This is a genomic window from Enterobacter sp. MGH 38 (assembly GCF_000492855.1).
GTDB lineage: Bacteria > Pseudomonadota > Gammaproteobacteria > Enterobacterales > Enterobacteriaceae > Enterobacter > Enterobacter hormaechei_C.
This window is the reverse complement of record NZ_KI535607.1, coordinates 1,251,006-1,307,399: the sequence shown is the minus strand read 5'-3', so window position 1 is coordinate 1,307,399 and position 56,394 is coordinate 1,251,006. Positions and strand designations below refer to the sequence as shown.

The 56,394-nt window shown below is 52.2% G+C and carries 61 protein-coding genes and 1 tRNA gene (2 of these 62 running past the window's edge); 31 read left to right on the top strand and 31 right to left on the bottom strand.

The window, feature by feature from the left end; all coding sequences use genetic code 11:
* Nucleotides 1-1,106, bottom strand: partial view of a glycoside-pentoside-hexuronide family transporter gene (locus tag L384_RS14735; protein WP_015570055.1) — the 5' portion only. It extends 286 nt beyond the left edge of the window; only the first 1,106 of its 1,392 coding nucleotides appear in the window; its start codon is at nt 1,104-1,106; its stop codon lies beyond the left edge, outside the window.
* A gap of 287 nt (nt 1,107-1,393) precedes the next feature.
* On the opposite strand from L384_RS14735, the gene L384_RS14740 reads away from it, so the two are divergent.
* Together L384_RS14740 and L384_RS14745 are read left to right on the top strand one after the other, a co-directional pair.
* Nucleotides 1,394-1,488, top strand: a tRNA-Sec gene (locus L384_RS14740).
* Nucleotides 1,489-1,649: 161 nt separating this feature from the next.
* Entirely contained in the window at nt 1,650-2,828 is a 1,179-nt protein-coding gene (locus L384_RS14745; RefSeq protein WP_023323960.1) for a tyrosine-type recombinase/integrase, read from the top strand.
* Between the two features lie 16 nt (nt 2,829-2,844).
* Here the strand turns inward: L384_RS14745 and L384_RS14750 are convergent, their stop codons facing one another.
* The 5 genes from L384_RS14750 to L384_RS14770 form a co-directional block, all read right to left on the bottom strand.
* A complete protein-coding gene (locus L384_RS14750) occupies nt 2,845-3,489 on the bottom strand; it encodes an SLATT domain-containing protein (RefSeq protein ID WP_255343904.1) in 645 nt (214 codons plus the stop codon).
* Between the two features lie 191 nt (nt 3,490-3,680).
* Entirely contained in the window at nt 3,681-5,090 is a 1,410-nt protein-coding gene (locus L384_RS14755; protein ID WP_023323958.1) for a reverse transcriptase domain-containing protein, read from the bottom strand.
* A gap of 331 nt (nt 5,091-5,421) precedes the next feature.
* Nucleotides 5,422-5,985: a phage polarity suppression protein gene (locus L384_RS14760; RefSeq protein ID WP_023323957.1), complete on the bottom strand. Its 564-nt coding sequence runs from the start codon at nt 5,983-5,985 to the stop codon at nt 5,422-5,424.
* A 28-nt stretch (nt 5,986-6,013) separates the two neighbouring features.
* The gene (locus L384_RS14765; protein ID WP_023323956.1) at nt 6,014-6,232 is read right to left on the bottom strand and encodes an ogr/Delta-like zinc finger family protein; all 219 of its coding nucleotides are present in this window, start codon (nt 6,230-6,232) and stop codon (nt 6,014-6,016) included.
* 2 nt (nt 6,233-6,234) lie between these two features.
* Nucleotides 6,235-6,978, bottom strand: a complete 744-nt coding sequence (locus tag L384_RS14770; protein WP_023323955.1) for a hypothetical protein — start codon at nt 6,976-6,978, stop codon at nt 6,235-6,237.
* 537 nt (nt 6,979-7,515) lie between these two features.
* Here L384_RS14770 and L384_RS14775 point away from each other — a divergent pair.
* The 6 genes from L384_RS14775 to L384_RS14795 all read left to right on the top strand — a co-directional run bounded on the left by L384_RS14775 (nt 7,516) and on the right by L384_RS14795 (nt 12,303).
* The gene (locus L384_RS14775) at nt 7,516-7,782 is read left to right on the top strand and encodes a helix-turn-helix transcriptional regulator (RefSeq protein WP_023323954.1); all 267 of its coding nucleotides are present in this window, start codon (nt 7,516-7,518) and stop codon (nt 7,780-7,782) included.
* Nucleotides 7,779-8,336, top strand: a complete 558-nt coding sequence (locus L384_RS0121005; RefSeq protein ID WP_032627992.1) for a host cell division inhibitor Icd-like protein — start codon at nt 7,779-7,781, stop codon at nt 8,334-8,336. Before L384_RS14775 ends, L384_RS0121005 begins: the two co-directional genes overlap by 4 nt.
* Entirely contained in the window at nt 8,333-8,560 is a 228-nt protein-coding gene (locus L384_RS14780; protein ID WP_017692848.1) for a hypothetical protein, read from the top strand. Before L384_RS0121005 ends, L384_RS14780 begins: the two co-directional genes overlap by 4 nt.
* A complete protein-coding gene (locus L384_RS14785) occupies nt 8,557-8,877 on the top strand; it encodes a DUF5375 domain-containing protein (RefSeq protein ID WP_023323953.1) in 321 nt (106 codons plus the stop codon). The genes L384_RS14780 and L384_RS14785 overlap by 4 nt, the downstream gene beginning before the upstream one ends.
* 14 nt (nt 8,878-8,891) lie before the next feature.
* Nucleotides 8,892-11,225, top strand: coding sequence for a primase-helicase zinc-binding domain-containing protein (locus L384_RS14790; RefSeq protein ID WP_023323952.1), 2,334 nt, complete (start codon nt 8,892-8,894; stop codon nt 11,223-11,225).
* Nucleotides 11,226-11,604: 379 nt separating this feature from the next.
* Entirely contained in the window at nt 11,605-12,303 is a 699-nt protein-coding gene (locus tag L384_RS14795) for a hypothetical protein (RefSeq protein WP_023323951.1), read from the top strand.
* A gap of 150 nt (nt 12,304-12,453) precedes the next feature.
* On the opposite strand, the gene L384_RS14800 is transcribed toward L384_RS14795, so the two are convergent.
* Together L384_RS14800 and L384_RS21800 are read right to left on the bottom strand one after the other, a co-directional pair.
* The gene (locus tag L384_RS14800; protein WP_023323950.1) at nt 12,454-13,467 is read right to left on the bottom strand and encodes a DUF3800 domain-containing protein; all 1,014 of its coding nucleotides are present in this window, start codon (nt 13,465-13,467) and stop codon (nt 12,454-12,456) included.
* 5 nt (nt 13,468-13,472) lie between these two features.
* Nucleotides 13,473-13,643 carry a YlcI/YnfO family protein gene (locus L384_RS21800; RefSeq protein WP_065186978.1) on the bottom strand — a complete coding sequence of 57 codons (171 nt, stop codon included), beginning with the start codon at nt 13,641-13,643 and terminating at the stop codon, nt 13,473-13,475.
* 128 nt (nt 13,644-13,771) lie between these two features.
* Here L384_RS21800 and L384_RS14805 point away from each other — a divergent pair, with 128 nt between their 5' ends.
* From L384_RS14805 to L384_RS14815, 4 genes are all read left to right on the top strand, one after another.
* On the top strand, nt 13,772-14,068 hold the full coding sequence (locus L384_RS14805) for a SymE family type I addiction module toxin (protein ID WP_023323949.1): 297 nt from the start codon (nt 13,772-13,774) through the stop codon (nt 14,066-14,068).
* A gap of 376 nt (nt 14,069-14,444) precedes the next feature.
* A complete protein-coding gene (tssD, locus tag L384_RS14810; protein WP_023323948.1) occupies nt 14,445-14,930 on the top strand; it encodes a type VI secretion system tube protein TssD in 486 nt (161 codons plus the stop codon).
* A 9-nt stretch (nt 14,931-14,939) separates the two neighbouring features.
* Nucleotides 14,940-15,305: a tlde1 domain-containing protein gene (locus tag L384_RS21795; protein ID WP_023323947.1), complete on the top strand. Its 366-nt coding sequence runs from the start codon at nt 14,940-14,942 to the stop codon at nt 15,303-15,305.
* A complete protein-coding gene (locus L384_RS14815) occupies nt 15,302-15,889 on the top strand; it encodes a hypothetical protein (RefSeq protein ID WP_023323946.1) in 588 nt (195 codons plus the stop codon). Before L384_RS21795 ends, L384_RS14815 begins: the two co-directional genes overlap by 4 nt.
* 32 nt (nt 15,890-15,921) lie before the next feature.
* Here the strand turns inward: L384_RS14815 and L384_RS14820 are convergent, their stop codons facing one another.
* The 4 genes from L384_RS14820 to L384_RS14835 form a co-directional block, all read right to left on the bottom strand.
* Nucleotides 15,922-16,365: a GNAT family N-acetyltransferase gene (locus L384_RS14820; RefSeq protein WP_017383639.1), complete on the bottom strand. Its 444-nt coding sequence runs from the start codon at nt 16,363-16,365 to the stop codon at nt 15,922-15,924.
* A 48-nt stretch (nt 16,366-16,413) separates the two neighbouring features.
* Nucleotides 16,414-17,184, bottom strand: a complete 771-nt coding sequence (locus tag L384_RS14825; RefSeq protein WP_263740538.1) for a GlxA family transcriptional regulator — start codon at nt 17,182-17,184, stop codon at nt 16,414-16,416.
* A 353-nt stretch (nt 17,185-17,537) separates the two neighbouring features.
* Nucleotides 17,538-18,017 carry a hypothetical protein gene (locus tag L384_RS14830; RefSeq protein WP_017693981.1) on the bottom strand — a complete coding sequence of 160 codons (480 nt, stop codon included), beginning with the start codon at nt 18,015-18,017 and terminating at the stop codon, nt 17,538-17,540.
* Between the two features lies 1 nt (nt 18,018).
* Nucleotides 18,019-18,807: a winged helix-turn-helix domain-containing protein gene (locus L384_RS14835; RefSeq protein ID WP_022650133.1), complete on the bottom strand. Its 789-nt coding sequence runs from the start codon at nt 18,805-18,807 to the stop codon at nt 18,019-18,021.
* 834 nt (nt 18,808-19,641) lie between these two features.
* Here L384_RS14835 and L384_RS14840 point away from each other — a divergent pair.
* The 6 genes from L384_RS14840 to L384_RS14865 are packed head-to-tail and all read left to right on the top strand — an operon-like array spanning nt 19,642 to nt 25,677.
* On the top strand, nt 19,642-20,244 hold the full coding sequence (locus L384_RS14840) for a helix-turn-helix domain-containing protein (RefSeq protein ID WP_022650132.1): 603 nt from the start codon (nt 19,642-19,644) through the stop codon (nt 20,242-20,244).
* 52 nt (nt 20,245-20,296) lie between these two features.
* Complete coding sequence (locus L384_RS14845; protein ID WP_003860947.1) at nt 20,297-20,881, top strand: fimbrial protein; 585 nt, start codon at nt 20,297-20,299, stop codon at nt 20,879-20,881.
* A gap of 53 nt (nt 20,882-20,934) precedes the next feature.
* The gene (locus tag L384_RS14850; RefSeq protein ID WP_023323945.1) at nt 20,935-21,612 is read left to right on the top strand and encodes a fimbrial biogenesis chaperone; all 678 of its coding nucleotides are present in this window, start codon (nt 20,935-20,937) and stop codon (nt 21,610-21,612) included.
* Nucleotides 21,613-21,635: 23 nt separating this feature from the next.
* Nucleotides 21,636-24,161, top strand: a complete 2,526-nt coding sequence (locus L384_RS14855) for a fimbria/pilus outer membrane usher protein (RefSeq protein ID WP_023323944.1) — start codon at nt 21,636-21,638, stop codon at nt 24,159-24,161.
* Nucleotides 24,152-24,670, top strand: a complete 519-nt coding sequence (locus L384_RS14860; protein WP_023323943.1) for a fimbrial protein — start codon at nt 24,152-24,154, stop codon at nt 24,668-24,670. The genes L384_RS14855 and L384_RS14860 overlap by 10 nt, the downstream gene beginning before the upstream one ends.
* Entirely contained in the window at nt 24,670-25,677 is a 1,008-nt protein-coding gene (locus L384_RS14865; protein ID WP_023315120.1) for a fimbrial protein, read from the top strand. Before L384_RS14860 ends, L384_RS14865 begins: the two co-directional genes overlap by 1 nt.
* A gap of 1 nt (nt 25,678) precedes the next feature.
* Here L384_RS14865 and L384_RS14870 read toward each other — a convergent pair whose 3' ends face one another.
* Nucleotides 25,679-26,203: a lipocalin family protein gene (locus tag L384_RS14870; RefSeq protein ID WP_003860954.1), complete on the bottom strand. Its 525-nt coding sequence runs from the start codon at nt 26,201-26,203 to the stop codon at nt 25,679-25,681.
* Between the two features lie 117 nt (nt 26,204-26,320).
* On the opposite strand from L384_RS14870, the gene L384_RS14875 reads away from it, so the two are divergent.
* The 6 genes from L384_RS14875 (at nt 26,321) to L384_RS0121000 (ending at nt 30,831) form a co-directional block, all read left to right on the top strand.
* Nucleotides 26,321-27,046 (top strand): MerR family transcriptional regulator, encoded by a 726-nt coding sequence (locus L384_RS14875; protein ID WP_023323942.1) that lies wholly within the window; start codon nt 26,321-26,323, stop codon nt 27,044-27,046.
* Nucleotides 27,047-27,145: 99 nt separating this feature from the next.
* Nucleotides 27,146-27,556, top strand: coding sequence for a hydroxyisourate hydrolase (gene uraH, locus L384_RS14880; protein WP_022650126.1), 411 nt, complete (start codon nt 27,146-27,148; stop codon nt 27,554-27,556).
* Nucleotides 27,557-27,658: 102 nt separating this feature from the next.
* On the top strand, nt 27,659-28,618 hold the full coding sequence (locus L384_RS14885) for a YbgA family protein (protein ID WP_023323941.1): 960 nt from the start codon (nt 27,659-27,661) through the stop codon (nt 28,616-28,618).
* Between the two features lie 146 nt (nt 28,619-28,764).
* A complete protein-coding gene (locus L384_RS14890; protein WP_006812462.1) occupies nt 28,765-29,853 on the top strand; it encodes an AAA family ATPase in 1,089 nt (362 codons plus the stop codon).
* A gap of 175 nt (nt 29,854-30,028) precedes the next feature.
* Complete coding sequence (locus tag L384_RS22890) at nt 30,029-30,253, top strand: hypothetical protein (protein ID WP_023323940.1); 225 nt, start codon at nt 30,029-30,031, stop codon at nt 30,251-30,253.
* Entirely contained in the window at nt 30,241-30,831 is a 591-nt protein-coding gene (locus L384_RS0121000; RefSeq protein WP_023323939.1) for a DUF4225 domain-containing protein, read from the top strand. The genes L384_RS22890 and L384_RS0121000 overlap by 13 nt, the downstream gene beginning before the upstream one ends.
* On the opposite strand, the gene L384_RS14895 is transcribed toward L384_RS0121000, so the two are convergent.
* From L384_RS14895 to L384_RS14965, 15 genes are all read right to left on the bottom strand, one after another.
* Entirely contained in the window at nt 30,809-31,138 is a 330-nt protein-coding gene (locus L384_RS14895) for a hypothetical protein (RefSeq protein ID WP_023315117.1), read from the bottom strand. The two genes, L384_RS0121000 and L384_RS14895, sit on opposite strands and share 23 nt — an antisense overlap.
* 123 nt (nt 31,139-31,261) lie before the next feature.
* Nucleotides 31,262-32,248: a GlxA family transcriptional regulator gene (locus tag L384_RS14900; RefSeq protein WP_022650122.1), complete on the bottom strand. Its 987-nt coding sequence runs from the start codon at nt 32,246-32,248 to the stop codon at nt 31,262-31,264.
* A gap of 25 nt (nt 32,249-32,273) precedes the next feature.
* Nucleotides 32,274-33,053, bottom strand: a complete 780-nt coding sequence (locus tag L384_RS14905; RefSeq protein WP_022650121.1) for an MBL fold metallo-hydrolase — start codon at nt 33,051-33,053, stop codon at nt 32,274-32,276.
* Nucleotides 33,054-33,142: 89 nt separating this feature from the next.
* A complete protein-coding gene (locus L384_RS14910; protein WP_022650120.1) occupies nt 33,143-34,393 on the bottom strand; it encodes an HlyD family secretion protein in 1,251 nt (416 codons plus the stop codon).
* A gap of 6 nt (nt 34,394-34,399) precedes the next feature.
* The gene (locus L384_RS14915; protein ID WP_003860969.1) at nt 34,400-35,149 is read right to left on the bottom strand and encodes a hypothetical protein; all 750 of its coding nucleotides are present in this window, start codon (nt 35,147-35,149) and stop codon (nt 34,400-34,402) included.
* A complete protein-coding gene (locus tag L384_RS14920) occupies nt 35,146-37,242 on the bottom strand; it encodes a peptidase domain-containing ABC transporter (protein WP_017383654.1) in 2,097 nt (698 codons plus the stop codon). The genes L384_RS14915 and L384_RS14920 overlap by 4 nt, the downstream gene beginning before the upstream one ends.
* A 67-nt stretch (nt 37,243-37,309) precedes the next feature.
* Nucleotides 37,310-37,495, bottom strand: coding sequence for a hypothetical protein (locus L384_RS14925; protein ID WP_001196016.1), 186 nt, complete (start codon nt 37,493-37,495; stop codon nt 37,310-37,312).
* A gap of 23 nt (nt 37,496-37,518) precedes the next feature.
* Nucleotides 37,519-37,713 (bottom strand): hypothetical protein, encoded by a 195-nt coding sequence (locus L384_RS14930; RefSeq protein WP_022646586.1) that lies wholly within the window; start codon nt 37,711-37,713, stop codon nt 37,519-37,521.
* A gap of 73 nt (nt 37,714-37,786) precedes the next feature.
* On the bottom strand, nt 37,787-38,440 hold the full coding sequence (locus L384_RS14935; protein ID WP_006812468.1) for a hypothetical protein: 654 nt from the start codon (nt 38,438-38,440) through the stop codon (nt 37,787-37,789).
* Nucleotides 38,441-38,446: 6 nt separating this feature from the next.
* On the bottom strand, nt 38,447-40,045 hold the full coding sequence (locus L384_RS14940) for a hypothetical protein (protein ID WP_023315112.1): 1,599 nt from the start codon (nt 40,043-40,045) through the stop codon (nt 38,447-38,449).
* Nucleotides 40,023-42,617 carry a CS1-pili formation C-terminal domain-containing protein gene (locus L384_RS14945; protein WP_032627988.1) on the bottom strand — a complete coding sequence of 865 codons (2,595 nt, stop codon included), beginning with the start codon at nt 42,615-42,617 and terminating at the stop codon, nt 40,023-40,025. The genes L384_RS14940 and L384_RS14945 overlap by 23 nt, the downstream gene beginning before the upstream one ends.
* A 6-nt stretch (nt 42,618-42,623) precedes the next feature.
* Nucleotides 42,624-43,301: an EcpB family pilus assembly chaperone gene (locus L384_RS14950; protein ID WP_022650117.1), complete on the bottom strand. Its 678-nt coding sequence runs from the start codon at nt 43,299-43,301 to the stop codon at nt 42,624-42,626.
* A 45-nt stretch (nt 43,302-43,346) separates the two neighbouring features.
* Nucleotides 43,347-43,970, bottom strand: coding sequence for a common pilus major fimbrillin subunit EcpA (locus L384_RS14955; RefSeq protein WP_003860995.1), 624 nt, complete (start codon nt 43,968-43,970; stop codon nt 43,347-43,349).
* Nucleotides 43,971-44,197: 227 nt separating this feature from the next.
* The gene (locus tag L384_RS14960; RefSeq protein WP_003860998.1) at nt 44,198-44,668 is read right to left on the bottom strand and encodes a hypothetical protein; all 471 of its coding nucleotides are present in this window, start codon (nt 44,666-44,668) and stop codon (nt 44,198-44,200) included.
* Between the two features lie 18 nt (nt 44,669-44,686).
* Nucleotides 44,687-45,499: a winged helix-turn-helix domain-containing protein gene (locus L384_RS14965; protein WP_022650116.1), complete on the bottom strand. Its 813-nt coding sequence runs from the start codon at nt 45,497-45,499 to the stop codon at nt 44,687-44,689.
* 374 nt (nt 45,500-45,873) lie between these two features.
* Between L384_RS14965 and L384_RS14970 the strand changes: the two genes are divergently transcribed.
* From L384_RS14970 to L384_RS14985, 4 genes are read left to right on the top strand one after another with little or no spacing between them, the layout of a single operon-like run.
* Nucleotides 45,874-46,458: a fimbrial protein gene (locus L384_RS14970; RefSeq protein WP_022646579.1), complete on the top strand. Its 585-nt coding sequence runs from the start codon at nt 45,874-45,876 to the stop codon at nt 46,456-46,458.
* 52 nt (nt 46,459-46,510) lie between these two features.
* Nucleotides 46,511-47,203: a fimbrial biogenesis chaperone gene (locus tag L384_RS14975; protein WP_001223973.1), complete on the top strand. Its 693-nt coding sequence runs from the start codon at nt 46,511-46,513 to the stop codon at nt 47,201-47,203.
* A gap of 15 nt (nt 47,204-47,218) precedes the next feature.
* Nucleotides 47,219-49,711, top strand: coding sequence for a fimbria/pilus outer membrane usher protein (locus tag L384_RS14980; protein ID WP_023323937.1), 2,493 nt, complete (start codon nt 47,219-47,221; stop codon nt 49,709-49,711).
* A gap of 15 nt (nt 49,712-49,726) precedes the next feature.
* Nucleotides 49,727-50,791, top strand: a complete 1,065-nt coding sequence (locus tag L384_RS14985; RefSeq protein ID WP_022650114.1) for a fimbrial protein — start codon at nt 49,727-49,729, stop codon at nt 50,789-50,791.
* A gap of 6 nt (nt 50,792-50,797) precedes the next feature.
* Here L384_RS14985 and L384_RS14990 read toward each other — a convergent pair whose 3' ends face one another.
* Nucleotides 50,798-51,433 carry a LuxR C-terminal-related transcriptional regulator gene (locus tag L384_RS14990; RefSeq protein WP_023323936.1) on the bottom strand — a complete coding sequence of 212 codons (636 nt, stop codon included), beginning with the start codon at nt 51,431-51,433 and terminating at the stop codon, nt 50,798-50,800.
* Nucleotides 51,434-52,003: 570 nt separating this feature from the next.
* On the opposite strand from L384_RS14990, the gene L384_RS14995 reads away from it, so the two are divergent.
* Together L384_RS14995 and L384_RS15000 are read left to right on the top strand one after the other, a co-directional pair.
* Complete coding sequence (locus L384_RS14995; protein WP_015570093.1) at nt 52,004-52,624, top strand: LuxR C-terminal-related transcriptional regulator; 621 nt, start codon at nt 52,004-52,006, stop codon at nt 52,622-52,624.
* A gap of 76 nt (nt 52,625-52,700) precedes the next feature.
* Complete coding sequence (locus L384_RS15000) at nt 52,701-53,381, top strand: EAL domain-containing protein (protein WP_023315105.1); 681 nt, start codon at nt 52,701-52,703, stop codon at nt 53,379-53,381.
* A gap of 33 nt (nt 53,382-53,414) precedes the next feature.
* On the opposite strand, the gene nlpA is transcribed toward L384_RS15000, so the two are convergent.
* Both nlpA and L384_RS15010 read right to left on the bottom strand, forming a co-directional pair.
* Nucleotides 53,415-54,215: a lipoprotein NlpA gene (gene nlpA, locus L384_RS15005; protein WP_023323935.1), complete on the bottom strand. Its 801-nt coding sequence runs from the start codon at nt 54,213-54,215 to the stop codon at nt 53,415-53,417.
* Between the two features lie 229 nt (nt 54,216-54,444).
* Entirely contained in the window at nt 54,445-55,944 is a 1,500-nt protein-coding gene (locus tag L384_RS15010) for an MDR family MFS transporter (RefSeq protein WP_032608159.1), read from the bottom strand.
* A 78-nt stretch (nt 55,945-56,022) separates the two neighbouring features.
* Here L384_RS15010 and L384_RS15015 point away from each other — a divergent pair, with 78 nt between their 5' ends.
* Nucleotides 56,023-56,394: the 5' portion of a TetR/AcrR family transcriptional regulator gene (locus tag L384_RS15015; RefSeq protein WP_017383663.1), read on the top strand. It continues 276 nt past the right edge of the window; only the first 372 of its 648 coding nucleotides appear in the window; its start codon is at nt 56,023-56,025; the stop codon falls past the right edge of the window.

The following is a 56,394-nucleotide window of genomic DNA, read 5'->3' as shown; positions in this document are numbered from 1 at the left end:
AGCACGAACAGCGTGCCCGCAAAGCTGATGCCGGTCAGACGTTTGCCGTTGGTCCATTCGCCGTAGTCGACGGTATCGGACATCATTACCCACTGAATCGGCGTCACCAGCTGGTGCAGCACGCCGATAACGAAGATAAAGCCGAACATCAGTACGGTGGCATGCATCGGCACGAAGAACATCGCCACGCTGACCACCGCCAGCGCGGCGTTGGTCCACCAGAAGATGCTCACCTTGCACTTCCAGTCGGTGAGCGGTTTCGCCAGCGCGGAGCCGATCAGGTTACCGACGCAGTAGGTGGTGAGGAAGGCGACGAACACCTCCGGCGAGCCCATGATCCAGGTGCAGTAGTACATCATCGCGCCGCCGCGCACGCAGACGGCGAGGATGTTGAGGATGGTGAGCACGCCGACAATACGCCACTGGTCGTTTTGCCAGATGTCGCGCAGATCTTCACGCATGGAGGTGGTGCTCGGTGGCACCTGGATGCGCTCTTTGGTGGTGAAGAAGCAGAACGCCAGCATCAGGAACGCGACCACCGACAGCACGGCGATCCCGCCCTGGAAGCCGAACGCTTTATCGTCGCCGCCAATCAGGTTCACCAGCGGCATCATCAGCACCGTGGAGAGCATGCCGCCCGCCGTCGCCAGCACAAAGCGCCACGACTGAAGGGAGATACGCTGCGTCGGGTCGTTGGTGATCACGCCGCCCAGCGCGCAGTACGGGATGTTGACCACGGTATAGAGCAGGGTCAGCAGCGTGTAGGTGATGGCGGCGTAAACCATTTTGCCGTTGAGGCTCAGGTCCGGCGTGGTATACGCCAGCACGCAGACGATGCCGAACGGGATAGCGCCAAACAAAATCCATGGACGGAACTTGCCCCAGCGGCTGCGGGTGCGGTCGGCAATCAGCCCCATGCACGGGTCGGAGATCGCATCCAGCGCGCGGGCCAGCAGGAACATGGTGCCGACAAACCCGGCGGGAATACCAAAAATATCGGTGTAGAAAAACATCATATAAAGCATAACGTTATCAAAAATGATGTGGCTGGCGGCGTCTCCCATGCCGTAGCCAATCTTCTCTTTTACTGACAGTACTTCGCTCATATTTTTATCCTTCACGCTGTAGGGGGCGCTGAGACCGGTTACCGTTTTTTAAACCATTGTTTCAGGAGCGGGTATTGCGTTTTCTGGTTAAGAGATTACGTTTCTTGTTTTTTGTGATCGGGATAAAAGTTGATGAGCACGAAATGCTAACCTGAGGATTTTCTTAAGAATTAGCTGAAACAGGGGGATTCAGGTCAAAAGAGAGGTGAAAAAAGTGGTGTGGGGTATGTGGTAAATGCCTGAAAGTAGCTATAATGCGCCCCGCCTCCATGTAGCAATGCAGGCGCGGAAGATCGTCATCTCCGGTGAGGTGGCTGGACTTCAAATCCAGTTGGGGACGCCAGCGTTCCCGGGCAGGTTCGACTCCTGTGATCTTCCGCCAAAGTTTTTCCACCACCATCCGAAAACGTCTAAAAAGCCTTTATTTTCAACACACATATTAAATCACTCATCCGGAACCGTCCGACAAGTTCTCCCTGAATCCATGAAAAAAATGTATAGTGATGTGTATAGATTTTTTATACATATTTTTGACTTATACACATGGCACTAACAGACATACAAATTAAACGAGCAAAGCCCCAAGACAAGCCATACACATTGAACGATGGGCAAGGCCTGTCATTGCTTATCAATCCCGACGGCTCGAAGGGCTGGCGCTTCCGCTTTCGTTTTGCCGGTAAAGCGCGGCTAATGTCATTTGGCAGCTACGACCTTGTGAGCCTCGCAGAAGCACGTGAGAAACGCGATACGGCCCGTAAGCAGGTCGCAAATGGCGTTGATCCAATCGAAGAACGTAAAGCCAAAAAGCTGGCACAGCAACTCTCAACAGAGAACTCATTCGAAGCCATATGTCGAGAATGGCACGCCAACAAAGCTGACCGCTGGACAGTGGCCTATCGCGAAGAAATCATTAAGACATTCGAGCAAGATGTGTTCCCGTTCATTGGTAAACGTCCTATCAGTGAAATCAAACCGTTAGAACTACTTGAAGTATTGCGACGAATAGAGAAGCGTGGAGCACTGGAGAAGACCAGAAAAGTGCGCCAAAGATGCGGCGAGGTTTATCGCTATGCGATCATAACTGGCCGCGCTGAATACAATCCAGCACCTGATTTAGCTATCGCTCTGACCGTACCTAAGCAAAAGCACCATCCTTTTTTATCCGCTGAAGAGATACCTCATTTTATTCGGGATCTTGAGAGGTATACCGGCAGCATCATCACTAAAAATGCGACTAAGATTGTTATGTTAACTGGTGTAAGAACGCAGGAAATGCGTTTTGCTACGTGGGATGAAGTTGACCTTGAGAAAGGGATATGGGAAATTCCTTCAGAAAGGATGAAAATGCGCAGACCTCACATTGTGCCTCTATCTGCTCAGGTGATTGACCTTTTCAAGCAGCTCAAGCCTATTACTGGCCATTATCCCTACATTTTTATTGGTAGAAATAATCGTAATAAACCTATATCCAAAGAAAGTGTGTCACAGGTTATTGAATTACTAGGCTACAAAGGTCGTGCGACAGGGCACGGATTTAGACATACCATGTCTACCATTTTGCACGAAAAGGGATTTGACAGTGCATGGATTGAAATGCAATTAGCTCATGTAGATAAAAACACTATTCGAGGTACATATAACCATGCTCAGTATTTAGAGAAAAGGAAAGATATGATGCAATGGTATGCGGATTTTTTATATAAGACATTGGAGCGGTAAACGCTCCAACTCATGATCAATACAGGGATGCTATTACCTTTAAAACTTTGAAGAAGAATATGGCAACAATTGACCAGATAATTAAGTATCCCCAAATACTACTAATGTAATAGTTAATTCTACCTTTTAACACTCGCCAAAAACTAAAGCTTTCAGAAGTATGGGCAATATAATATCTACTTTTTACTATTTTATGATACTCGTAGTCAACAGGGCTATGGTTGAAAGTACATGTTGATTTTATTTTTTCATACTCATCGCGAAGGTTATCTATGCATTTGTAATCGTCATTCGTTATTTCTTCTTTTAAGCAGTTTTTGAATAAAGAAATCTTCCTTTCATGCTCATTAAGCAACTCAGCATTTCTAAAGAGAGCCTCAGATTTAGCTCCTGATGCGACTCCCCATTCAATAAGGCTAATTATTATTAATAGCATGCTTAAGATAATGGAAAATGCAGTTATTAATATATTGAGCTTAGGATTTATATCTGTAATCCAAAAATATTGGATTAATGAGAGTATGATACCGGAAAGGCCAATTAAAGCGAGACTGATAGTCGAAAAAATCTCTCTAACCTTTAACCTACGGGATGCATTGTATCTTGCGCATGATGTTTCCCAGGCGGATTTGCTTAGGCTATCCAAAAAATCTTTCATCATAAGCTCCATGAATAGTATGAAGTGACGCAACGCCGGAGATATCAGTCCAATCCTCTTCACCAGCGGTTTCCCCCGATGAAGGTTTACTACCATTTTAGGTCAGGAGCACTTCTGCCCATCACGGCCTTACCGCGTGGGGTACGGCACCTGCAAGGCAAGTACCGTCGGCGTTGGTCAAGCTCAATATAGCATTACTTGGGATACACTTCACCTTCATCTGCATGCATGCTAGCTAAATTTTTAGCTTTATATCTTTCATAACGCTCTTCAACCTGTTCTTTAGTTAACCTCTCGCCTTCAGCAATCCTTCCACGTCGGTGCAAGAATTCAGTTTTTTGTTTAATAGTTTTAATCTGGTCATAATCTCTTATATAACCTCTATGTGGGCTAAACTTCATTTCATAATAAGCACGCGCTACCTTTTTCAATCCTTCTGGTGCACAATTATCAAAATCATCCAAGCGCTTAAACATTTCACTTATTATAAAATCTATTTTATGAAGAAGAGAAAGATCGTTAATATTTGAATAATAAGCTACCCACCCGTATCTTTTTTTCTCACTAATAGCTCCTGTTAACTTATCATTTAGCTCTTCCAGAAAAATGTCTTTTAGATCATTAGAGGTTAAATGTGTATACTTTTTTAACCTTTTGTTTTTATTGTGAAGATAATCACTGAACCTAGATGCAATTGATTTCATAAATGATTCAACAGTCGAATCTCGCACTGTTATAACATTTCCTTTAAAAACATATCCTAAAAAACTAAAGGACTCATTAAGAAAACCTAAATGTGTTTTTGGTGATGATGGCGGATGAGTGTTTAACCCCCTATACTTAAGCCTGCGCCTTAATGAATGATAAGCTGAGTTTACGTCATCATAATTACCATACATTAGTACATCATCAACATATCTATAGTAAGTCACATCAAATTTTAGCATTTCGTTATCTACACCTTGCAGATAAATCGCAGCTAAAATGTTAGATATTGACAAGCCTTGAGGTACTCCCTTTTCATTATCAAAAAACACCTTCCTCATTTTTTTATTAACATTATCACTTGTTGTTGGTGTTAAAAGAGAATGAACTATGAGATCTAGCGCCCTTTTACTTCTTATGTTTTTTGATAAGATTTTTTCAAGTCGATGTTTGTTTATGTTGTCATAAAAACCTTCGATATCACAACTACAAACATAAATATCCTCAGGAATCACGCCTTTTAAATCATCTGATATACTTCTAATATAAGTTGAAGCTATGCTTTTCGGTACACAACTAGGAAAAATCTCACAAAGAAAAACATTAAGCTGTTTTAATACAACGCGATCTCTAATGGTTGGTATAGAAATAACCCTGGGTTTTTTCCCTCTCCCTTTGCTTTTCAACTTCTCTAAGTAAGGAGTAAATCTAAAAGAACCGTTAAGACATTTTTCAGAGACTTTCTTTAATTCCTTTCTGGCTCTATTTGAATATTGCATGCCATTGATTCTATCGAGGCCTTTTGCTGCGGACTTACTAAATCTCTCGGTATATACATCAAATAAAGATTTTGGAGAGAAGAGTTTTTTAAATAACTTTTCTTGTGCTCGTTCATCCATTGCATCACCTTATATTGCGTCACGACTACTTCGCTTGGCTGCTTAACACCATTAATTCATCCAACTCTTATAGCAAAATTAAATAAAAACTGCATTAACCTTCCCAATTAATTTATCGCATTAAATTATTATGCGCGCAATGCTCTCCCCGCCCCGCCTGCCCGCTTAAGGGGGCGCTTTTAATGCGGGTGCATGACCGGCCTCAGGGCGTGCCAGTGCTGGCGCTGGCGGGGGATTCAGTGACGTTAAAACGCATGCAAAACCATGCACCTTATGCATGCATGGCTTTTATACGTAAAAATGGCGGGATTTTCGGGGATTTTTAAGCGAACTACTGCACAGTCAGTTCTGCACGGCGGCGGGTGTAATTCAGGTTCTGTGCAGGCGTGAATTTTTCACGACTATCATCGCACGAAGCCGCGTCAGGTCTGAATCCGATGGCCGTTAAAATGTCATTATCCTGCGCCGAATAATTAATTTTTTCACCGGCGACCAGCCAGAGCTGTAGCGCCTCACGCAGACAGTCGAGTGAGTGCTGCATGGCGCAGCGCTGAACGGCAGAGTGTTGCCCGGAATAATTCATCAGTTCAGGGGCAAGGGCGGCGGCCAGCTCCGCGCCGTGCACCTGCATAAAATCATTCAATCGGTCGCGGATGCTGATGCGCTGCACCTCCTCATGCGAACGGATATAGCGACCGGCAGCCTGATTGATTTCCCATTTTTTCACGTCGATAATCTCGCGCAGCGTTTGCAGGCTCCGGCCGCTGTGGCCGTTACCGGCAAGCTGTTCGCGGTATGCCTGTTCGGCCTGCTTCAGTTCATCCCGGCGTTGCAGCCATGCGGATTTGTTTGCCTGACAGGCCTCAAAGGCTTTCTGTAGCGTCAGTGTGGACACGTATGTTTCTCCTGATGTCTGGCCGTGCTCACGCACCGGCACGGTTAACGGTGGGCTCCGGTGCGGGTACAGGGATAACCGGCTCTGTCACCGGTGAACGAATAATCCCGTCGATGGATTCAAGCGTGCGGAACGTGGCCGAGCACTCGATGTTCATGCACTGGTGATAGCGCTGTTTGACGTTATCGGACAGATAGCGACTGGTGCGGGAATGCGCGCTGGTTTTGCAGAACGGGCAGTGAAACATGCTTACCCCTCCGCTTCTGTCTCGCCATTTTCAGCCAGCTTTCTGGCGAGCATCATTCTCTTCGCAGGGCTGCGTAACAGCTCCGTATCCACGCCTGTAATCTGCGGCCGGTGCATGCCCGTCACGGACAACACCGGCTCCTGCGTCATATCGAAGTGATACAGGCTGCCCTGACGGCTCAGCGCATCGCGCAGCTCGCCGGTGGCCACGGACTGAGGAGCGCTTTCTCCCTTCATTTCGAGGGCACGAATGCGCAGCAGGAAAGCGCGGATGAGGGCGACAGGAACCGCATTGACAGCCTGAGCCCATTCCGCACCGGCGTAAGCGGTAAAGGCATCTTCGTGCGCTGACAGGTATTTATTGCCGGTGGAGCAGGCATTCAGCATGGCGCGTGTCCGGTCAGTCTCCAGCTCCGCAATCAGGCCGGTGAACTCGTCGGCCAGCTCGCGACTGGCGATACGCCTGCTGTGCTCAGTTTTCATTTCAGGGGTGAGACTGCCGCGCAGGGTGCGAAAGCGGCTGCGCCAGTCCTGCTCCGCCTCAGTGCTCTCATCGAGGGCGGTCTGCCGCTCCTGCTTACAGCGTTCAATGGACGTATCAATCTCTTTCAGAACCTGCATGCTGGCCGCGTGGGTGTCTCTTGCCGCAGTGAATGCGCTCAGCTTGTCGGTGATGCGCTGGCTGTTCTCTGCGTACTGCCTGGCGGCAACGTCTTGCAGGGCGGTAATGACTGTTTCGGGTTTCATGTTCAGGCTCTCCGTTTATTCAACCTGAAATGATTCTGCCCTTCATCACACAACATCTCGATTCATTGCAGTTGTGGCAGTTCTGGCACAAACAGCACTCAAAACCCGGCTTGCCAGAAAAAGGTCTCAGCAAAACCTTACTCATCGTTTGTTTTTTTACTTATAACTGTTCACCACTGTTCACCTTAAATAAAAATATAAATAATACAGTAAGATAAAGGGTGAACAGTTGAGGACATGACTGTTCACCGTCTGTTCACCACTGTTCACCCTCCTGTTTTGCTCTGTCTATACCAATTAGACTTTATTTCGATTAAAAATGAAAAATATATAACTAAAAGAAATAGAAATTGCTGCATTGTAATGCAGTGGTTTGCATATCTTTGCCAGCGTTTGCCTTTGTTTGCCAGAGCGAAAAGTCAATGTTTGTTTCCCCGAAAATCTCACATGACCAGAGGAAAAATATAGACATAATAAGGAGCTACCCGAAGCCTGACGGACATGACCGGCACTGTATGGACTTTATGAGGTAGCCCGATGCACACCGCTTTTTCTTCCCCGTCTTCTGCCCCTGCCACCCCACTGATGCCGGTTTCTGATGCCGTTCAGGAGCGCTTTCTCCGCCTGCCCGAAGTGATGCATCTGTGCGGCCTGTCCCGGTCAACCATTTACGACCTCATCAGCCGCGAGGCTTTCCCGAAACAAATCAGCCTGGGCGGTAAAAACGTGGCGTGGGCGCAGTCTGAAATCACCGCATGGATGGCAGATCGCATTGCCGAACGCAACCGGGGCTATGACGCATGATGATGATCGTTCAGCAAACTGCCCCTTTTTCTGGCTTGCTTCCTGTCGCCGTTTCCAGGTATAGTTTTCCCGCTGTCGCAAAATCGGCAGCCGGAATTGGCGTTCCGTGTAACTTATTGGCGACTCCAGACGCGCCTTGCGTCTTTTTTTATGTCGTAGCTCAGGCACACCCATTTTCCGGGCTGTGGTGTCTATGTGTACACCATTGTTCCAGCAAGATAATGGCAGTCCGGGCGGGGCAGCCTTCGGGCTGGCCGGTTTCCAATAAGGCCGGTTACGCCAACCCCGTTCGGGCTGCCACCAGTGAAATTGGCGTTTCCGGTGGTAGCAGCAACCGCTACTTATTGGAGGCTGCCATCATGGCTACTACCCTCACTCCGTCACACCCGCAGTTTGTCTTTGTGTTTGCCGCCGTTCGTCGTGCAGACCGTAAACCCCGTATCTGTATGCTCCGCACCGTTGCCGGTGATGAACACGCCGCACGCCTGTCGCTCGTTCGCGACTACGTTCTGTCGTTCGCTGGCCGCCTGCCGGTTGCGGAGGTGCGTGCATGAGACATACCACCATTACCGCCCGTGACCTCGAATGTCTGGAGCATATGCGCAACGTCGGCCAGCTCGTCAATGAGCTGATGCAGGTGCAGGACTGCGCCACCGTTCGTCGTGACCCTGCGCAGCAGTCGCAACTCACCTCCGTGATTTACCTTATGACCGCCCAGCTCGACGGCGTGGTAGAGCGCTGCAATCAGCGCTGGCTGACCGGGGAGGGCAACGTATGAAAAAGCCATTACCGCCCGTATTACGCGCCGCGCTATATCGGCGCGCTGTCGCCTGTGCATGGCTGACGGTATGCGAACGCCAGCACCGCTACCCGCACCTCACCCTCGACGCGCTGGAAAGCGCCATTGCCGCCGAGCTGGAGGGCTTCTACCTGCGCCAGCACGGCGAGGAAAAAGGCCGCCAGATTGCCTGTGCACTGCTGGAAGATTTAATGGAAGCCGGACCACTCAAAGCCGCGCCGTCGCTGTCCTTCCTCGGGCTGGCCGTGATGGATGAACTCTGCGCCCGTCACATGCAATCGCCTGTTGTGCACTGAGGGAGAAAATAACGATGAAAATGAACGTAACAGAGACGGTAAAACAGGCGTGCGGCCACTGGCCGCGCATTCTCCCGGCGCTGGGTGTGAAGGTCATAAAAAACCGGCATCAGGCCTGTCCGGTGTGCGGCGGCTCTGACCGTTTCCGCTTTGACGATAAAGAGGGGCGCGGGACGTGGCTCTGTAATCAGTGCGGCGCGGGTGACGGGCTTAAGCTGGTTGAGAAAGTGTTCGGTATGACCGCATCAGAGGCTGCCGGGAAGGTGGACGCCGTGACCGGCAACCTGCCACCGGTTGCCCCCGAAGTGATTGCGGCCGCAGAGGCTGAAACCGAAGCAGACCGCAAAGCGGCGGCCGCGCTGGCCGTCAGACTGATGGAGAAAACCCGCACGGCCAGCGGCAACGCCTATCTGACCCGCAAGGGATTTCCCGGTCATGAATGTGTCATGCTGACGGCCACACATAAAACCGGCGGCGTGATGTTCCGCGCCGATGATGTGGTTGTCCCGCTGTATGACGATACCGGCGCACTGGTTAACCTTCAGCTTATCAGTTCTGAGGGGCTCAAACGCACCCTGAAAGGCGGGGCGGTAAAAGGAGCGAGCCATACCATCGAAGGGAAAAAACAGGCTGGAAAACGCCTGTGGATTGCAGAAGGCTATGCGACCGCACTCACCGTGCATCACCTAACCGGCGAAACCGTTATGGTGGCGCTGTCGTCCGTGAACCTCCTCTCTCTGGCGAGCCTTGCCCGTCAGAAACACCCGGCCTGTCAGATTGTCCTCGCTGCTGACCGTGACCTTAACGGCGATGGTCAGACAAAAGCCGCCGCGGCCGCAGAAACCTGTGAGGGCGTTGTTGCCCTGCCGCCGGTGTTTGGTGACTGGAATGATGCGTTTATGCAGAATGGCGGGGAGGCCACGCGAAAAGCGATTTATGACGCCATCCGGCCACCGGCACAAAGCCCGTTCGACACCATGAGCGAGGCGGAATTTACGGCCATGAGCGCCAGCGACAAGGCTCTGCGGGTGCATGAGCATTACGGCGAAGCGCTGGCCGTGGATGCGAACGGCCAGCTCCTGTCCCGCTATGAAAACGGCATCTGGAAAAATATCCCGGCAGCCACTTTTTCACGGAATGTGGCTGACTTATTCCAGCGCCTGCGCGCCCCGTTCTCATCCGGGAAAATTGCCTCGGTGGTGGAGACCCTGAAACTGATTATTCCGCAGCAGGCCGCACCGGCACGGCGTCTGATTGGTTTTCGCAACGGGGTACTCGATACCCAAAGCGGCATATTCAGTCCACATCATAAATCGCACTGGCTACGCACACTGTGCGACGTGGATTTTACCCCGCCGGTAGAAGGCGAAATGCTGGAGACTCACGCGCCGAATTTCTGGCGCTGGCTCGACCGGGCGGCCGGTAAAAATCCACAAAAGCGCGACGTGATACTCGCTGCGCTGTTTATGGTGCTGGCGAACCGTTACGACTGGCAGCTCTTTCTCGAAGTCACCGGTCCCGGCGGGAGTGGCAAAAGCATTCTCGCCGAAATCGCGACCCTGCTCGCCGGAGAGGATAACGCCACGTCAGCCGACATCGACACGCTGGAAGACCCGCGCAAGCGTGCATCCCTGATTGGCTTCTCGCTGATACGTCTGCCGGACCAGGAAAAATGGAGCGGTGACGGCGCAGGGCTGAAGGCCATCACCGGCGGCGATGCGGTCTCGGTTGACCCGAAATACCAGAACCCGTATTCAACACATATTCCGGCGGTAATTCTGGCCGTGAACAACAACCCGATGCGCTTTACCGACCGCAGCGGCGGCGTGTCCCGTCGCCGGGTGATTATTCATTTCCCGGAGCAGATTGCACCGGAAGAGCGCGACCCGCAGCTCAGGGATAAAATTGCGCGCGAGCTGGCCGTTATCGTGCGCCAGCTTATGCAGAAATTCAGCGACCCGATGACCGCGCGCGCACTGCTCCAGTTGCAGCAGAACTCCGACGAGGCACTCAATATCAAGCGCGATGCTGACCCGACGTTTGATTTTTGCGGTTATCTGGAAATGCTGCCGCAGACCAGCGGGATGTTTATGGGTAATGCCAGCATCGTCCCGCGTAATTACCGTAAGTATCTCTATCACGCGTATCTGGCCTATATGGAGGCCAACGGGTACAGAAACGTGCTCAGCCTGAAAATGTTCGGGCTGGGGCTGCCCATGATGCTGAAAGAGTACGGCCTGAATTATGAAAAGCGGCACACAAAGCAGGGGATACAGACCAACCTGTCGCTGAAAGAAGAAAGCTACGGCGACTGGCTGCCGAAATGCGATGAACCCGCAGCGACATAACCCACTCCAGACCGGCTAGAGCCGGTCTTTTTCTTTCCGGCAATTGCCATAAGGTGAACACTCCACTGTTCACCCTTCACCGTATATTCACCCCATATCATTATGAAATTATTGATAAAAAAAGAAAAGGTGAACAGTGTGAACAGTAAAACCGGAAAAAACTTTTTATCCCCCCGTGTATCGCCTGACCGGTCGCATTCAGAACGAGCAAAACAAACAAAGGTGAAGAGTCGACCGTTCACCCTTCACCAACTCATCACCACCTAACTACATGATATAAAATGATAAATAACCGAGGTGAACAGTGTGAACAGTTAAATGCAAAAAAAGTTTTTTTGCGTATGATGTCGGTATGAGGCTTCACAAGAGAATTTGAATAATGGATAAGACTAGAGACTTTATTCTTGGAGGGCTTTCTCGCTTTGGCTTAGCTGATTTGCCCGGCAGACCTTACGATTCTGCTTTTGAATTAATAGCCTCCCCACCTATACGCAAACGCCTCATTGTGATGGGCTTTAATGGTTCGTCAGCCGATTCCCATATGACCAACAGCCAGTCTATTATTCAGGATCATTCAAAGCCTCTTGTCTCGAATGTCCATTTAGGGACGCAAGGGGAATGGGGAATTACTCACCTAGCTAAGCGACTACAACAGATACCTATCAGCCTAGGTTACAGATGGGAAGACGTAGTATTTACGAATGCTCTAATGATGTGCTCAACCAATGCCTCAGAACTCAAACAAGAGGCGAGCCGGCACAAACTAACTGTCGAACAACTCGTAAAATACTCAACCAGATTTTTTGAGAATGTCACAATCCCTCTGTGTAAGCCTGAACTGATTATCGCTTATAGCAACAGTCTACAATCCCTTTCAGCAGCAAATATTTTGCTAAAATACTTCGGTGATCCAAGCACTCTCATCTATACGCAGCAGAAGGGTTATTACACAACTTTCGCTTTCTCAGCCGTACTAAATGATGTGAAAATCCCTGTAATATGTGTCCGTCATATGTCTAGATTTAAACCTTCAGAAGAGTTAATTGAAACAGCTCTAGAGACGATGAAGGAGCTTTAGCTTTATCCGTCAGATTGAACCTTACACTTGGAACAATGTGTATAGCGATGTGTATAACACAAACATCACCCTAAAATAAAATACAATAAAAACAGCAAGTTGAGACCAAACAAGAACTCCTGTGATCTTCCGCCAAATATTTTACCTACTTCAACGTATCATTCGTTTTGAGTTTTTAATTAATATTTTTACAAGCTCATCTAATTCTTTTCTTAAAGCAGCAGATTTTTCATCGAAAACAATTATGTCTATGGGCGGATTATTATATTGCTGCTGTATCATGAGACTGCCGAGTAGATTGGCTATTAAAGTATTATCTGCAAATCTCATTTTTAAAAGCTTACGCATACCAGAAGCCAAAAGATCTATAACTTGCAAACCGTCATTTTTCATTGAATCCTCATAGCTAATGTCATCCCGTAATATTTTTTGGATGTTAAAAGCGCGGCTATTAGCTAAGGATGTTTTTTTCTCGATCAGATAATTAGGTATCTCTCCTTCATTATAAATAAACTCTCTCATATATTTATAGTTAAAACCATTCACTATACCTAAAGGGTTTTCAAGGGTATACATTTGCAACAAAGCTGGTGAAAATTTTTCAAATATCAACTCATACTTAGTTTTGTGAGACGGCTGTTTTTGATCTAAACGCCATTTGAATTTTTTTAACGTCTGTGGTTGTCGTTGTGCATAGTAATTTACAGATTGGGAGATTATTGTATGCACTAATCTTATTTGGCACATCAACTGAATATAAAGTGGGAGAGATACAGACAATAATTCTTTTGCCATCAAATGTTGAGCAAGTTTTCCCTCGTGATAACGCATCTGCTCAATACTATTTACTATGGTTTTCACATGCGTATCTTTATGATTTTCGATAAAGCTTTTATTATTATAATATGAGTCTGTTACAACACAAAAAAGACTACCGTTCAGCTGCGAAATTTCTTGAAGAAACAAAATATAGTTACTTTCACTAATGTTAACTAATTTTATCTCTTGTCTGCCCAAACCATTCCTTTTTTTTAAATTATTGAGGGCATTCCTATATTTCCTTTTTTCAGTTTCCGGACAAATATAAGCAGCAACTACACTCCAAGAATTTTCTAGTTCACTTTCAGGAGTAAATGAACCTGATTCATCAATTAATATTTCCATATTTACTACTCTCTTTGGCTAGATAATAATCTTAACCTACAAGCCTCCTTCACCCATTTACTAAAATTCCCTTTCCCCGCCGCCTTCTCGATCTGCTCCAAAAGCTCATCCTCGAAACGTATGTTCTTCATCGTGCTCTTAGTGCGGTCAAAATTTGGTTTCTTTTTCTCTTGCATGGTAGGTACCACTTCGGTTAATTTATTCGCACGTGGTACCTACCACATGGATTCGGAATTTTGACAACGCCCAGCAGTGTTGGAGCACTAAAGGGCGTCTAACCTCACCAACTATCAAGGAGTTGATTATGGCTGATTCGCATTCTACCCCAGACACCGACCAATCCGGAACCGAGCGTTCGTTAATTGTGGGATACCGCCCGAATGTTTACGACAAATCTACGCCAAAAATCATCCTTTCCGGCAAGTGGCTGCGCGCGGCGGGTTTTGATACCGGACAGCAGGTCACGGTAAAGGTCATGAAAGGGTGCATCGTTCTGGTAGCGTATAACGAGCAGGAGCAAAGGATTCTGGACGATTACAAACGCACTAAAGCAAAGTTATGCCAGATCGAGAACACGCTGGCGAGCCTGCAATTATCATAACCGTTCCCGCTGTTATCAAGTTGGCTGCTGGGCATGCAGCCAACATAAAAAACAATATAGAATGCCAGATTTCTTCCATAACATCCAAAAAGCAATCGAACCCAACATGTAATGCTAACTTACAAGTTCAATATTTGATGACATTCATCATTTCAATACCTGATGCTATTTTTACTTAGCATTTATCTTACGATGGCAACGAAATCATAATTCAATGTTATAATTTTTGGAAATATATTTGAGAAACTTATACATCGCAAAGAGCAATTTTAAGTCCCACTTCCATATTTTATTTTATTTTCTATTTTGAAATGAATGTCACAATTTAAATCCATAATGAAGAGTAGTTTCCCTCAGTCTATAAAAGGAGATTGAGATGGCTATACCTGTTTACTTATGGCTTGAGGACGATGCAGGCCGGAGAATTAAAGGCTCTGTCGATGTAAAAGATCGCGAAGGCTCAATAGAAGTTATTGAATTTATGCACTCAATCGAACAACCTATTGATAAGCACTCCGGAAAAATCACTTCAAAACGTATTTGTAGCACCTATGCATTCATGAAAGAGATTGATTCCTCATCCTCATATCTATACAAGGCCTTGAGCACTGGACAAACACTAACAAGAGCAGAATTTATATTTTACAGGATCAACTATAACGGGCTCGAAGAGGCTTACTTTAAGACAACTTTAGAAAATGCAAGAGTAGTTCAAATTGAACCACTCATGTTTGACATTAAACTACCGCAAAACGAACGCTATACACATTGTGAATATGTAGATCTAACATATGAAAAAATAACATGGCATTACATAGATGGAAACATCATTCATTCTGATACCTGGAAGGAACGCGCTTAAGGAGAAAGTATGTCCTGGGAATATAATGTAAAAGAGCACAAATTTTATCTTGATGGTGTTTATCAGTTCGATGCAGATTATGCAGGAGCAAGTGGTTACAAAAACGATCCATCTCAAGAATGTGTAAAAAACAGTGGGCTTCTACCTCGAGGGAAATACACAATTGGTTCCCCTCATAATTCTGCCCACACAGGAAAATATACCCTCAGCCTCACGCCCTACTCGACAAATGATATGTGTGGCAGAGACTCATTTAAAATTCATGGCAAAAGCAGTTTGCACCCTGATGACTCTTCAGACGGCTGCATTATTGCTCCTTTGAGTGCGAGAAGAAGCATCTGGAAAAGCAACGATACGGTGTTGATTGTCAAATGAAGCGTTTAATTTGTTCATTGCCATTACTCGTTGCAGTCAGTTTGCACGTCTCAGCATCTGAAATGACCGGCTTCGCAACACAGTATTACGATGAAGACGGCTCGCTGACGGAAATTTCAACCATAGTGCCCCTTTCCCCGACCATCACGATCGGCAAGAAAACGGTTCAGATGGAAGTTACTCATCTGTCTCAGATTTTCAGTACATACGTGGAGAAAGACAGCTCCGCGCACTGGATCTGCCTTCATGACGACGATGGCACCAATTATTGGTTCATTTCAGATAACGAAATGGGTGCAGGGCTGTTAACTGCGCTAGCCATATCCAGGGATGGCATCCATAAAGAGTGTGTGAATACAACGGAACGAGTCAGTGTCTCAGTCTCTGGCGTTCCATTGTTAAATGCCACTCACGGGGATTTAGTTGAATTGTTCGGCAAAAAAACAATCGGCAACAGAAAAAAGATCCTGCTTTATCAGGAGACACCTGTACAGGATGGATTTGTTCAGAACAATACCGTCTCTTATTACTTTGATGGCGAAAAATTGCGCGGCGTAATTATCGGGCAAATAACCAGTAACTAGCTTGCAGGCTCCCTCTTTTACAGAAGAGGGCGTTAAGCCTGTCCACTCAACCGCATATGCAACAGCGGAAACGGATTCCCCTGCCCGTCCAGTTCCGAACGCCCGACCTGCTCAAACCCCATATGGCGATAAAACGCCACCCCCTGCGGATTCTGCTCGTTCACATCCACTTCATTTACGCCGAATTCTGCAATGGCATATTGCAGCAGCATTTTCCCGATACCCTTCCCCCGGCTCGCATCATCCACAAACAGCATTTCAATGCGATTTTTATCCACGCCCAAAAAGCCGTGAATAATACCCACGTCATCCCGGGCAATCACAACCCTGAGATTAGGCAAATATGCGTTGAGCAATAACGGACGCAGCGCCGCGATATCGCTTTCCTGCAAAAAGCGGTGCGTGGCGCGTACGGACGACTCCCAGACTGCGACGAGGCGTTCAAATTGCGAGGGGTGTGCGGCTTCTATTTTCATGGTGATATTCCGGTTGAGTAAAGTTTCAGGGCAGCAATGTAATGATATTCAGCTCTGCGACGTGCGCCACACCCCAGGCGTACAACCATACTCCGTCTGGAAATGACGAATAAAGTGCGCGCAGTCGCTGAATCCCATCCGCTGCGCAATATCCGTCACGCTTTGCTGCGAGTTCTTCAGCAGCCAGCAAGCATAGCGCAGCCTGGCGCTGCGGATAAATTCGCGGGCCGTTTTGCCGAATTCTGCGTGGAACAGGCGGTTGAGCTGGCGTTCACTCAATGCCACTTCTCGCGCAAGCCCGGCGGTGGTGAGCGGCCGGGTCAGGAACTGTTCAATCAGCATGACGGCGCGGCGCAACCGCGAGTCAGGGATAAGCGCAAGATTCGCCGGACGTGGGGTGGCAATTTCATGCGGAACGAGCGACAAACGCTGGCAGGTGGTGCTGGCGATATCATCCCCGGCATGGGCGCGGATAAGCTCAGTTGCCAGCGTCAGGGTGGAAATACCGCCCGGGCAGGTCAGCACATCGCCATCGTCGATGAAATCATACCCTTGCTCAGCATAAACCAGCGGGAAAGCCTGCCGAAATGCATCAAGGTGGAAAGGATGGATGGAGGCTCGTCGTTCATTCAGCAATCCTTCCTGTGCGAGGACAAAACTGCCGGTGCCAATGCCAATGAGCGGAACTCCGGCATGGTGGGCATGTGCCAGATACGCTTTATCCCCCTGATACCCTAAGTCCAGATACTGCAATTCACCGCCGATAACAGCAAGGTAGTTAAAACTGTCCGGCGGCGCATGGGTGGAATCCGGTCTCATGATAATCCCCGCATTGCTGATAATCGGGATATCAGGAAATTCACTTATCAGGCTGATTTTAAATGCTAATTTATCCTGAGCTTTCGCTGCATAACGCAGCGCCTCCAGCAATCCGGAGACGGCCAGGAGTGAATAACGGGGCCATAATATCAACCCAATATGCAGACACTTTTCCGGTACTGATTTCCCCCCATCGGAGGAGTCAAATACACTTTTCATTTACTTGCCAAATTTAAAATTAATTACATTATCGCAACATGATCTGTCGCACTTTATATTTCTAAGATAATCCTGATATTTTAAATCAAGCATAAATGAGAAGGGAGGAAAATATAATGTTTTTCTCGTTTATATCATTCTTTTTTTGAACCACGACACACATATGTCGGTAATGTTCCTAAGGTAAAGATATAGTTACCATTATGTTGTTCATTGATCCGCATATAAATACTCTTGCCCGGATAGACAAAAAATTGCGGTTCATATTTTTCCAGCCAGCTGTCGTCAACATTATCGTCCGGGAACGTCATATTTTTTTCTGACGTCAGCAAATAGAGATGATCTTGCCTCTCCACCCGAAAGGAAATTTTCCTGTCGATGGTTTTACCCGGATCGCTCTTTGCCCGGCCATTCATGCTCAGGGTGCCGAATTTCCCGTCGAAGGTGTAATTCAGCCAGACCGTCAGCGTCTCATCCGGATGGTGCTGGACCAGATTAGCCTGGCATGAAAAAGGCTGAACGTAAGTTCGGTGCCACAGGTAATAGCCCGTCAGCACGCCTGCGGTGACGAGGCCCGTCACGATGATATACAGCATCTGCCGAAAACGAGTCATGCTAGCTATCCTTCAGGAAATAATCAGATATACAGCGGTTCGGTTCTTTCATTGGCCGGTCGCAGCGAATAACCGACGCACGAGGAAGCAGAGCGTACCAGCTGATGTAAACCCAGGGATATTGCGCGCATTCAGCCTTGAATTGTTCCACATAGGTCAGCGCGGAAGCGCGTTCAGCGTGAGTCTGAATGTCGTTCGCAAGATAAACGCGACAGGCTCCGACGGATGCCGCAAAACGGTAATCCTCAACAAAACGGTTTTCTGTGGCGTTCATATATCCCGTCACGCCTGCCCCGGCCAGGACGATCAATAGCCCCATGACAACAGCCAGCCAGCGCGTGGGCTTCCTGGCAACGGGCGTTGCTGGCGCGGAGGATGCAGAAACCTCCTCGATCGCTGGCGCCTCCACACATTGTTCCTCTGCGGGTTGAGGCGCGACAGGTGAAGACTCTCTGACGGTTATTTGCGTGTCGCTTGCCAGCGTCAACCCAATCCGCGGAATGGTAACGATAGGGTCAGTTTCAAAACCAATCTTTTTGAGCCCTTTGCGCAGGATGGAGATGTTCTGGTAATAGGTATTGGAGGAGACAAGCATGCCGCGGCTTTGCCAGACAATATCAAGGAACTCTTGCTGAGTGACAATCGACCCCGCTCTGTCGATTAATAACAACAGGCATCGGCCTGCTGGCGAATTTAACACAACCACACGGTCAGGATTGTTGATATCACGTAACGTGCTGGCCGCAGGATGAAATTCGACGATATTATTTATAATGTAATGCTTATGCATAGGGGCAGTATGAATTCTCCGGTTAACAGATGTTGAACCTGGGTCACCGCATGTATGGGATGACATTCACGTCGGGATTAATGTGACTGATTAACGGCATGCTGTATATCTTCGCCATTGGCGAAAAATCTTAATTTATATTTCATCCCTTAAGCTTCACTGAACCTGCATAAGAACTCAACCCTTGTAGAATGCGGCTTGCAGAGCCACTTCATCCGCGATCATCCTCATTATGATGTTTTGTGAAGTGAATTTCCGCTCCACAGAAGTATCTCACTACCGGCAGCATCTCATTTATCAGAGCCTCACCTTTTGGCGCACTCCTCGCCTCTTGACATTGACAAATACCTACATAAAAAAACATTGTACGCCACGGACATGCGTGTCTGAAATATTCAGCACCCTTAAGCCTTAACTTTTCTAAACCAGAACAATATCAATAACTTATATGGTTTTTGTATGCTTTTCAGCCACCTTTCTATCAGTTTTTATCGATGATAACATTCGTAAATTGTTATTCCCCGTCAGCAACTTCACACCCGCACTGACACCAGACGACAAACTCCTTACAAAACATTTATCAAAGCTAAATTTTCATTAAAAATAGAAGCTATCATAATTTACAGAAAGCGAAGCGGAATAAGACCAATCAGAGGGAAGCGTCGTAACCGGTCTCGATCTTAGTAATTAATACAATTTTAGATTAATTCAGATTACCTCTTTATTGGCCGACGTATAGTAGGCCTACACTATGCAATACGTCATTGCTTCGAGAATACTGGCGATAACCTTATAAATAATTCGCCTGATTACTATTATAAATCGAGGATTAACATGACGAACAATAGCCAAATAACACAGCATATAACTGTTGCACTGATGGGCGGCGATCATTATGCAAGAAACGGCATTAAAACATTATTAAGCAGCATCCGCGACGACCTTCACATCATTATCATCGAAGGAGGTTATCAGGAACTGGATAAGGCGCTGTCGTCGATTCGTGTCGATATCTTATTTATATCCGGCGCAGAGAAATACCATACAGGGTATGACTCACTGAAATATTTAAAAAAAATCAAAGCCACGCACCCTGAAGTGATGATCTGCCTGTACTCAACCTCTGCCCATTCCCTGTTATGGGTCCGGGAAGATATTGATGCCTATATCTCGCTACAGAACACGGTTTATCAGTGGCGGATAAAGCTAGCAAAAATGGTCGATAGCCATTATCGGCCCCAAAAGCAGCCAGCGGCGTTATCGCTGACGCCTGGAGAAAGGAGGGTATTAAAGGAACTCAGGAACGGACTGGATATACGTTACATCGCAGAACTGGAGAAACTTTCTTATCGCCGCGTGAGCGCCTTAAAAAGCTCAGCGATAAGGAAACTCGGGCTCAGGAATAAGACAGATTTGCTGGTCTTTTTAACCAGTTAGACCTGCCGCTTTCAGAGCAAATCTCGTAATAAAAAAACCAAGGAACTATGAAATGAAAGCACGCCTTACTTGCCATTCTCTGCTGGCATTAAGCATTGCCGCCCTGCTGCCAGCGGGCTCAGCACTGGCCGCCGCCACCAGCGGCGGCACGGTTAACTTCAGCGGTAAAGTGGTGACCTCCGCCTGTGCCATCAGCGCCGGTAGCGCCAATATCGACGTCGACATGGGGGAAGTGCGTACCGCCACGCTGGCTGCCGCAGGCAGTGAAGCCAGTACCGCAAAAGCCTTCTCCATCACCCTGGAGGATTGCGAAATCGCCGATACCTCCGCGTCCACGGAAAATAACCCCATCGCCGCAACGACCGTGGCTATCACCTTCACCGGTACGCCGGACAGTACCGATGTGAATAGCCTGGCCGCGGGAGTAAACGGCGGCGCGGGCTCGGCGCAGCATGTCGCTATCCGTCTTTATGACGAACAGGGCAACGTCGTCAGGCTGGGTGAGCCGGCAGCAGCGATCCCCCTGCGTGCGGGGGCGAACACCCTGAACTTCAGCGCGAAATATTACTCCCCACTGGGCAACGCCACGGCGGGTGATGCCAGCGCGGTCGCCACCTACACCGTGACCTATTCGTAATCTTCAGGCCCGGTCTGCTGGCCGGGTCTGACTCAGCTTTCAGGAGACGCACAATGCGCGTAAACACATGGATTTGTCTGGCTGGCACGTTATGTTCATCCGCCGTGTATGCAGGCGGCGTGGGGTTAGGCGCAACGCGGCTGGTCTACGCAGGCGCGGCTACGCAGACGATGATGCAGGTAAGAAATACCCACCCTGATGCCACGTTCCTGATCCAGTCATGGATGGAAGACGAGAAAGGGAGCCGTACCAACGACTTCGTCATCACGCCGCCGCTGTACGTCATGAAGCCCGCCAGCGAAAGCGCGGTGAAAATCATGTTCAGCGGTGACGCCCTGCCAGCCGATCGCGAGACGCTGTACTGGATGACGGTCAAAGCTATCCCACAGCAGGTTAAAAACGGTTCCGGCAATTCGCTGCAATTCGCCTCTGCCAACCGCATCAAGGTCTTTTATCGCCCGGAGCGGCTCAGGGAAGGTGCAGGGGAGGCATGGAAAAACCTTGCCGGCGCCTACCGCGCGGGCAAGGTCACGCTGACCAACCCAACGCCGTATTACCTCACCACCATTAACGTGAAAATTGATGGCAGGCCGGTATCGCCCGTCATGGTACCGCCGAAAGCCAGCGTGACGCTGGCAGACACCTTCAGCCATGCGAGCAGCATGAGCTACCAGACGATTAACGATTATGGGGCCTGGACGCCCGTCACCCGCACGTCATTGTCCCAATAATAAAAACAGTAAGGCGTGACCACATGAAAATTAAAATCCTGTGCGCCACGGCGATCGCCCTGGTGATTCGGCAAGCCGTGGCTGCCGAAAGCGAGCTGCAATTTAATCCTGCGTTTCTCAACGGCGAGCGCGCCAACAGCGCCGATCTCGCCTGGGTCAACGCCGGGAGCGCGTTGCCGCCGGGCGAGTACAATCTTAACGTGTATATCAACACCCAGTTCGCGTTCACAGGTAACGTCACGTTTCGCGTCGCTGAAAGCACCGCCGGTGAAGCCCTGCCGTGCCTTACGCCTGCACAATTCGCCGCACTTGGCATCGACAGCCGTCAGGCTAAAGGGGGTGAGCTGCCGCCTGCGCAGCGCTGCATTTTTTTAACCCAGTCATTCGCCGATACCCGGTTTGATTTTGACCAGAGGACGCTTACCCTCAACTTCACCGTACCGCAAAGCGCGATGCGCGCTCTGCCGCGCGGATACGTCAGCCCGGAGAGCTGGGAGTCCGGCATCCCTGCCGCGTGGCTGAACTATGTGGTCAATGGCGCGAATAATGACTACCGGGGCGAGACGCGCACGCGGGAACAACAGCTGTTTGTGAGCCTGAACAGCGGCGCCAACCTGGGCGCATGGCGGCTGCGTGATTTCACCACGTGGACCAAAGAGAGTAACGAGCTCACCCACGTCCAGACCTGGCTACAGCGGGATATCCGCGCCCTGCGTGCCCAGGTTTATGCCGGTGAAACGTTCACCTCCTCGCAGGTGTTTGACGCCGTTGGCCTGCGTGGGGTTGCCCTGAAGACCGATGACAATATGTTGCCCGCCAGCCTGAGCGGTTACGCGCCCGAAGTGCGCGGCATCGCGCGCAGCAATGCCACGGTGACGGTTCGCCAGAACGGTAACGTCATCTATCAAACCTCCGTTCCGCCGGGGGCGTTTGTGCTGAAAGATCTCTATCCGACCTCTTCCGGCGGCGATCTCGCGGTCACCATTCAGGAGAGCGACGGTAGCCAGACGCAATACACCCTGCCCTTTGCCAGCGTGCCGAATCTGGTGCGTAACGGTCAGGTCAAATATGCTCTGGGTGCGGGGAAATACCGCCCTGCGGGCAATCAGATCTCGCCCTCCTTCGCGCAGGGCGAGCTGTTCCTGGGCTGGCGATACGGCCTCACGTTTTATGGCGGGGCGCAGTTTTCCGATCGCTACACCGGCCTGGCCTTCGGGATCGGGCAGAATCTCGGCCACTTTGGCGCCTACTCTCTCGACCTCACCCATGCCCGCAGCCAGCTGGCTGATAACCAGCACTACACCGGTGATTCGGTGCGCTTGCGGTACAGCAAGCTGCTGAACGATATCGGTACGCGAGTCAATTTCTTCTCGCTGCGTTACTCAACGGCAGGGTTTTATACTCTCAGCGATACCACTTACAAAGGCATGGCGGGCGGAGCGCCAGAACAGACCGTGGAAGACGATGGCACCGTCACCACTCACTACGACACGGTTTACAACCTGCATATGTCGCGTAAGGCAAAAAATCAGCTGCTGTTGTCGCAGCCGATGGGCGAATACGGCGCGCTGTCGCTGTCCTGGGATCAACAAACCTACTGGAATACGTCAAAAACCACGCAAAGTTTGCAGTTCGCGTGGAACGCGACGTTTCGTAACCTGTCGCTTGGCATCAGCGCCCAGCGTAGCTCTGGCCTGTACGACAACAAGAAAGACAATATCCTCGCGTTGTCCCTGTCGGTGCCGCTGGGTAACCCGGCGCTGTCGACCCGTCTCCGTTTTACCGCTACCCATGCGGATCCCGCTGGCACCACCGCCAGTACCGGTGTCAGTGGTTATCTGCCGGGGCAGGAGAATCTTTTCTATAGCGTCAACCAGCGCTACAGCGCGCAGCAGCACTACGGCGGCGATGCCGCGCTGCAATACGAGGGCGCGTGGGGAGACTATAACCTGGGCTACAGCTACGCCGGTGACTCCCGCAACCTCAGCTACGGGATGAGCGGCGGAGCGGTGCTGCATGAGGATGGTCTGACGCTGAGCCAGCCGCTCGGGAACACCAATATTCTGGTGAAAGCCCCGGGCGCCAGCCATGTCGCCGTGCTCAACCACAAGGGCATCAAAACCGACAGCCGGGGCTATGCGGTGATCCCGTACGCCACGCCGTATCGCGTTAATCAGGTTGCGCTGGATGTCACCACTGTGGGCAATGACGTGGAACTTGAGAACGCCATCGCCAATAAAATTCCCACCGACGGGGCACTGGTTCGCGCCACCCTCACCACGCGTCAGGGAGCAAAAGCGATGTTTATCGTACGTCACGCTAAAGACGTGCTCCCCTTCGGCACGCTGGTCTCGTCAGAGGATGACAAAGCCAGCGGTATCGTCGGCGACGGCGGCAGCGTGTATCTGACCGGCCTGTCAGCGCAGGGAACCTTGCATGCCGTATGGGGACGCGACAGCGCCCAGCGCTGCACGATCCGCTATGCGTTGAACCCGCAGAATTATCACGCCCGCACCGGGCTTTATTCCCAGGAGGCCATATGTCAGTAACCGTCCGTTTCCTCCCCCTGATCCTGCTGATGGTCATCACCGTCCCCGCGCGCGGCTATGACGTGCTGGTTTCCGTGACCGGCAACGTGATCGGCAATACCTGCATTGTCTCGGAAGATTCGAAGGAGCAAAACGTGCCGCTGGGCACCCTCGGCGTGAAGCAATTTAGCGAGGCGGGGGCGGTCAGCAATATCAAAACGCCCTTCACGCTCACCCTTGAAGCGTGCGGCCCCACCTTTGCTGGCGTGAAAATCCGCTTCAGCGGTACGCCGGATGACGAAAACCCGCAGCTTCTGAAAGTCGCTGACGGTGGCGCGACCGGCGTGGCAGTGCAGATTCTGGATAAAGACAGCGTACTTATCCCGCTGGACACCCAAACCGCTGCTTACGGCGCGGCGGGGGATGACAGCGTAAAAATGACCTTCTATGCGCGACTGACCGCCACGGGTGCGCCGGTCAATGCCGGAGACGTTTCGGCAGTGGCGACCTGGACGACGGAGTATCAATAATGCGTTTACTGTTTTTAGCCCTGTTTTTTATGTCCTCTCAGGCACTTGCCCTCTCCTGGACATCGGATATCACCCTTTCGCCAACACCCATGTCATGGTCCGGCCCGGCAGACTCCATCGTGCCTGGAAAGACGATCGGCTCTGAATGGAGCGCCTCTGCGAGCGTCTCGGAAGTGTTCTGGTGCGGCCTGGTATTTACCTGCTCCAAAGGGACGCTGGAGCCGAGCAGCAGTATAACCGCCACCGGCATCACGGTTATTCTTGATGGCGCAAATTACATGGTATTTGAAACGGGCGTGCCCGGCATCGGCTTCATTCTTGGGCTCAAAGATTATAACGGCACCACCTATGTGCCGATGCAGACGGGCATTACGCAGAGCTATCCGGCCGATGGGACTAACGGTTACGCCACCGCACTGGGCTGGTCAGCAAAAGTGACGTTTATCAAGACCGGCGTTCCGCTGAAATCCGGCGTATACCAGACCCCGACCATTAACGCGGCGATCCTGACGGCCTATAACAACGAAGTGAAAACCGCGCAGGTGATCATCAACCCCACCACCATCACGGTGACGGCAAGCGGCTGCACGGTAGGCACAAAAAGCGCCAACGTCGACCTGGGCACCATTGATGTTCACACGCTGCCCAGCGTAGGCAGCACCTCGCCGTCGGGGGAGTTTAACGTCAGCCTGACCTGCGATGAGAACGTGGCGGTTAACGCAGTGATGACCGATCAAACCACACCGTCAAATACCTCGTCGGTCGTGACGCTGACCGGGGACTCCACGGCCTCCGGCATTGGCGTACAGTTTTTCTATAACGGTACCGGGCCGCTGATGATGGGGCCAGACAGCTCGGCCGCAGGCACGACGGGACAGTTTTTCATCCAGACCACCAGCGCAGCACAAACGCTATCCCTGCCGTTCCAGGCGCAGTACATCCGAACCGGAGACCTGGTCCCCGGCTCGGCCAATGCCCTGGCAAGCATCACCTTTTCGTATCAGTAGGTTAGTGCTTCACCCACACCAGCTGATCGACCCGGAAGCCCAGACCGCGTGCGGTGTTCAGGTAGTCCTGTTTTACCGCATCCGGAATGGTCGGGGTGCGCGATAAAATCCACAGGTAGTCACGGTTCGGGCCGCTGACCAGCGCGTACTGGTACTTATCGTCCAGCTTGATCACGTTATATCCGCCGTAGAACGGGCCGAAGAACGATACCTTCAGCGCAGCCGTAGTCGGTTCGCCGGTAAAGTACGCCTTTCCTTCGCTCTCATTCCATTTGTTCTTCACCGGATCATAGCCGCGGTTCAGTACGCTGATACCGCCATCGCTGCGCTTGCCGTACGTCGCGGTGACCTGTTCCAGACCGCGCTCAAAGCGGTTTTCCAGTCGGGCGACTTCATACCATTTGCCGAGATAGCGGCTGGCATCAAAGCCGGTAATGGGCTGCACGCCTTTCGGCGGCGTGGGAGATTTACAGGCAACCAGAGTCAGCGCAATGGCGACACCGGTAACTACAGGCCATAGCCTCATGAGAACTCCTTTCATTTACGCGGTTGGAAGTTAAGTGTAGCGCACCCGTGCGGCGCTTCATCCCGTCGGAGAATATTCGTAGTATATTGAGACAACTCCTTCTCTTCGGATGCAGACATGGCTTACTCCATCGGCGAATTCGCCAGACTCAGCGGCATCACCGCCACCACGCTGCGGGCGTGGCAGCGACGCTATGGCTTGCTCAAACCCGAGCGTACGGACGGCGGTCACCGCCTGTACAGCGATGAGGACGTTCAGCAGGCGCTGAAAATCCTCGACTGGGTAAAAAAAGGCGTACCTATCGGTCAGGTTAAATCACTGCTGGAACGCCCTGTGCCGCGCCGCGCCAATAACTGGCAAACCCTGCAACAGGCCATGATGCAAAAGTTGCAGGAGGGGAAAATTGAATCCCTGCGTCAGATGATTTACGACGCCGGACGCGAATACCCAAGGCCAGAGCTGGTCACTAACGTGCTGCGTCCGTTGCGCAGCCAGATATCGGCCAACGTCGCCGCCGCCATGACGCTGCGTGAGATCCTCGACGGCATCCTCATCGCCTATACCTCGTTTTGCCTTGAGGGCGATAAAAAAGCGCCGGGCGATAACGTTCTCATCAGCGGCTGGTACCTCAACGACCCGTGTGAAATCTGGCTCGAAGCGTTAACGCGCACCGGCCAGGGCCACCGCATCGACATTCTGCCGGTTCCCCCTGCCGCGCTGGCCCCGGAAATTTTCCCGGATCGCAAATGGCTGCTGGTCACCAGCGGCAAACTCACCGCCGCGCGGAAAAAGCAGGTTGCGCAGTGGCAGCAGCAGGTTTCCCTTGAGGTAATTATCCTCTGATTATTTTCTGCTGTGGCAATCTTCACGAAAAGTTGAATATTTTTTCGCGCAGCGAGTGCTAACGTTTTCCTGTCACCGACAACTCAACAGGAAAACACGATGAAAAAGACACTCCCTCTGATGATGCTGGCTGCCATGGCTTTCGCGCCTGCCGCATTCAGCGCCCCGGCAGGCACCCTGAGCGTCCACGTTCTGGACCAGCAAACCGGTATGCCGCCAGCGGATGTGACCGTTACGCTGGAGAAGCAGGAGCAGGACAAGTGGACCCCGATTGCCAGCGGTAAAACCGACCACGACGGGCGCATTAAATCGCTTTATCCGCAGGATCAGGATATGGCACCTGGCGTGTATAAAGTGACCTTCAAAACCGCCGATTACTTCCACGGCAAAAAGCTGGACTCCTTCTTCCCGGAAGTGCCGGTGCTGTTCACCGTCACCCGCACCAATGAAAAACTGCACATCCCGCTTCTGCTCAGCCAGTACGGTTACTCAACCTACAAGGGCAGCTGATTGCTCTTGATTTTAAAGACGATTAAAAAATAATCCCGCCAATACTTGGACAAACTCGCATTGTTGTGTAACTTTTAGATATGAGATCGGGAGGTGCACACCATGACAACAAAACCTGTGCTGGGTATTAGCGGATGTTTGACCGGTTCCGCCGTTCGCTTTGACGGCGGGCATAAGCGTATGGGCTTTGTGATGGATGAGCTGGCGCAGTGGGTCGCTTTCCGCCCGGTATGCCCTGAAATGGCTATCGGCCTGCCCACGCCTCGTCCGGCGCTGCGCCTGGTGATGACCACCGGCGGCGAGACAGAAATGCGGTTCAGCAAAGCGCCCCACGATGACGTCACGCACAAGATGGCCGCATTTACGGCAGATTATCTGCCGAAAAACGGCGATCTGTCGGGGTTTATCGTCTGTGCAAAATCCCCCAGCTGCGGCATGGAGCGCGTGCGGCTGTACGACGAAAACGGCAACCGGGGCCGCAAGGAGGGTGTCGGGCTGTTCACCGCCGCCCTCCTTGAAACTTTCCCCTGGCTGCCCGTCGAAGAAGACGGTCGCCTGCACGATCCGGTACTGCGGGAAAACTTTGTTGAGCGCGTTTTTGCCCTCCACGAACTGAACGTAATGCGTAAAAATGGCCTGACGCGCCGTGCTCTGCTGGACTTTCACAGCCGCTATAAGCTTCAGCTTCTGGCGCACCATCAGGCAGGCTACCGTGAAATTGGCCCGTTCGTGGCATCACTGCACGAGTGGGACGATCTGGACGCGTTTTTCGTGGCCTATCGCGACAAACTGATGACCATCCTGAAAAAACCCGCTTCGCGGAAGAATCACACTAACGTGCTGATGCACATTCAGGGCTATTTCCGTAACCAGCTGAACAGCCGCCAGCGCGGAGAACTGCGTGATGTGATCCTGCATTACCGGGACGGACTGCTGCCGATCCTCGCGCCGCTGACGCTGCTTAAGCATTATCTGGCTGAATACCCTGACCGGTATCTGATGACGCAAAACTACTTTGATCCCTATCCTGATGATTTGGGTCTGCGTCTGGCCGTTACCTGATAAGAAAGAAGCGAAGGCCCCATTGACCCACAGAGGCCCAAAGCTGTACCCCGTTTAGACGACACCCTCACTGTCGTCTTTTTTTTGCGCTCAGCGTAAAATACTGTAATTCTGTACAGGTTAAGCGTGCACAGCGGAGTAACCCGATGATCAAAAATCTGCATATTCAAAACTACCGCTCAATTCGCGATATGTCGCTTGAGCTGGAACAGCTCAATATCGTGTTCGGCCCCAACGGCACCGGAAAATCCAATATTTATAAGGCGATTTACCTGATGCACAGCGCGGCGCAGGGGCAATTCTCCCAGGCGCTGGCAAACGAGGGGGGCATTTTGAAAGTGTTCTGGGCGGGCAAAACCCGCAGCGACCAGCTGCGGCGCATGAACCTGGCGGTGGAAACGGAAACCTATGAATATGAGCTTCAGGTCGGGTTCGTGGAAAAGCTGCCCTACCCCTCACAGTTTCAGCTCGATCCGGTGATCAAAGAGGAATCTATCTGGCTGAGCGGCCAGCACCGTCGTCCGTCGTCACAGCTGATGAAGCGTAAGAACCAGGCCGTATTCCTGAACAACGTACATCACGAAAAAGTGACCCACAGCGGTACGCTGTATGAGAACGAGTCGGTGTTCGGGCAGCTCGGCGAACCGCACCTCTACCCCGAAGTGTCGCAGATGCGCGAGTCCCTGCGTAACTGGCGATTTTATCATGAGTTTTCCGTCTCATCCGGCTCGGCGATCCGCGCGCCGCAGGTGGGTTTCCGCTCCCCGGTGCTGGCCAGCGACGGCGCGAACCTGGCCGCCGCGTTTCAGACCATTGTCGAAATTGGCGACGAGCTGCTGCTGATGCGCATTCTCGACCAGGCCTTCCCCGGCTGTGTGTTTTACAGCGACAACACCGGCGGGCGCTTCCGCATGATGATGCAGCGCGAGGGGCTGAGCAGACCGCTGGAACCGGCAGAGTTCTCCGACGGCACGCTGCGTTTTTTATGCCTGGCGGTGGCGCTGTTAAGCCCGCGCCCTCCCGCATTTATCGCCCTCAACGAACCGGAAAACAGCCTGCATCCGCAGATGCTGCCCGCCCTGGCAAGCCTCATTGCCGAGGCCAGCCGCTATTCGCAGATCTGGCTCACCAGCCATTCGCCGGAGCTGGCGCATTTGATTGAGAAGCACCGATCGTTTTCGCTGTATCAGCTGTCGATGGCGGAGGGGGAGACACGGATGGAGCGGCTGGGGTAATGCACTTCTTTTATGCTGTCACCACTTTCAAGGTCGCCATCAACGACGAAGATGATTTCCGTCGGTATATACCTTCGGCGAATTCTGCGCTCGCGACAGATTATCCAATTTATTGTTGCCAGTTTCTGATGCCAGGATAATCTGTAAACGTTGGTTATCAGATGAGAAAATTAAAATGGATATTGTACTTTTCCCTGGTCAGAACGCCCGCGCATGGGCTGAAACAATGATAAATCTTGAAGCCCGCAAGCTCATCAATACTGCGAATATTGTCGGAGGGCAACATCTCAGCGACGGACTCGCACGGATTAAATTTATGGATGATATTCGGCAGTTTGTGATGCAACAATTTAGTGCTACCCGGCAGCCAGAAGTGATGAGGAGTGCATGGAATGCCTGAAAAACATCCGGGCTGAGAACGAAAGTCTTCTTGAGCAAAGCAGAATGCTTCGCTCCCGTACAGCTCAGCTTTTTGCTCAGATTGAACTGGTTAAAGAAAATAACAAAGTCGTCGGTTACGTTATCTCATCGATTAAGGTTGTGCTTTCAGGGTTACAGATTGTTGCAGGTGTTGGTGCAATGATGACAATGAATCCAGTGGGTGCGCTTGCAGGAGCGATTCTGGTTATGGATGGTGCAAATGCCATTTCAAAAGAAATTAACAGAACGCTTCAACATCAACCAAACTCCGAAGGTATGCTGGCAGATGGCGTCATGGATATCGCTCAGTTTATGGGATTTAAACGTGAATCAGCACTTGGGGTATTCAATAGCGTAAGCCTGGCAGCAAGCGTCTATACGGTATTTGGCGCCATCCGGAAACCCGAATCATGGCGTCTGTTTCGTTATCTCCCGCTGGATTTCTACCGCAAAGTCGACGGAATGAATCGCGCAGCGCTCACTATGAAAATTGTCGGCTGGGGTGTCTCTGCAAAAGTCTCGTTTGATTTAATTTCTAATGCGTCTGGACAGAACTAATGTATTTCTTTCTGAAGCGCCAGGCTTTGTAGGTAATGATCGGGGGTTGAAAAAACCAGGCAATAATCAATACGATGAAAAGAGAAATGCCACCGGAAACAATATTATAATGTTCAGCGAAAAAAAGAAGCGCCAGGAAAATCAGGGCCACAGTCGCAGTAATACACAGAACCATGATAAATCGCTTACCTAACTCAAGCACTACCTCGAGCAGGGATGAACCATAACGGCTAATGTTTCGGTTCAGATACGCTAATTCTTTTACGGTGAAACCTGATTCAAGTAACTGCGTTTCAATATTGTTCATGCCACTACCTTTTCTTCTGGAAAGTAACGTGGATTATCTTAACCGGAAGAGAAGTGCTTGTAACCCGTCTGATGCATATCCATTGCCGCCAGCTTTAAAGGCAAAGAAGCCGCCCACGTCTTTTTATTCCATCGCGCCAGCATTATTTTTCGCTGCATACGGCTTAACGCGAAACGTCTTACGCCACTCCGCCGGACTGACACCAAAGCGCGCCTTAAACTGCTGCCGATACGTCACCGCTGATAAAAACCCCACCTGCTCAGCGACGCTTTCGATTGGCAGACTGCCGGACTCCAGCAGGATCTGGCTGCGCCGCAGGCGCTCGGCGGTAAGCCAGTCGGCAACGCTCATGCCCGTCGCCTTGATAAAATGGCGGGTCAGCGTGCGTCGGCTCATCGACACCACGTCCGCCAGCGAATCCAGGTTATGCGGTTCGGAAATGTGCTGCTGAAGGTAGTCAATGAGACAGTTAATCCGCCCGTCGCGGGTATCTTTCGGCACAGGTTGCGCAATAAACTGCGCCTGCCCGCCCTCGCGGTGCGGCGGGACGATCATCCGGCGGGCAATCTGATTGGCGACAACGCTGCCAAAGCGCTGGCGGATGATATACAAACAGCAGTCGAGCGCGGCGGCGGTACCTGCCGAGGTGATCACATTGCCGTCGTCCACGTAGAGCGCGTTGATGTCCAGTCGAACGTCCGGAAACAGCGTCTGAAACTGGTGTTCAAACTCCCAGTGGGTGGCGGCCCGTTTGCCGCTGAGTATGCCCGCATAGCCCAGTACAAACGATCCCAGACACAGCCCAACAATTTCCGCCCCGTTGTCTCTGGCCTGAACCAGGCTGTCGAGCAGCGTCTGAGGCGGGCGCTCCAGCACGTGCTGCCAGTAGGGTACAACCACAATTTCAGCCGATGCGATTGCAGAAAAATCCTGCGTCGCATGCAGGGCAAAACCGTCTTTCGAGGTCAGGAATCCCGGTTTTTCAGCGCAGATCGTAACGTTAAAGCGCTTTTCCCCGGATACCGTATCGCCAAACAGAATGCAGGGGACGGAGTAGTGGAACGGGCTAAACCCGTCCACCGCGACAATAGCAACGTTAACAAGCGGCATCTGTCTCTCCTTTCCCCTTTAACACTCAGAATATAACGGTTTCGCCGTCCTGAGGAATGCTCACCGCGTCACTTATCTCGTTGGCGTCAACATACTCGCGCAGCGCGCGGCGGGTCAGCAGGCAGTGGTTGATAGCTTCCATATGGGTCGCCACGATTTTCGCCTGCGGCAGCAGGAAATGCACGTTAAGCAGATCTTCTTCCCCCATGATAATCGGCCCAAACCCAATGACATGAGCGTAACCGGCGTTGAGCACGACGATATCCGGCTGGTGCTTTTGCAGATCGGCCGCCACCGCATCGCGCCAGATGGTATCCCCTGCGATATAAAGCGTCTTCTCATCGGGATGACGGAACACCACGCCGCAGGCTTCCCCCAGAAACTCTGCCAGCTCCGGCACGGCGTAAGCGCGGTCAGTACCGTGCTGGCCGCCGTGGGTTTTCACTATCCGGATATCGCCGTATGTTGTTTCCCCGGTCATGATCGTCAGGTTGGTAAATCCCTGGCTGCGCAGCAGCGCGGCATCGCTATCATTTTGCACGTAGATCGGCTTGCCTTTGGCGATCAGCTCAACGGCGTACTGATCCCAGTGATCGGCATGGGTATGGGTGACGATCACCGCGTCAGCATCCAGAAGCGTTTGAACGTCAACGGGAAGCTCGACCATCGGGTTGCGAATATCAGCCCGCGCCGTGCCGGGAAAACCCGGATAAGTGCCTTTTGGCGCCAGCATTGGGTCGATTAAAAAGCGTTTTCCCGCGTAAGTGATCAGTTGGGTGGCATTGCGAATTTGCGTAATGTTCATGGGCTATCCTCCGGTTGGTATGAGAAGGAGAATAGCCCCAGGGTGCCGTTAAGAATGTGGGCCAAAGGGCGATGATCGATGAAATCGGGTCAATCGATAAACCGCTTGCGCACCCTTTCCAGCGGGGCAATCAGCAGATTGATAAGCGGCTTACGATCGATAACGATATCGGCGTTCACCGTCATCCCGCCCATCAGCATGCGCTTTTTCTTGTCCGGGTCGGTAAACCAGGAGGGGACGCGCACTTTAGCCAGGTAGTAGTTCTGCCCTTCCTGGAGCGGGATCAGCGCCGAATGGGCATCAATGTTTACCTCATAGAAATCGGACAGCGTCGCCTCCACCGAACCGTATTTGTCCACGGGCCAGGAGTCGAAGCGCAGCTTAACCTTATCGCCTTTCGCCACGCGCCCCACCCCCGTTGCCGGAACATACAGGTACCCCTCCATCGTCGCCGCGGTATTTTTACGGATCACCACCACCACCTCGCTATTTTGCGTAATGGCCCGGCCAGGCGGGAAGTTAATCGCCACCACGTAACCATCGGAAGGGGCCAGCATCGCCATGGTGGAACTTCCCCGGCTGGACAGGTTGCGATCGATTTCGCTGATGCGGTTTTTCACATACAGCTGCTCTTCGCTCAGAGAGTCAATTTGCGACTGGGTGCTGTCGGTCAGGCTGGTTTTGCGTGCCTCAAGCTCAAGAATAGTGCTCTCCTCCAGCGTCAGGTTGAGCTGCGCATTGAGCACATCATTGTGGCTTTTATCGAGATCCACTCTGGAGACATAGCCCTTCCCGGAGACGGATTTCCACGCCTCGTAGGTGTCGGTGCTGTTTTTTAACAGCGCGCGCAGCTTCTTCACCTTATCGCGGGAAACGGCGATCTGCTTGTCGGTGAGAGCCAGCTGCTGCGCCAGATTTTTGCGATACGACGCAATCGAGTCCTCAATGGCCTGAATGCGCTGCTCGCTGCGCTTCTTCTCCGCTTCCATCTGCTGGCGGTCAAACTGCACCACCGAGCCCTGCTTGCCGCCATAGTCCTGCGACACGGTGAACAGCGGATCGTTTTCCTTCACGTACTGACCGGGCCGGACGGCAAAATCGACAAGGGTACCGGACTCTCTGGCGCGGACTTCCACATCGCCCTGCGCCGGGATCAACACCCCGCGTGCCAGCGTGGTTTCCGAAAAATTAAAGACAATCGCAAAGACCAGCAGGCAGAGAAAAAAGGCGATGAACAAGGTCAGCACGGCTTTCAGCCGTGGCGCGTTGATGTGATAGCTTTTTGAGAAGTGATGCGGGATCAGAGCCCGCCGCTGTCCGCTTCGGTTTTTTAATTTCACGATATGTCATCCATGATAAATCACTGAAAGATCATCCCATGCACTCCAGAGCGTGGGGGTTTTGCGCAGCGCGTTCAGCGTGTCGGCGGCGGCCTGACGGTAATCCTCCGGCGCATACGCCTGACTCTCCAGCCCAAACTCCGCCGCGTGCAGCGAACAGATCGGCAGCAGCGTTCGGACGCTGTAGCCATAGCGCGATAAAAACCGCGTTGAGACGTCCGTTAACCACGCCTTTTGATCCCCTGCCTGGGTGGAGAACAGCGGCGCATCCGGCAGGCGTTCGTCCATCAGCAGCACCGTCACCAGGCGGTGAGGGGCGAAAAACGAGCTGGCGCGTCGGCCTTCGTGCGCGGCCATCAGCTTATGCAGCGCAGGGTGACGGGTAATAAACTGAAAGCGCACATCGGCTGGCGCGGTGGCGAGCAGCGCATCCACGATCAGACCAAAGCCCGCCCAGCGCATGCCCAGTAGCAGGGTGCGAGATGAACTGTAAAATGCCTGCTCCCGCGTCCACTGCGCCACGTACCCGTGCAGATCAAAACTAACGTTGCGCGCCCAAAGCGCGGGCGGGAAGATCTGCTCCACGAAGTTAAACCCGCTCAGCTCATGCGCATTCTGATGCAGAAAATCAGCCGGAACATCGGCCTCCGGGCAACGCATAAACTGGCTGTAGTTTTGCGTGATCCGGTTTGCCAGCAGCGTGCGCCCGGCCTGGCGCGCGCAGAGTCGCGCATAGAGACGCGGCAAAAGCATCATTGCTCACTCTCCCGCAGGGTGCCGTTTTCCATGGTATAGAGACGCCCCTGACAGCCCACCACGTCCGGCGAGTGGGTGACAAACACCAGGCCAATCCCCAGGCTACGCAGGTTCGCCAGCACTTTCTGCGCGGTCGTTTTATCCAGATTCGCCGTCACTTCGTCACAGAGCAGAAGCTTAGGCTGGCTGTACAGGGCGCGCGCCAGAACCAGACGCTGCATCTCCCCGGCAGAGAAAAAGGTGTTCCCCGGCAGCATCTCCGTTTCGTAGCCGTGCGGCAGCCGGGCGACGACGTGATCCACCTCCGCCAGCCGACACGCGGCAATGACCTGCTCTTTATCCGGTGCGCTGTCAAAGCAGGCGATGTTGTCCAGAATCGAGCCGGTGAAGAGAATATCGTCCGCATGGACGATGCGGATGTGCTGACGCAGCGAGGAAAGATCGCACTCCTCAATGGGGATCTTATTGATCCGCAGCGTGCCAGACGATGCCAGCAGCATGCCGGAGATCAGACGCAGCAGCGTGGTTTTTCCCGACCCGCTCTGGCCCACAATCACCGCTTCTTCGCCCTGCTTCAGGGTCATGTTGATATGCTGTAGCGTGGCCTCCCGGCCAGGATAGGCAAATGAGACATCCTCAAATTGCAGACAGACCGGCGAGGTGACAATCCGCTTCCCAAACTGGCTGGTTTCAGAGGGGGCAAACAGCAGGTCGCCCACGCGATCCAGCGGCCCCTTGAGGGCATTTTTGTCCAGCAGCTTCTGCGCCACCTGCACCATGGCATCGGAAAAATAGCGCTTATAGCTGATATAGGCGTAAAGCATCCCGATGCTCATCTGCCCTTCCAGGATCAGCCACGCGCCAAAGCAGACCACCAGCAGCTGCTCGGCATTGATCACCAGCAGCGAAGCCACGTCAAAGCGGGCCAGTAGCCGCTCTTTACGCATCAGCCCGGCGATGTGTTCGCGCTGGGATTTGTCCATCACCGCATCCCGGGCCTGCTCCATGTTGTTCGCTTTGAGCGTTATGATCCCTTTCTGCGTCTCCACCAGCAGAGACTCATACTGGGCGGTGCGCTCGATGGAGTCATCCACCGCGCGTTGATAGGGGCCGATCAGCGAAAAGCGGATCAGAAAAAACACGCCCATCAGCAGCATTGTCAGCAGCGCAATTTTGACGTTATACAGCAGCATAAACAGCAGGCTGGTGACGGCGATCAGGCTGGAAAAGAGAATTTGCACGTAACCATTGCTGATGAACTCCGCGCAGGCGTGGAGCGATTTCTCAATAGCCAGCACGATGCCCGGCGGGCGCGAGCGGAACCAGCTGGTCTGGGTGCGCAGCATGTAGTGGCGCACGGACTGGCTTAAATCGTCATAGGCAATGTTACGCATCAGGATCTCAAGCAGCTGCTTGAGGAATTTACCGATGACTTCAAAGATAAAGACGATAGCGAAGATCGCGGTGAGCAGGATCACCAGATCGCTGTCGCTGCGGGAAATGGCCTCATCCATAATCAGCTGCACGTAGGTGGGGCTTGCCAGCATGGTGATGAGAGTAAAAATACAGAGCACAAACAGCAGCAGCTGGCGCTGGAACAGGCTCGGAGATTTATTGGCTAAACGGCCAAGCGTGAGCTTTTCATCCGGGGATTTCTTTTCGAAGCACGGCGTGGGCTTAAGCTCAAGCACATAGCCGGAAAAGAGTTTTTCCGCCTCTTTCAGACGGTAACGACGCACGCCGCTGGCCGGGTCGTGAACGGTCACGCTGCGGCTGTCGATCTTCACGATGACCACGAAATGGTTGCCGCGCCAGAAGGCGATGAGCGGCAGCTCAGACGTTTCTATTTCAGTGATTTCGCCTTTAAGCACCCGGCCAGACATATTTTTATCGCTGGCAAGGGTCATCAATTCCGCCATTGAGGTTCCCGCATCGGCGGAAACGGAAATCTCCCGGCGCAGCTGGCTGACGGAGACATGGTGGTCGTAGTGCCCCAACACCATCGCCAGGCAGGCCAGTCCACATTCGGTAAATTCATGCTGGCGAATAACAGGGGTCTTACCCTGTTTTTTATACTGAAAGAGCGAAAACATAATGATCCGTGGCTGAAATAAAAAAATGGCCCGGCAATGCGGGCCATGCGTACAACGTGCTTCTCGCTTAGGCGCTGAAGAAACCGCCGATGAAGCCGCCCACCAGGCCGAATACGCCGCCGATGGTGCCGCCCAGCGCGCCTAACATCTGGCTGCCCGCGTTATAGCCCGCGCTTGCGCCCTGAATAGCGGCAGCAAACGGATCCCAACCACCGATGATGGCCTGTGCTTTTTTGAAATCGATAACTTGCATGATACTTTTCCTGTTAACGTGAATTAGTTGTAGCTACCAACCAGCGCGCCCAGGAAGCCCATTGCGCCACCCAGAACTCCGCCAACCACACCGCCAACCATGCCCATGATGCTGGCGCCAGTGTCGTAACCCAGCTGTGCACCTTTAACCAGACCAGCGAACGGGTTTAACGCGCCGCCAATAATGTCTTTCGCTTCTACGAATGAAATCGCTTTCATTTTTATCTCCTGTAGTGATGGATCTTTAGCATGATGCTAAAGGCTAATTTCCTTTTATGAAGGAAAGCGGTTGCTACGGGCAGGTGGTCAGCGGAATGATTTTATTGCCATAAATAATCATCCGCCTTGCAGCCTGCCCGGCATTATCTATTTCCAGCCGTTGCCCCGGTGGAATATATTTTGAATTGTTGTATTGCGTACTGCACCCGACCGAGGAAACATATTTAAAATAGGTATTCCCGGTATTACTCACCACCCCGTTGCTAAACGCATAATCAAAATGTCGTGTCCATGGTCGGACAATCAAAATAGCCTCAAGCGAGACCACCACATCCGACTGGATGCGCTGGCCTTTGCGCGTGATCACCTTTGCCTGGAGCGGCGTCTCGGTGAATTTTACGCGATAGTATCGCTCTTTGTTGTCATGCGGGCCGGTATAATAAAATTTAAAACCCGCGCGTTCACCGCTCCCCAGCGTTAATTGCTTAGGCGAATACATGACTTCGCCGTCTTTTATTTCGGTTTCTTTTCCCTTCTCTTTAGGAACGTCTACCTGAATAAGCGACACGGTATAATTCTGACGCTCGCTGGTATCGTTTTTTATCGGCTGAAAAACAACTTCTCTTTCGGGAAGAAAATCAATATTCAGACTTTCGATAATTAAAGCATTTGCCCCTGTGGAAATGAAGCAATTTATTGCAAAAATAGCCAGGAATTTTCCAGTCATGGTTGATTAATTCCAGGATGCGCTAACATCTATTCTTCCCTGCGCGGTCACTTCACCAAACCAGCTATTTCCGTCATAGGTGGTTTTCGATACCGGATTATCCATAACGAACTGGAGGATCAGCGGTGTTTTCCAGAGCCACATATCGGTCACGCCGGAACTCATTTTGTCCCACTCTTCCGCATGGGTGGCCGGCGCCGGGATCGACAGTACTTCGCCTTTACAGTTGTGCGCCATCAGCGTCTGGCTTTTCCCCACCAGCACGTTGCCCGGAATGGGAACCGTAAAGCCGTTGCCGCTAAAAGCGCAGTAGTCCACCCCATTCAGGCTTTGGGTAGGCCCGGTGACTTTTACCGTGACCGCAATCGCCGCATCTTTTTGCGCCCCGCTGTAGGTGATGGTGTAGGGGATCTCAATGGGCGCTTCGCCGATAATGCCTTTCCCTGAGCCGCCCAGACCGTCAGGATCGAGGGTGTAATCCGGGTTGTCTGGCACAATTTCCAGCCCGGGTTCGATAGGGTTAATCACCAGGCCGCCCCCCGGCTGGAAGCAGAAATCCGCCGCCAGCGAGCTGTTGCCGGGCGTCAGACACAGGCTGACGATATTGCCAATATTGCTGCCGTCCCCCGCCTGCGCCACGCTCAGAATTAACGCTTTCGGCAAAAAGATTTTAAGGTACGCTTTGCCGCCGTTTTTCTGCGGCGCTGCAAGGAAGGTGTTCGCCAGGACACGCGTATCGCTCAGGATACCGCCGGAGATACTGTACCAGGTGTTTTCATCGAAGGTCAGCTCGGCGGCAAGCCCGGTGCCGCCGCTCATGTGCGATTGCAGCACGCTGTTGACGCGGGAAGAGGTGAGCGCCAGCCCTCCGTTGTAACCGGAGATATCTTCCCCAACAAACGTGTATTCGAGCAGGTCGCACAGGACGCCAGAGACCGTATTACGGGTGTACTTGGTGCAGGTGGCCCCCGTTGATCCATCGACAATCGTCACCTCGCCGCTGATCGGGTCAATACCCAGGTTAAGCGCTCTGGAGTTGGTCATGGTCAGCGTGCCCACCTTGTGAAGCGTATTGGTGGTGGTCACTTTGTTGATTGAGCTGATTTGCGGCGTGGAGGTGATGGTCACTTCATCCCCTGGCGCGGCGTTGAGCAAATAGTTAAAGAACGGATCGCCCAGTACCCAGCGCCCGTATGACGTGCCGGGCTCCATCACCGGCGGCTTAACCACCATCGACGTGTCGGTATAGCTGGTCGTCGGGGTGTACCCCGTGTTGCCGCAGGACGAGGAACACGCCGTCCCTTTAAAGAACGGAGAAGCGCTGGAACCGGTCACCGAAAAGTCGATAGTTAACGCGCTGCCTGCCGGGCCGTTGAAGCTGTTGTCCGGGATGTAAGTGGCGATACCGTTATTCGTTTTCGCACTCAGGGTCGGCCACTCGCGCGAACCGTGTAAAAACGCGGTCGACGTGCTGTTCAGACTAAACAGCCCTGCGCTGTTTCCCGTACCGTTATTGTCCGGGTTATTAATGGCGAAATAGGGCAGCTCCTGCGCCTGGGCCGCCGCGCTCATCAGCAGTAAATTAAGAGCGAATATCTTTTTCATCGTCACGTTCCTGCGTTCCTTTTGCTTCCTGCCAGACGAAATCGCCTTTGTCGCAGGAGATGTCCCCAAGCCACAGCGCACCGCGGTTAGACTCGATGTCCAGGCGCACTTCGCAGACGCTGTCGTCCGGCGTGGCGATACTCAGGACAGGGTTGTTCTTATCAACGTCGATCACGAAGCGTCCGTCGTTTTCCGTCCGGGTCAGCCCGACGTGGTTTTTGATCTGCATGGCGCCAATCGGGGCCCCGTTTGCATCCACAAGACGACCAAACAGAGTGACGATTTTCTTCACCTGTGGCTTCATCACCACGGTATTGCCCGGATAAACCGTGATATGGCGACGCGCATTCGCGCCAATCTCATAGCTTTCCGTACCGGTTTCACTGTTCATCACTTCCAGGTCATAAGCCTGGTATGCCGGCAGCGACAGCCAGGTCTTATCCCCTTTGATGCGTTCTGCCCGGCCGTTAAGCTTCAGGGTCAGCGCTTCATCAGATTTGAGACCGGTACTGACAATCACCCCTGCGCTTTCGGTGCCTTTCCCGGCGGCGATGGCCTCTTTGGACCAGCCCACGCTGCCGTCACTGGTCAGCGTGGAGTTCCAGCCTTTACTCATGCCGCTCTGGACGCTGAGGATGTTGCTGTTCCACGGCGTGTCGAAGTTCACGCTGCCGCCGCCGCTTACGCTGCGATCCTGGCGGCTGTTAAAGGCTTTCGAGACGTTGGCGGTAGCCGATTTCAGGTAATCGCCTTCAAACTGGCGGCTGGCGCTGACGTTCAGCGCCGTGCCGGTATCGCGATTGTGGGAAACGCCAACCGACACGGTATTGCCGAGCGGTATAGCGAAATCGAGCATCACGTAACGATCTTTCTCTTCGTAATACCCGTCGTATTTGTTGCGCGACATTCCCACCCGCAGGCGCGCCGTACCGTAGCGACCGGCGTATAACCCCTGGGAGTAGTCCAGCTGATAGCGTTTATAGCGATAGAGGTCGTCCTCCTGGCGCATCAGGCTCAGGTTGCCCGCCGAGGGCAGACCGAACGACGGCAGGCTAAAGGAGGCGCCCCAGGTATTGCCCTTGCTCTCATAGATATCGAGGAACTTGCCACTGGAGAGCTGTTCATGGGAGTACCACACCGAGCCGATCTGCCACGGCAGGCTGAGATTCGCCCCATAGTTGGCGCGATAGGTTCCGTCGGAGGCGGCCATGGTCTGGGTATTCACCGAGAAATAGCCCGTCAGGTTCAGGGAGGCCCACAGCTCGCTGACGATGTGTTCCCGCATCATGTAGGTGGAGGCGTTCCAGTCGACCATCCCGCTGCGCTTGCTGAACGAGGCTCCCACCAGCGACATGGTGTCTTTATGTTTGGTGTCGTAATCGTAGTAGTAGGTGTTGTCCTGCTCGTTTTTGCGTTTCGCGTATTTTTTATAATTGACGACGGATTTATCGCGGCTATACATCCCGCCCCACATCTGCCAGCGCAGCGTTTCCGACACGTTGCTGGAGAACGGCTTATTTACGGTGTACATGTTACGCGACACGGTGCGGCTTCCGCTCACCACCTCAACTTCGATGCTGTAGATCCCGTAGGGCAGGCTGCTGGTGTCAATTTCATGGTTGCCGACGTCAAAGCGCTGAATGCCGATAAGCTGCCCGTCACGACGAATACGGGCCTCGCCCGCCGTGGGGAAATAGACCACCACCGGCGTCAGAGAGAGCGTGTTATCGCGTTTGCGGGAGTTGGCCTGGTTGCCCATGGAAACGCCGTAGACTTCACCGCCGGAAATCCCGCTGACGCTCGCCAGAGACTGCATCGCCCAGCCGTTCAGCATGCCTGCGGCGTAGCGCATCCCCTGATAGTCGCGCTCCCACATAACCGCATTCATCTGGGTATCGCTGCTGCTCTCGTTGACGTAGCCAGAGCCATCGATCAGCACATGATCGACGCCCATTGAGATCCAGTTTCTCGCGTTCAGATAGCCCGACGACCAGCTGTCACCGTAGCCGCTCTCGGTGTGATACGCCCCGAGGTTGTAGGAGAACGTGCCGCTCAGGTCGTCAGACTCCGGCGCATCAATATCCACCTCACGCGGGCGAATATTCACCCCGTAGTCGCTCTGCGACAGATTCAGCAACAGGCGCATTTTTTTCTGATCCAGCTCGAACGCGGACCCCGTACTTACCGGAATGCGCATCTGGTCATCAAACTGCTTATCGTTAATGCTCTGCAATAACGTTCTCATCTCTTTTGACAGACGAATGCCGTTATCAGACTCCTGGACCTGAACGTCCCTCAGCCCCAGCTTCAGATCTTTTGCAAAGAGCGTCACGTCACCGATACGAACATATTCGCTCGCCGTGCCTTCGTGGTTCCCTTGTTGTGCTGAGTGTGGACGCGTATTCACCAGATAGACGGGAATTTTGATCCCCTGCTCCAGCAGTGCATAAAGCGAGTCGGGAAAACGGTAATTAGCGATAACCACGGAGCTTGAGGCTGCATGCGCAAGCGCGGGCAGCGTGCCGGATGCGCAAGCCATCATCACCGGCAACACTAATTTATTTTTCACCATGCATCCTTACTTAACAGGAATGAACTGTTTCAGGTCCCATATTCCGAGATGAAAATGGTTATCCGTAACGTTGATATCCTCGATAGCGCGCGAGGTCTCTGGCATCAGGTAGAAGTTTTTGCTACACGGCGTGCCGGGGGATTCCGGATTCGGCTTCAGGCAGGTCCCGGTCGCATTGACGCGAAACGAGGTGTTCCCTTTATTGGTTATTTTTCCCGCCACATAGACGAAATCAATCTTCTTATCCCGGGGCTGAACCACCAGAATGGTGCTCACCACCGCGCGCGTCATCCCGGTGCCGTTTTTTGGCGAACCGCTGTCCACCTCTTCGCTTACCCCTTCATCCGTGAAGGTAATGCGGTAGTAACGCTCTTTGTTATCGGCGTTCCCGTGATAGTAAAATTTGACGATATTGCTGGTACCGGCGGGCATCACCATGCGCGTGGGCGTCAGCAACAGTTCGTCCACTTTCTCCGGATTGATGACGATCCCTTCATCCATTGGGCTGCTGATCCGCTGTGCGCGAACAGAAACAATGCGCACGCTGTCTGCTTCGTTTTTTATTTCCTTGGCGGTGGAGTCAGCATCCGCAGAAATAATGGTGGTGACTTTTCCCACATTAATGGCCAGCGCGGAGGAAGAGATAAATAATAAAAATAAGAAGGCGGATTTGAGGTTAAACATGCTATTTCCCTAAACAGGGGCTTGCGCCCCTGGATCGATCAGGCCTTAGCCCCAGGTTGCGCGGAACGCAACAGACACGGTCCCTTCCCACAGGCTGTTGGTCAGGTCTTTGAACTCTTTCGCCGTACCGGCGTTGTCCTGAGCGGAGTCAACGTAGAAGACAAATTTGTCCTGGCCGGTAATTTCGGTATCTGCCGCCGCGCCTGCGCTGGTGGTCAGGTTCCACAGGCCAGAAGAGACGCCGGTGTTAGAAGAGGAATCAACCAGCGTGGTCCATGCGGTTGATTTCGCCCCCACGGTGCCACCGATAGAGCCCAGGTCGTTACCGCCCCAACGCGCACCCACTTTCAGCTTGGTCGCTTCACCACCCACGCTGAACAGCGTGTTGTTTGAATCGTCGAGGATAGCTTCGAGTTTGAAGCTGGTCGCCGTAGAGTGATCGCCACGGATAGCCACATCAAACAGACCGGTGTCGGTGTTGAAAGATTTGGTGTTGGCGCTGTAAACAAAGTTCAGAGCACGCGTTGGCGTAACAACCAGATCGGATTCGCTGTCTTTGGTCGCGGTTGCCTGCCATGTGGCAGAAGCCGTCGTTTCTGCTGCATTAACTGCGCTCAGGGCAGAAACAGACAGCAGGGAGCCCAGAACGATAGCGTTCAGTTTGTTCATTTATTTAGTCCTTCAAAAAAGAATCCACGTGTATAAAAAGGGGAGCCCCTTTTTCGAGGCGGAGTATAGACAGCCGCAAAATAACGAGGCAATACAGAAAAATTCACTCGACGGAGAGCAACAATAAAAATATAAATAAATTTCTCGTATCTTATTGTTACGTATTGAGTAAATTACTCACTTTCCCGAGTAATAGATAAATATCGATTTTTTAATAAAGAGAAATATCAGGACGTCGGGACAGCCACACACATCATTACAGGCAACACCAGCCCCTTAATTAACCACGCATGTTTTTTTACGCTGGTAATATAGAAGAAGTTGATATTATCAAGTAACATTTCGTTTACAACGCCATCCGGCGCCGCATCATCTTCAGACTTATTCAGCTTTTTATCCTTAATATAAAAGATATTGCTTCCATCGACTTTTTCCACGCTGAGCGTGTAATTTCGGTCAATCAGGTAGCTTTTGCCCTCTTTCTTGAGCACGCCTTTATGAATAACCGTCACAACATCTTTGTTGTTAAACAGGAAAAGCGTGGTTAGCGACATATCGGTTGACTCACCCGTGGAATAGGTTTTCCAGGAAATGGTATCTGACTGGCAGCCAAACCCCTCATCCTGCGTTCTGGTAAAATAGATCCATAACAACGCGATGACAGACAGCGCCAGTACGATACTGAACAGTACACTCATTTTAGTCCTTGACATATTTTAACTCCCGGTCAGGCTTCTGTAAGAAATGCAGTTCTTATAATCGTCGATACTGTCCTGCTGATAACAGATGGCCAGGAAATAATTTTCTATCTGCGACTTTTTAAACCTGGAATAGTAAGCATCTGCAACCTGATGTTGACAGTCGATATGTTGACTGGCGATGACCTCTTTTACGTGATTAAAGTAGTGCTGTCGCGGCTGATACATATTCTTATCGATCAGGTATACCGTACACCGGTCCACTTTACCGAGCAGATGCATATCAGAATCTTTCAGGCTCTCGGCATAGGAATCCCTTTGGTGCAACAGTAAAACAGCGGTGCCGATAACGGTAATCAGTAATAAGGTGCAGAGAGAAATAAAGAGTCTGTGCAGCGATATTAATTGTTTAGGCGGATCGGCATCTTTCTTATGCGCTAGCGTATCGAATGATTCAGAGGCAGATTGTTCACTAAGCGTTGAAACAACCGGCGGCCTGACCGTGTGGTGTTCAATATGCGCGGCAAGGCTAAATCCCTTGCCACGTATCGTTTTTATCAGTAAAGGGTCGCATCCTAATGTACGAAATGCTTTTCTGATTTCACTTATGGCAACATTCAGACTCACCGAAGAACCAGAGAAACCATGATCCTCCCAGACCTTCTTTATCAGGTCGTCTCTGTCGAGAGTTTTACCATTATTGATGATAAGTTCATAAAGCAGACGACCCGCCTGGTTAGATAACTTAATGGATGACTCTTCCTCTCCATTAATCATGATCATACCGGTGTCGACTTCATAAAGCATTGTAAGATCAATGAGATACTTCATATTATTATTACGCCATTGTTAAAATTATGTGCATTTGCCAGGCAATAATAAGTCTAAAGTTTGTGTGGTCAAGTCGCGTGATATTAATTGAGAGATGAATTCATAAAGCTTCATTAATTAACAATTATTAAATCATTAATAAAAATATTTGAACCAACGCATTTAGGTTAAAACATTAAAAAAAACTAACACACAAGATTATAATCTTAAACTTTAGAAATTGTTGGAATAATGTTTTGTTATGTACTTTTTTAGTGCAACATAATATCGTCAAAGCATTCTCCCGAGTCGCCATGCGTCTAGCCGGTACATCAGGGACATGTGTAGCCGATTAACATTCATTTTAAATAACACAAATCTTCATGGAGTTTATCATGTTCAAATCGATCATGACCGTATCACTGCTGGCCGCTGCTATTGCCTCTACCAGCGCAGTGGCCGCAGACAATTCAGCGGGTGGTATCATTAACTTTACCGGCGCTATTACCGATACAACCTGTACCATTAACGGCGGTAAAAGCGCAGACTTTACCGTTGCGCTTTCCCCTATTTCGGTAAAAGATGCAGGCACCACGGTTGGCCTGATCACTAAGAATAAAAAATCTATTGCGCTGACTTTCTCAGGTTGTTCACCAGCAGCCGGAACGACCGGCACCCCGCTGAAAGTGTATTTCTCCAGCGCGGATAATATTTCCACTGACGGTAAATACCTGCTCAATAACAGCGTGAACGAAAGCGATGCCAGCGTGGCACGTAATGTCGGTTTTGCGCTAGTGGAGCCAGGTTCGTCTACGCCAATTACCCTGAACCAGCCTTACACCACGGATATTATGGGTACAGCGACCGCGCCAGATTCCGAGACGCTGACGCTGGATGTTTATTATTATAAAACGAACGCCGCTGCCGCCACCGTGGGCGAGTTAAGCTCCAACGTAACGTATACCATTTCCTACCTGTAATAATGATTATTCAGGCTCTGTTTTCGCAGAGCCTGTATTTAAGGTTGCAATCATGCGCAAGGCAATTTTGCTGGCAGGCTTACTGCTAAGCACCGGTCACTCATGGGCCAATATTGTCATTAATGGCACCCGTGTCCTTTATCCTGAAAATAACAAAGAGGTGATCGTCCAGTTAATGAATACGGGCGATGCGCCCGCTCTGGTGCAATCCTGGATAGATGACGGTGATATTAATTCCACGCCGGAAACAGCCAATGTGCCGTTTTTGCTGTCGCCGCCAGTAATAAAGGTTAACGAACATAATGGCCAACAGCTTCGTATTAAAAAGCTGCCGTCCAGCTTGCCTGCGGATCGCGAATCCGTCTTTTTCCTGAATGTTCTCGACATTCCGCCCAGACCTGAAAATCTGCAAAATCAGAATACCGTTCAGCTGGCGATTAAATCCCGTATCAAACTTTTTTACCGGCCCGCTGCGCTGAAAGGCACGCTGGATGACGCGGTGGCGAAACTGACGCTCGCCGCCGAAGGCGATCGCTTTCGCATTACAAATAACAGTCCGTTCCATATTACGGTCGCCAATATTTCGCTGGGTAAAACGAAATTGCTCCAGGAGTCCCCTATGGTTTCCCCGTTTGGGCAGCTGACGGTCGCCGCAAAAAATACGGTTAAGCGCGGACAGACCTTCCAGCTGATGTATGTGGACGATCTTGGCGCGTATAAAACCCGGACTTTCACCAGTCAGTGATCGGAAAGACTCACCATGAAAATGAAACAAAACAGACTCTGTCTGCTGGCAGTCTGCACGCTTCTGCTTTCGCATAAATCAGGGGCCGTCTCGTTTGATCCCTCCCTGCTTGCTGGCGCATCCGGTGAGTCCGATCTGTCTCGCTTTTCCGAAAACAACGCCATGCCTGCCGGCAGTCAGGAGATGGATATCTACGTAAACGGCAGCTGGAAGGGACGTTATACCGTCATCTACGGCGAGCAGCGTGACGACATCCGCATTGCCTGGAAAGATGCCCGGTCGCTTGGCATCAACACCACGTCCGTGCCTGCGCCCGCCATTGCGCACGGGCAGGTTCAGCTGCGCGATCTGGTTCAGGGCGGTGAAGTCAAAACCGATACCAGCACTCTGAGTCTGGCGCTTACCGTTCCGCAGGCGGCCGTGCTGCGTACTGAAGAAGGTTACATTGCCCCCCAGTTCTGGGACGAGGGGATACCGGCGCTGATGCTCTCGTGGAACACGACCTGGTACAACACCCGCGCGAAAGGCGCTGCGAAAGACACAAATGATGATTTTTATGCCGGGCTGGATTCCGGCGCCAACCTGTTCGGCTGGCAGTTTCGCGACAGCAGCGCCTGGCGGAAAACGGCCAGCGGAGAGAGTAGCTGGCAGAATAATACCCGCTACCTGCGCCGTCCCCTGGCCTCGCTGAAATCCAACCTGACGCTGGGTGACTTTTATATTCCTGGCGATCTGTTTGATTCCCTGCGCGTGCGCGGCGTGTCGCTGGCGTCGGACATGAAGATGCGCCCAAATTCACAGCAGGGTTTTTCACCGGTGGTTCACGGCGTGGCACGGACGAACGCCCTGGTGAAAGTTATCCAGAATGGCAACGTGATCTATCAGGAGAATGTGCCGCCGGGCCAGTTTACCCTCGACAGCATTCAGCCTACCGGCTCCGCGGGCGATTTGCTGGTGGTGGTGCGTGAAGCGGACGGTTCACAGCAGTCCTTCACGGTGCCGTTTTCCGCCGTACCCGGGATGCTAAAAGAAGGGGTGAGTCAGTACAGCGTGGTGGCGGGTAAAGTGCATCAGAACACGCTCGATGCCGAACCCGCATTCATGCAGGCCACGCTGCGCTACGGGTTTAATAACCTCATCACCGGGTATACCGGGACGATTATTAGCGATAACTACCAGGCCGGGCTTGTCGGTACCGGGTGGAACCTTCCCTTTGGCGCGGTCTCGTTTGATGTCACCCACGCCAAAACCACCCTACAGGATCGCACCAGCAGCGGTCAGAGTTATCGCGTGTCGTACAGCAAATTTATCGATACCACCGCCACCAACTTCACCCTGGCGGCCTATCGCTATTCCACTAAAGGCTATTACAGCTTCAGCGACGCGCTCTATTCGCGCGAAGGGTATCAGCGCCTGAGAGCGCAGTACGACGACTATGAAGATCGGTTTGGCGTTGCGCCCGACATGTCGCTAAGCACCTGGGACGCCCTGCGCGCGGCGCAGCCCAAGAATACCTTTACGCTTAACCTTAATCAGCGCCTGCTCAATAACTGGGGCACGGTATTTGTCTCCGGCACACAGCGCGATTACTGGAACTCACAGCAAACCACGCGCGAATACCAGATGGGCTATTCCAACGCCATCGGCCGCGCCAGCTATACCCTGTCGGCCAGCCGGGTACGGAACAGGGACAGTGAAGAAGAGACGCGCCTTTACCTCTCCCTCAGCCTGCCGTTCTCGCTGTTTGATAATAATGCGTGGATCACCTCCAGCCTGACGGCCAGCGATTCGCATTATGAGCAGAGCAATATCAGCATGAGCGGGAACGCGCTGGCGTCGAACCGCCTGAGCTATACCCTCTCCGGCAGTAATGCGCGGGGGGGTAAAAATGCGGCAAGCGTTAACGCCGCGTACCGTTCGAACTTCGCAACACTCGGTGGCTCTTACAGCGAATCCTCCGACTACCGCCAGACCGGGCTCAGCGGACGCGGCAGCCTGGTGGCCTACCCGTGGCACGTTCTCGCCTCAAACGAAACCGGCACAACCATGACTATCGTCGATGCGCCAAAGGCGGAGGGGCTGATGGTGAACGGCGATGAAAGCATTATGACGAACCGCGATGGCGTGGCGCTGGTGCCTTACGCCACCCCGTATCGCAAAAACGCCATTACGTTAACTGAAACGGAAAACAGCGCTGGCGCGGAGGTGATCGGCAATATGGCTAACGTGGCTCCTTACGACGGGGCGGTGAGCTATATCCGCTTTGAAACCGACAAGCGCCAGTCATGGGTACTTCATGCGACGCGCGCCGACGGCAAACCGCTGCCCTTTGGCACCGAAGTGCTGGATGAACATGGTGAATCTGTCGGGTATGTCGGACAGGCCAGCGTACTGTATATCCGTGCTGAACAGCCGCCACGCGCGCTCAACGTGCATCTCCGCGGCGGAAAGTGCGAAATCTCCTCCCCGGCCTGGGGGCTGAACAGCCCCTCATCGGTTTGCCATTAATTACGGATTATCAAAATGTTACGATCATTCATGTTCCTGCTCCTCACCAGCGTTAGCGGGATGAGCTATGCCACCTGCTCCGGCAGCAGCATCGTTTATGGCACACCGATTACCATTGATTTATCGGATAAGCTGAGCCCGGCCACGCCCACATGGACCGGCAGCTTCACCACCCAGTACAGCGGCTCGTTCAACTGTACGACGGGTAATAGCGAATTTTCTTACACGCCGATCCTCTCGACCGACAGCAAATACGCGACCATCCTCGGATTCAGCAACAACAAGTATATGGTGCGGGCGGAGATCACCAATCCCCCGGCCAATAAAACCCTGTCTGCCAGCGGTAGCCATACGGCGTCTGAGCTGAATACACCGTTTACGGTTCGCTTCACCCTCGTTAACCAGAGCGGCACCACCCTGACGGGGGATACGGCGAACATGAGCGACGTTCTGTTCGTCAGCGACATGAGCGGGTTATCCATCTGGGAAATCATCACCTGGCCAATCAATCAGGTCATCAAGATAGCGCAGTGGTTATTCAGCGGGTTCAAGTGGCCTTACGACAACCGCGATATGTTTGGTCAGCCGATGATCATCAAATACGCGCCGAAACTGACTACCTGTTCCTTTGATAATGCGGGGCTGACCGTGGCGCTGCCGACGCTCGGCATTCCCCAGCTCAGTGCATCCTCACAGCCGGGGCTTACGCCTTTTTCACTGAACATGAGCTGTCAGAACGTCGGGGTTAATGGCAATTCCGATCGGGCAATTGAGATGTTTCTGTCCAGCACGCAGCTGCTTTCGACCGACAGCTCGGTGCTGATCGACAGCAGCAGTAGCGCGGCGCAGGGCGTGGGGCTCCGCCTGATAAAACGTGACGCCCCGCAAACGCCGGTGACCTTCTCTACCTCGACCACCAGCCGTGGCAACGCCACAATGATCTTCAGCGTGGCGGCTGGCGCGGCGCTGGACGAACATTTCACCCTTCCGATGGCGGCGTACTATTACGTGTGGGCACCCGCCCAGGTGAGCCAGGGTAAGATCAATACATCGGCTACGCTGAATATTATCTACCCCTGATGTGGACTATTCCTCCATCTTTCCAACCGTCTGCACATACTTAACCAGTTCGCTGTGGTTGGAAAGATTCAGCTTTTTCATCGCATTATGCTTCTGCGTCGCAATGGTACTGACCGAACGGTTTCGATGACGGGCAATCTCCGTCGTTGAAAATCCTTCCACAATAAGATGAAGCACCTCCCACTCTCTGGCCGAGAGGATGGAGCGCGCCCGGGAGCCGGACCGCATTACCCGCCTGAGCCACGAAGAGATCGACGGTTTTTGCCCGTCCGCCATGAGCAACGCGGGTAATTCCTTTTTCAGTTCAGTCAATTCATCCTGCTGACTGATGGTTAATTCAAATTTCATCTCCAGAACTTTTTTTAACAGCCCGTAAGGCAGCTCGGGCACCAACAGAACACGCCTGACGTGATGGGTTTTACATAAAGATGTAAAACGGCTGCTGACCTCCGCACTCCACTCTTTATGATTAAGCAGATAATTAAATTCAGTGAAGAAAACATCCACGCTATTATCCGCCACCGCCGCCAGCGCCTGTTCTGTGGAATCGACCTGAGTAATGTTCAGTACGTAATCGGGTAAAAGATCCTGGAGCGCCCGGAATATTATCTCTTTAAATATATTTATTTTGTAAAACACCATTACCCTTACGATACGTTCAGTATTATTCATGTCTTTTCTAAATTCTCGTGACCGGAGGAAAATGATAATAGTTTATGTACTCACCACTCACAACCTCTTCGCGCCAGGATTTTATCCTTCTCAGGCTTAAAAATCTGAACAAGGACATTAAATTCATAGAAAAAATTCTATTTTATTCTGCGCGCCGTTTCCCCTTGCAGATAAAGCCTTGTCGATAACTCTGCCACGATCACAATTTTTCTTACAGGAATAGCATTAAGCCACTGAAAAATCGGTGGATTAACCCCATTAATTAACCGCCCGATGCTTATTATCCGCTCATTTACAGAATAAAAATCTGGCATGAATATTATTAGAAGATTAAAACAATTGCATATACCATTAAAACCCTTTTTCAATTTTATCTTCCTCTAATAATTGGCATCAGCTTTACTCGACGGTTTGTATTGGCTTACATTGATGCCATCGCATCGCGTTATTTAAAAAAGTGCTCGCTATTCTTTTAATAAGAGAGTGCGAACCGCCATTTTCTCTTATATGGACTGTTTACTCAGCGAAAGGAGAATGCCAATGCAAAATAAAAAAACAATTCACGTTGCCGTTGTTGACAGCTGCGAATTCACGATGATTGGCCTGCAATCGCTTGGAAAGCGTGAGCCTGATGAAAAACACGACGTTATTTTCCATGGGTTTACCCATATCGAAGAACTTGCTATGAGTGAACAACTCTTTGATATCATCATTTATGATCCGTTGAATACGCGTCATTTCCGGGTGACGACGAATGACGACATTCTCTGTATTAAACAGAAACAAGTGACAGCGAAGATCTATATCTATTCGTTATCCGCCGGCTATTTGAAATTCAAACATGTTGATGGAGTCATCAGCAAAAGAGTCTCCCTGGGGGATATCAAAGCGCTGTGGCAAATACTGATGAGCCAGACGCCGCAAGAGTCTGGCCGTTACAATGTAGGCATGACGACCCGCTTACGCACCCCGGCGAGGCTGTCCAGCGAGGAGGCCAGCGTATTGCGCGGCTATTCCTGTAATCTCAAAACCAAGCAAATCGCCCGTCAGCTGGGGTGTAACGTCAGGCTGGTTTACTTTTATAAGAACAACGCCATGAACAAGCTTAAAGCCGTGCGTGGCCCCTCGTTTTACCAGAGCATTCGCTGGATCCTGAATTAAGAATTTGACCGTGTGTCGTTTGCCTTTTGTTCCCGTGTCCGCGGGAACCTTTTTTTCATTTTCTGAAGGCTGTTCCATGTATACCGTTCTTCCCTCTCCCCTGTTGCAACGTATCTCAGGGCTGCGCTTCCAGCCGCTTGTCGATCTTCATTCGGGCCAGGTGTTCGCGCATGAAGTGCTTGTGGAGATCCGTAACGTCAATCTTGAGGTGCTGTTTGCCTCGCTGCCCTCGCGCAGCGCGCTGCAAATCTTCTTCTGGCAGGCCAACACTCTCTTACAGATACCCGCCCGGGACGGTTACTGGCTAAACCTTCCGGCAGAGCACCTTCTCGACGAACGCGCTATCCGGTTGTTGCTGGCGTTACGCCATCAGCAGCGGTTAACGATTGAAATTCAGGATCCCCTGACCATCACACGGCTGAGCGAGGCTGAGCAACGTCATCTTCATGCCACGCTTGTTCGGTTAAAAGAGGCGGGATGGCAAATCTGGCTGGACGATTTAACCCGGGAGTTGGCTGAGGCGTTCGCGCGGCTTGCGCTACCGCTGGATGGGGTAAAAATTGACCGTTCAGCACTGCGCGAGCGCGCGCCGCTTGCCCCGTTTGTGCAGGAGGTCAGGACAGGTATCGCGCAATCAATTCTTATCGAAGGCATCGAAAACTCGCGGGATCTGGCGCGCGCCCGCACGTCCGGCGCACAGTCTGGCCAGGGTTTTCTGTGGCCCGAAAGCCGAACCGATGCCCGCGTAACGCTTTGACGGCCAGCGGAGCGCTGGCCTTTTTACCGGGGCTTACCAGCCCGGCACCGCGCCACCGTTAAAAAGGGTCTCTGCCGCTTTCGCCACTTCCGGCGACTGATAGGACTGGATAAATTCCTTCACGTTTTCAGCGTCTTTGTTGTCTTCACGCGTGACCACAATATTCACATAGGGTGAGTTTTTGTCTTCAATAAAGACGCTGTCGTGTACCGGAGACAGCCCCGTTTGCTGGAGATAGGTGGTACTGATGATGGCCACATCCACTTTCGGATCGTCCAGCACGCGCGGCAGCTGCGCCCCTTCCAGCTCCATAATCTGTAAGTTTTTCGGGTTCGCGGTAATATCCAGCGCCGTTGGCAGCAGGCCAACATCCGGTTTAAGGGTAATCAGCTTCTCTTTTTGCAGCAGCAACAGCGCGCGGCCAAGGTTGGTGGGATCGTTTGGAATCGCAATGGTTGCGCCGTCCTTCAGCTCAGAGACCGATTTAATCTTTCGGGAGTAACCCGCCATCGGGAAGACGAAGGTATTGGCCACGGCGACCAGCTTGTAATTGTGCGCCTTGTTATCTTCTGCAAGGAAAGGGCGATGCTGGAAGACGTTGGCGTCCAGTTCGCCCTGGTTGGTGGCATCGTTGGGCAGCAGCGAGCCGCTAAAGCCCACCAGCTCAACATCCAGACCGTATTTCTCCTTTGCCACCTTTTTGGCGACTTCCGCCACGTCCTGCTCAGCGCCATTGATTACGCCGACTTTAATGTGTCTGGCATCATTGCCGCCCTGGTCACAGCCCGCGAGCAGCAGGCCAGTCAGGAGAAGCACACCCATTCGAAGTTTCACGAGACAGTTCCTTTTGAAAGACGTTTTGAAGACTATATCGACAACGAGACGGCAGGCTAAAAAACGAAAAGGAATCAGTAAGACGGTTAAGTTATATGCGGCCTGTTGCCGGGTGGCGCTGCGCTTACCCGGCCTACGTGACGGGGGAAGTGTAGGCCCGGTAAGCGTAGCGCCACCGGGCGATGGGCATCAGGCTACGGTAGTCCAGGCGCAAGCAGAACCGCTAACCTCACGCCTGCCGACGCAGCGGCGCTTCGCGCAAAAACCACGACAGCACAAACGCCAGCACCATAATCCCCGCCGCCAGCATGAACACCGCATGGATCGCCGAGCCGAACGCATCCAGATAGTCCAGACGCAGGGCATCAGGCAGATGGTGTATGGCAACGGGATTAAGTTCACGCGGCAGTTCCGCCCCTTCAGGCAGCCTGTCGATCAGACCTGATTGCAGAATATGGGTGAACACCGCGCCAAACAGCGCAACGCCAATCGCCCCGCCAATGGAGCGGAACAGCGTCACCCCAGACGTCGCGACGCCGTATTGATCGGCTGACACGCTGTTTTGCACCGCCAGCACCAGCACCTGCATCACCAGTCCCAGCCCCATGCCCAGCACGCCGGTAAACAGGTAAAGCTGCCAGGTTGGAGAGGTGATTGAAATGCGCGTCAGTAACATCATCCCCACCACGCCGAGCAGCGTGCCGAGGATCGGGAACAGACGATATTTCCCGGTACGGCTGATGATGCGCCCGCTGATGATGGAGGTGAGCAACAGCCCCCCCATCAGGGGGATGAGCTGCAAACCGGCCTGTGTCGGCGTGGCGTCTTTTACCACCTGTAAATAGAGCGGCAGGAAAGTGACGGAGCCAAACAGCGACATGCCGATAATAAAACCGATCAGGCTACAGAGCAGGAAGCTGCGGTCGCGGAAGAGCGACAGCGGGATAATCGGCTCCCACGCCAGCCGCTCTTCGTAGATAAACCCGGCGATCCCCGTCAGGCCGAAGGCCAGAATGCACCACAGCTGCGGGTCGCTCCATTGGCGGATCGTCCCCCCCTCGGTGGTAAACAGAATGATGCACAGCAACGCCATGCTGAGGTAAATCGCCCCCAGGTAATCAATCTCATGCTTGCTGCGCCGCGCGCTGCCGTGGAAAACCGCGCCAATCACCAGCAGCGCAAACAGCCCCAGCGGCAGGTTGATGTAGAAAATCCAGCGCCAGGATGCGTGCTGAACGATAAACCCGCCGATCAGCGGCCCTATCACCGTCGCCAGGCCAAACACGCCGCCAAACAGCCCCTGATAGCGACCCCGATCGGCAGGCGGGATCACGTCCGCCACGGCAGCCATGCTGATCACCATCAGACCCCCGCCCCCCAGCCCTTGCAGGGCGCGCATCAGCACCAGCTGGGTCATGTTCTGCGCCAGACCGCACAGCGCGGACCCCACAAGGAACAGCACAATCGCGATTTGCAGAACGATTTTTCGGCCAAACAGATCGCCGAATTTGCCGTACAGCGGCACCACGATGGTCGAACTGAGGATATAGGCCGTTACCACCCACGAGAGCTTATCCAGCCCGCCCAGCTCACCGACGATGGTCGGCAGCGCGGTGGAGACAATGGTCTGATCCAGCGCCGAGAGCAGCATCACCAGCAGGAGTGCGCTGAACAGCAGCTTAATCGACGGCGCCTTTTTCGCAGGTTGAGTCATTACGTCGGACTCCATAAGACATCACTTGAAATTAATTAATCGTATAATTAATATTTGTGGAAGTGATGAATAAGATCAAGAGATACGGTGACCATGCCAGCACAAAAGGACAATTCTGAACCCCGCCGCCCCGGTCGGCCACGCGGCGGCAAGCGCGTTACCGCCAGCCGTGAACAGCTGCTGGACATCGCCCTGAACCTCTTTTCCCGCCAGGGGATCGCCAATACGTCGTTGAACGCCATCGCCCGCGAAGCAGGCGTGACGCCCGCCATGCTGCACTACTACTTCAACTCCAGAGAACAGTTACTGGATGCGATGATTGAGGAGCGCTTCCTGCCGTTACGCGAGCGGATCGGGGCGATTTTCGCCGACAACCGGGATTCGCCGGTGGATGCCCTGACGGAAATGGTCAGGGTGCTGGCCGAACTGGCGGAAAAGTATCGCTGGTTTGCCCCGCTGTGGATG

Excerpts from the sequence above, each read along its gene's own strand:
- L384_RS14860 (WP_023323943.1), top strand. The coding sequence starts at position 24,152 with ATGTCAGTAACCGTCCGTTTCCTCCCCCTGATCCTGCTGATGGTCATC.
- L384_RS14775 (WP_023323954.1), top strand. The coding sequence starts at position 7,516 with ATGCACACCGCTTTTTCTTCCCCGTCTTCTGCCCCTGCCACCCCACTG.
- L384_RS14900 (WP_022650122.1), bottom strand. The coding sequence starts at position 32,248 with ATGCCGCTTGTTAACGTTGCTATTGTCGCGGTGGACGGGTTTAGCCCG.
- L384_RS15000 (WP_023315105.1), top strand. The coding sequence starts at position 52,701 with ATGTATACCGTTCTTCCCTCTCCCCTGTTGCAACGTATCTCAGGGCTG.
- L384_RS14955 (WP_003860995.1), bottom strand. The coding sequence starts at position 43,970 with ATGAACAAACTGAACGCTATCGTTCTGGGCTCCCTGCTGTCTGTTTCT.
- L384_RS14990 (WP_023323936.1), bottom strand. The coding sequence starts at position 51,433 with ATGGTGTTTTACAAAATAAATATATTTAAAGAGATAATATTCCGGGCG.
- L384_RS14840 (WP_022650132.1), top strand. The coding sequence starts at position 19,642 with ATGACGAACAATAGCCAAATAACACAGCATATAACTGTTGCACTGATG.
- L384_RS14960 (WP_003860998.1), bottom strand. The coding sequence starts at position 44,668 with ATGAGTGTACTGTTCAGTATCGTACTGGCGCTGTCTGTCATCGCGTTG.
- L384_RS14945 (WP_032627988.1), bottom strand. The coding sequence starts at position 42,617 with ATGGTGAAAAATAAATTAGTGTTGCCGGTGATGATGGCTTGCGCATCC.
- L384_RS14805 (WP_023323949.1), top strand. The coding sequence starts at position 13,772 with ATGGCTGATTCGCATTCTACCCCAGACACCGACCAATCCGGAACCGAG.
- L384_RS14790 (WP_023323952.1), top strand. The coding sequence starts at position 8,892 with ATGAAAATGAACGTAACAGAGACGGTAAAACAGGCGTGCGGCCACTGG.
- L384_RS14885 (WP_023323941.1), top strand. The coding sequence starts at position 27,659 with ATGACAACAAAACCTGTGCTGGGTATTAGCGGATGTTTGACCGGTTCC.
- L384_RS0121005 (WP_032627992.1), top strand. The coding sequence starts at position 7,779 with ATGATGATGATCGTTCAGCAAACTGCCCCTTTTTCTGGCTTGCTTCCT.
- L384_RS14935 (WP_006812468.1), bottom strand. The coding sequence starts at position 38,440 with ATGACTGGAAAATTCCTGGCTATTTTTGCAATAAATTGCTTCATTTCC.
- L384_RS14905 (WP_022650121.1), bottom strand. The coding sequence starts at position 33,053 with ATGAACATTACGCAAATTCGCAATGCCACCCAACTGATCACTTACGCG.
- L384_RS14845 (WP_003860947.1), top strand. The coding sequence starts at position 20,297 with ATGAAAGCACGCCTTACTTGCCATTCTCTGCTGGCATTAAGCATTGCC.
- L384_RS14745 (WP_023323960.1), top strand. The coding sequence starts at position 1,650 with ATGGCACTAACAGACATACAAATTAAACGAGCAAAGCCCCAAGACAAG.
- L384_RS14780 (WP_017692848.1), top strand. The coding sequence starts at position 8,333 with ATGAGACATACCACCATTACCGCCCGTGACCTCGAATGTCTGGAGCAT.
- L384_RS14835 (WP_022650133.1), bottom strand. The coding sequence starts at position 18,807 with ATGCATAAGCATTACATTATAAATAATATCGTCGAATTTCATCCTGCG.
- L384_RS14815 (WP_023323946.1), top strand. The coding sequence starts at position 15,302 with ATGAAGCGTTTAATTTGTTCATTGCCATTACTCGTTGCAGTCAGTTTG.
- L384_RS14925 (WP_001196016.1), bottom strand. The coding sequence starts at position 37,495 with ATGCAAGTTATCGATTTCAAAAAAGCACAGGCCATCATCGGTGGTTGG.
- L384_RS14940 (WP_023315112.1), bottom strand. The coding sequence starts at position 40,045 with ATGAAAAAGATATTCGCTCTTAATTTACTGCTGATGAGCGCGGCGGCC.
- L384_RS14875 (WP_023323942.1), top strand. The coding sequence starts at position 26,321 with ATGGCTTACTCCATCGGCGAATTCGCCAGACTCAGCGGCATCACCGCC.
- L384_RS14915 (WP_003860969.1), bottom strand. The coding sequence starts at position 35,149 with ATGATGCTTTTGCCGCGTCTCTATGCGCGACTCTGCGCGCGCCAGGCC.
- L384_RS21795 (WP_023323947.1), top strand. The coding sequence starts at position 14,940 with ATGTCCTGGGAATATAATGTAAAAGAGCACAAATTTTATCTTGATGGT.
- L384_RS14980 (WP_023323937.1), top strand. The coding sequence starts at position 47,219 with ATGAAAATGAAACAAAACAGACTCTGTCTGCTGGCAGTCTGCACGCTT.
- L384_RS14855 (WP_023323944.1), top strand. The coding sequence starts at position 21,636 with ATGAAAATTAAAATCCTGTGCGCCACGGCGATCGCCCTGGTGATTCGG.
- L384_RS14765 (WP_023323956.1), bottom strand. The coding sequence starts at position 6,232 with ATGTTTCACTGCCCGTTCTGCAAAACCAGCGCGCATTCCCGCACCAGT.
- L384_RS14975 (WP_001223973.1), top strand. The coding sequence starts at position 46,511 with ATGCGCAAGGCAATTTTGCTGGCAGGCTTACTGCTAAGCACCGGTCAC.
- L384_RS22890 (WP_023323940.1), top strand. The coding sequence starts at position 30,029 with ATGGATATTGTACTTTTCCCTGGTCAGAACGCCCGCGCATGGGCTGAA.
- L384_RS14755 (WP_023323958.1), bottom strand. The coding sequence starts at position 5,090 with ATGGATGAACGAGCACAAGAAAAGTTATTTAAAAAACTCTTCTCTCCA.
- L384_RS14920 (WP_017383654.1), bottom strand. The coding sequence starts at position 37,242 with ATGTTTTCGCTCTTTCAGTATAAAAAACAGGGTAAGACCCCTGTTATT.
- L384_RS14970 (WP_022646579.1), top strand. The coding sequence starts at position 45,874 with ATGTTCAAATCGATCATGACCGTATCACTGCTGGCCGCTGCTATTGCC.
- L384_RS14965 (WP_022650116.1), bottom strand. The coding sequence starts at position 45,499 with ATGAAGTATCTCATTGATCTTACAATGCTTTATGAAGTCGACACCGGT.
- L384_RS14930 (WP_022646586.1), bottom strand. The coding sequence starts at position 37,713 with ATGAAAGCGATTTCATTCGTAGAAGCGAAAGACATTATTGGCGGCGCG.
- L384_RS14995 (WP_015570093.1), top strand. The coding sequence starts at position 52,004 with ATGCAAAATAAAAAAACAATTCACGTTGCCGTTGTTGACAGCTGCGAA.
- L384_RS14850 (WP_023323945.1), top strand. The coding sequence starts at position 20,935 with ATGCGCGTAAACACATGGATTTGTCTGGCTGGCACGTTATGTTCATCC.
- L384_RS15010 (WP_032608159.1), bottom strand. The coding sequence starts at position 55,944 with ATGGAGTCCGACGTAATGACTCAACCTGCGAAAAAGGCGCCGTCGATT.
- L384_RS14895 (WP_023315117.1), bottom strand. The coding sequence starts at position 31,138 with ATGAACAATATTGAAACGCAGTTACTTGAATCAGGTTTCACCGTAAAA.
- L384_RS14825 (WP_263740538.1), bottom strand. The coding sequence starts at position 17,184 with ATGAGACCGGATTCCACCCATGCGCCGCCGGACAGTTTTAACTACCTT.
- L384_RS14950 (WP_022650117.1), bottom strand. The coding sequence starts at position 43,301 with ATGTTTAACCTCAAATCCGCCTTCTTATTTTTATTATTTATCTCTTCC.
- L384_RS14800 (WP_023323950.1), bottom strand. The coding sequence starts at position 13,467 with ATGGAAATATTAATTGATGAATCAGGTTCATTTACTCCTGAAAGTGAA.
- L384_RS14795 (WP_023323951.1), top strand. The coding sequence starts at position 11,605 with ATGGATAAGACTAGAGACTTTATTCTTGGAGGGCTTTCTCGCTTTGGC.
- L384_RS14750 (WP_255343904.1), bottom strand. The coding sequence starts at position 3,489 with ATGATGAAAGATTTTTTGGATAGCCTAAGCAAATCCGCCTGGGAAACA.
- L384_RS14870 (WP_003860954.1), bottom strand. The coding sequence starts at position 26,203 with ATGAGGCTATGGCCTGTAGTTACCGGTGTCGCCATTGCGCTGACTCTG.
- L384_RS14865 (WP_023315120.1), top strand. The coding sequence starts at position 24,670 with ATGCGTTTACTGTTTTTAGCCCTGTTTTTTATGTCCTCTCAGGCACTT.
- L384_RS0121000 (WP_023323939.1), top strand. The coding sequence starts at position 30,241 with ATGGAATGCCTGAAAAACATCCGGGCTGAGAACGAAAGTCTTCTTGAG.
- L384_RS14820 (WP_017383639.1), bottom strand. The coding sequence starts at position 16,365 with ATGAAAATAGAAGCCGCACACCCCTCGCAATTTGAACGCCTCGTCGCA.
- L384_RS14785 (WP_023323953.1), top strand. The coding sequence starts at position 8,557 with ATGAAAAAGCCATTACCGCCCGTATTACGCGCCGCGCTATATCGGCGC.
- L384_RS14830 (WP_017693981.1), bottom strand. The coding sequence starts at position 18,017 with ATGACTCGTTTTCGGCAGATGCTGTATATCATCGTGACGGGCCTCGTC.
- tssD (WP_023323948.1), top strand. The coding sequence starts at position 14,445 with ATGGCTATACCTGTTTACTTATGGCTTGAGGACGATGCAGGCCGGAGA.
- L384_RS21800 (WP_065186978.1), bottom strand. The coding sequence starts at position 13,643 with ATGCAAGAGAAAAAGAAACCAAATTTTGACCGCACTAAGAGCACGATG.
- L384_RS14890 (WP_006812462.1), top strand. The coding sequence starts at position 28,765 with ATGATCAAAAATCTGCATATTCAAAACTACCGCTCAATTCGCGATATG.
- L384_RS14985 (WP_022650114.1), top strand. The coding sequence starts at position 49,727 with ATGTTACGATCATTCATGTTCCTGCTCCTCACCAGCGTTAGCGGGATG.
- L384_RS14770 (WP_023323955.1), bottom strand. The coding sequence starts at position 6,978 with ATGAAACCCGAAACAGTCATTACCGCCCTGCAAGACGTTGCCGCCAGG.
- uraH (WP_022650126.1), top strand. The coding sequence starts at position 27,146 with ATGAAAAAGACACTCCCTCTGATGATGCTGGCTGCCATGGCTTTCGCG.